General features: G+C 38.2%; 54 protein-coding genes, 1 tRNA gene and 1 pseudogene (1 of these 56 running past the window's edge). 22 read left to right on the top strand and 34 right to left on the bottom strand.

Annotation, left to right across the window (positions count from 1 at the left end):
* The 3 genes in view from infB to EAL04_RS02005 are tightly spaced (each overlapping or abutting the next) and all read left to right on the top strand, a layout consistent with a single transcriptional unit that may run on beyond the window.
* On the top strand, positions 1-428 hold the 3' portion of the coding sequence (gene infB / locus EAL04_RS02015) for a translation initiation factor IF-2 (protein ID WP_120972929.1). Its footprint begins 2,416 nt before the window's first position; 428 of the gene's 2,844 nt are visible here — the last part of the coding sequence; its start codon lies beyond the left edge, outside the window; it ends in the stop codon at positions 426-428.
* On the top strand, positions 428-763 hold the full coding sequence (gene rbfA / locus EAL04_RS02010; protein ID WP_000991190.1) for a 30S ribosome-binding factor RbfA: 336 nt from the start codon (positions 428-430) through the stop codon (positions 761-763). Before infB ends, rbfA begins: the two co-directional genes overlap by 1 nt.
* Complete coding sequence (locus tag EAL04_RS02005; protein ID WP_108593499.1) at positions 756-1,196, top strand: ribosome maturation factor RimP; 441 nt, start codon at positions 756-758, stop codon at positions 1,194-1,196. Before rbfA ends, EAL04_RS02005 begins: the two co-directional genes overlap by 8 nt.
* A gap of 107 nt (positions 1,197-1,303) precedes the next feature.
* Here the strand turns inward: EAL04_RS02005 and acs are convergent, their stop codons facing one another.
* The gene (acs, locus tag EAL04_RS02000) at positions 1,304-3,292 is read right to left on the bottom strand and encodes an acetate--CoA ligase (RefSeq protein WP_120972927.1); all 1,989 of its coding nucleotides are present in this window, start codon (positions 3,290-3,292) and stop codon (positions 1,304-1,306) included.
* Between the two features lie 198 nt (positions 3,293-3,490).
* Here acs and EAL04_RS01995 point away from each other — a divergent pair, with 198 nt between their 5' ends.
* Both EAL04_RS01995 and hsrA read left to right on the top strand, forming a co-directional pair.
* Entirely contained in the window at positions 3,491-4,603 is a 1,113-nt protein-coding gene (locus tag EAL04_RS01995; RefSeq protein WP_120972925.1) for a metallophosphoesterase, read from the top strand.
* 371 nt (positions 4,604-4,974) lie between these two features.
* Positions 4,975-5,646: a response regulator-like transcription factor HsrA gene (gene hsrA / locus EAL04_RS01985; RefSeq protein ID WP_108584022.1), complete on the top strand. Its 672-nt coding sequence runs from the start codon at positions 4,975-4,977 to the stop codon at positions 5,644-5,646.
* Between the two features lie 793 nt (positions 5,647-6,439).
* Here hsrA and EAL04_RS01975 read toward each other — a convergent pair.
* Positions 6,440-7,483 (bottom strand): 3',5'-cyclic-nucleotide phosphodiesterase, encoded by a 1,044-nt coding sequence (locus EAL04_RS01975; protein WP_162982449.1) that lies wholly within the window; start codon positions 7,481-7,483, stop codon positions 6,440-6,442.
* A gap of 29 nt (positions 7,484-7,512) precedes the next feature.
* A complete protein-coding gene (gene flhA / locus EAL04_RS01970) occupies positions 7,513-9,714 on the bottom strand; it encodes a flagellar biosynthesis protein FlhA (protein WP_097694572.1) in 2,202 nt (733 codons plus the stop codon).
* A gap of 135 nt (positions 9,715-9,849) precedes the next feature.
* On the opposite strand from flhA, the gene rpsO reads away from it, so the two are divergent.
* The 13 genes from rpsO to EAL04_RS01905 all read left to right on the top strand — a co-directional run bounded on the left by rpsO (position 9,850) and on the right by EAL04_RS01905 (position 19,959).
* Positions 9,850-10,122 (top strand): 30S ribosomal protein S15, encoded by a 273-nt coding sequence (gene rpsO, locus EAL04_RS01965; RefSeq protein ID WP_001207130.1) that lies wholly within the window; start codon positions 9,850-9,852, stop codon positions 10,120-10,122.
* A gap of 29 nt (positions 10,123-10,151) precedes the next feature.
* Positions 10,152-11,441, top strand: a complete 1,290-nt coding sequence (locus EAL04_RS01960; protein ID WP_120972919.1) for an O-antigen ligase family protein — start codon at positions 10,152-10,154, stop codon at positions 11,439-11,441.
* Between the two features lie 130 nt (positions 11,442-11,571).
* Positions 11,572-12,075: a type II 3-dehydroquinate dehydratase gene (gene aroQ / locus EAL04_RS01955; RefSeq protein WP_000699284.1), complete on the top strand. Its 504-nt coding sequence runs from the start codon at positions 11,572-11,574 to the stop codon at positions 12,073-12,075.
* A gap of 13 nt (positions 12,076-12,088) precedes the next feature.
* Complete coding sequence (locus EAL04_RS01950; protein WP_120972917.1) at positions 12,089-13,162, top strand: aminopeptidase; 1,074 nt, start codon at positions 12,089-12,091, stop codon at positions 13,160-13,162.
* Positions 13,162-13,650, top strand: a complete 489-nt coding sequence (gene folK / locus EAL04_RS01945; protein WP_031245059.1) for a 2-amino-4-hydroxy-6-hydroxymethyldihydropteridine diphosphokinase — start codon at positions 13,162-13,164, stop codon at positions 13,648-13,650. The genes EAL04_RS01950 and folK overlap by 1 nt, the downstream gene beginning before the upstream one ends.
* Positions 13,647-15,023 carry a flagellar biosynthesis GTPase FlhF gene (gene flhF / locus EAL04_RS01940; protein WP_001991968.1) on the top strand — a complete coding sequence of 459 codons (1,377 nt, stop codon included), beginning with the start codon at positions 13,647-13,649 and terminating at the stop codon, positions 15,021-15,023. Before folK ends, flhF begins: the two co-directional genes overlap by 4 nt.
* Positions 15,020-15,904, top strand: coding sequence for a flagellum site-determining protein YlxH (ylxH, locus tag EAL04_RS01935; RefSeq protein WP_120972915.1), 885 nt, complete (start codon positions 15,020-15,022; stop codon positions 15,902-15,904). The genes flhF and ylxH overlap by 4 nt, the downstream gene beginning before the upstream one ends.
* Before the next feature lie 4 nt (positions 15,905-15,908).
* Complete coding sequence (locus tag EAL04_RS01930) at positions 15,909-16,223, top strand: hypothetical protein (protein ID WP_001265941.1); 315 nt, start codon at positions 15,909-15,911, stop codon at positions 16,221-16,223.
* A complete protein-coding gene (locus EAL04_RS01925; RefSeq protein ID WP_120972913.1) occupies positions 16,201-16,968 on the top strand; it encodes an RNA polymerase sigma factor FliA in 768 nt (255 codons plus the stop codon). Before EAL04_RS01930 ends, EAL04_RS01925 begins: the two co-directional genes overlap by 23 nt.
* Positions 16,961-18,025, top strand: coding sequence for a flagellar motor switch protein FliM (gene fliM, locus EAL04_RS01920; RefSeq protein WP_000763568.1), 1,065 nt, complete (start codon positions 16,961-16,963; stop codon positions 18,023-18,025). Before EAL04_RS01925 ends, fliM begins: the two co-directional genes overlap by 8 nt.
* Positions 18,026-18,028: 3 nt before the next feature.
* On the top strand, positions 18,029-18,892 hold the full coding sequence (gene fliY, locus EAL04_RS01915) for a flagellar motor switch protein FliY (RefSeq protein WP_120972911.1): 864 nt from the start codon (positions 18,029-18,031) through the stop codon (positions 18,890-18,892).
* 30 nt (positions 18,893-18,922) lie between these two features.
* Positions 18,923-19,459 (top strand): NanQ anomerase/TabA/YiaL family protein, encoded by a 537-nt coding sequence (locus tag EAL04_RS01910; RefSeq protein ID WP_120972909.1) that lies wholly within the window; start codon positions 18,923-18,925, stop codon positions 19,457-19,459.
* A complete protein-coding gene (locus EAL04_RS01905) occupies positions 19,456-19,959 on the top strand; it encodes a DUF2147 domain-containing protein (RefSeq protein WP_120972907.1) in 504 nt (167 codons plus the stop codon). The genes EAL04_RS01910 and EAL04_RS01905 overlap by 4 nt, the downstream gene beginning before the upstream one ends.
* Positions 19,960-19,979: 20 nt before the next feature.
* Here the strand turns inward: EAL04_RS01905 and fur are convergent, their stop codons facing one another.
* From fur to EAL04_RS01885, 4 genes are all read right to left on the bottom strand, one after another.
* On the bottom strand, positions 19,980-20,432 hold the full coding sequence (gene fur / locus EAL04_RS01900; protein WP_000824988.1) for a ferric iron uptake transcriptional regulator: 453 nt from the start codon (positions 20,430-20,432) through the stop codon (positions 19,980-19,982).
* Positions 20,433-20,591: 159 nt separating this feature from the next.
* Positions 20,592-21,767: a replication-associated recombination protein A gene (locus tag EAL04_RS01895; RefSeq protein WP_120972905.1), complete on the bottom strand. Its 1,176-nt coding sequence runs from the start codon at positions 21,765-21,767 to the stop codon at positions 20,592-20,594.
* A complete protein-coding gene (locus EAL04_RS01890; protein ID WP_000332996.1) occupies positions 21,764-22,135 on the bottom strand; it encodes a heat shock protein transcriptional repressor HspR in 372 nt (123 codons plus the stop codon). The genes EAL04_RS01895 and EAL04_RS01890 overlap by 4 nt, the downstream gene beginning before the upstream one ends.
* Positions 22,136-22,144: 9 nt before the next feature.
* Positions 22,145-23,011: a DnaJ C-terminal domain-containing protein gene (locus EAL04_RS01885; protein WP_120972903.1), complete on the bottom strand. Its 867-nt coding sequence runs from the start codon at positions 23,009-23,011 to the stop codon at positions 22,145-22,147.
* A 167-nt stretch (positions 23,012-23,178) separates the two neighbouring features.
* Between EAL04_RS01885 and EAL04_RS01880 the strand changes: the two genes are divergently transcribed.
* Positions 23,179-24,429: a hypothetical protein gene (locus EAL04_RS01880; protein WP_120972901.1), complete on the top strand. Its 1,251-nt coding sequence runs from the start codon at positions 23,179-23,181 to the stop codon at positions 24,427-24,429.
* A 106-nt stretch (positions 24,430-24,535) separates the two neighbouring features.
* Here the strand turns inward: EAL04_RS01880 and EAL04_RS01875 are convergent, their stop codons facing one another.
* The 26 genes and pseudogenes from EAL04_RS01875 to EAL04_RS01745 form a co-directional block, all read right to left on the bottom strand.
* A complete protein-coding gene (locus EAL04_RS01875) occupies positions 24,536-25,402 on the bottom strand; it encodes a 5'-3' exonuclease (RefSeq protein WP_120972899.1) in 867 nt (288 codons plus the stop codon).
* A 220-nt stretch (positions 25,403-25,622) separates the two neighbouring features.
* Complete coding sequence (locus EAL04_RS01865; RefSeq protein ID WP_120972897.1) at positions 25,623-26,519, bottom strand: OriC activity response regulator; 897 nt, start codon at positions 26,517-26,519, stop codon at positions 25,623-25,625.
* Between the two features lie 21 nt (positions 26,520-26,540).
* Positions 26,541-27,761: a bifunctional 2-C-methyl-D-erythritol 4-phosphate cytidylyltransferase/2-C-methyl-D-erythritol 2,4-cyclodiphosphate synthase gene (locus tag EAL04_RS01860; protein ID WP_120972895.1), complete on the bottom strand. Its 1,221-nt coding sequence runs from the start codon at positions 27,759-27,761 to the stop codon at positions 26,541-26,543.
* A gap of 21 nt (positions 27,762-27,782) precedes the next feature.
* Positions 27,783-29,213 (bottom strand): Do family serine endopeptidase, encoded by a 1,431-nt coding sequence (locus tag EAL04_RS01855; RefSeq protein WP_120972893.1) that lies wholly within the window; start codon positions 29,211-29,213, stop codon positions 27,783-27,785.
* Between the two features lie 43 nt (positions 29,214-29,256).
* Entirely contained in the window at positions 29,257-30,699 is a 1,443-nt protein-coding gene (locus EAL04_RS01850) for an amino acid permease (protein WP_120972891.1), read from the bottom strand.
* 197 nt (positions 30,700-30,896) lie between these two features.
* The gene (gene pgsA / locus EAL04_RS01845; RefSeq protein WP_000866194.1) at positions 30,897-31,436 is read right to left on the bottom strand and encodes a CDP-diacylglycerol--glycerol-3-phosphate 3-phosphatidyltransferase; all 540 of its coding nucleotides are present in this window, start codon (positions 31,434-31,436) and stop codon (positions 30,897-30,899) included.
* On the bottom strand, positions 31,433-32,041 hold the full coding sequence (locus EAL04_RS01840; RefSeq protein ID WP_120972889.1) for a hypothetical protein: 609 nt from the start codon (positions 32,039-32,041) through the stop codon (positions 31,433-31,435). Before EAL04_RS01840 ends, pgsA begins: the two co-directional genes overlap by 4 nt.
* Before the next feature lie 9 nt (positions 32,042-32,050).
* The gene (locus EAL04_RS01835) at positions 32,051-32,839 is read right to left on the bottom strand and encodes an enoyl-ACP reductase (RefSeq protein ID WP_021177352.1); all 789 of its coding nucleotides are present in this window, start codon (positions 32,837-32,839) and stop codon (positions 32,051-32,053) included.
* The gene (dapA, locus tag EAL04_RS01830; protein WP_120972887.1) at positions 32,836-33,738 is read right to left on the bottom strand and encodes a 4-hydroxy-tetrahydrodipicolinate synthase; all 903 of its coding nucleotides are present in this window, start codon (positions 33,736-33,738) and stop codon (positions 32,836-32,838) included. The genes EAL04_RS01835 and dapA overlap by 4 nt, the downstream gene beginning before the upstream one ends.
* Positions 33,739-33,752: 14 nt before the next feature.
* On the bottom strand, positions 33,753-35,087 hold the full coding sequence (pqqE, locus tag EAL04_RS01825; RefSeq protein WP_120972885.1) for a zinc protease PqqE: 1,335 nt from the start codon (positions 35,085-35,087) through the stop codon (positions 33,753-33,755).
* Positions 35,084-36,139 carry a quinone-dependent dihydroorotate dehydrogenase gene (locus EAL04_RS01820; protein ID WP_120972883.1) on the bottom strand — a complete coding sequence of 352 codons (1,056 nt, stop codon included), beginning with the start codon at positions 36,137-36,139 and terminating at the stop codon, positions 35,084-35,086. The genes pqqE and EAL04_RS01820 overlap by 4 nt, the downstream gene beginning before the upstream one ends.
* 37 nt (positions 36,140-36,176) lie before the next feature.
* On the bottom strand, positions 36,177-38,204 hold the full coding sequence (locus EAL04_RS01815; RefSeq protein ID WP_120972881.1) for an RNA degradosome polyphosphate kinase: 2,028 nt from the start codon (positions 38,202-38,204) through the stop codon (positions 36,177-36,179).
* A 94-nt stretch (positions 38,205-38,298) separates the two neighbouring features.
* Positions 38,299-38,376 (bottom strand) — tRNA-Pro (locus tag EAL04_RS01810).
* Between the two features lie 57 nt (positions 38,377-38,433).
* Entirely contained in the window at positions 38,434-39,684 is a 1,251-nt protein-coding gene (locus tag EAL04_RS01805) for a restriction endonuclease subunit S (RefSeq protein ID WP_120972879.1), read from the bottom strand.
* Positions 39,677-41,308, bottom strand: a complete 1,632-nt coding sequence (locus EAL04_RS01800; protein ID WP_120972877.1) for an N-6 DNA methylase — start codon at positions 41,306-41,308, stop codon at positions 39,677-39,679. The genes EAL04_RS01805 and EAL04_RS01800 overlap by 8 nt, the downstream gene beginning before the upstream one ends.
* Positions 41,301-43,581 (bottom strand): annotated as a pseudogene (locus EAL04_RS01795) (DEAD/DEAH box helicase family protein). The gene EAL04_RS01800 and the pseudogene EAL04_RS01795 overlap by 8 nt, the downstream one beginning before the upstream one ends.
* A 173-nt stretch (positions 43,582-43,754) precedes the next feature.
* Positions 43,755-44,447: a type I restriction endonuclease gene (locus EAL04_RS01790; protein ID WP_120972875.1), complete on the bottom strand. Its 693-nt coding sequence runs from the start codon at positions 44,445-44,447 to the stop codon at positions 43,755-43,757.
* A gap of 47 nt (positions 44,448-44,494) precedes the next feature.
* The gene (locus EAL04_RS01785) at positions 44,495-46,390 is read right to left on the bottom strand and encodes a motility associated factor glycosyltransferase family protein (protein WP_120972873.1); all 1,896 of its coding nucleotides are present in this window, start codon (positions 46,388-46,390) and stop codon (positions 44,495-44,497) included.
* Between the two features lie 24 nt (positions 46,391-46,414).
* The gene (locus EAL04_RS01780; protein ID WP_120972871.1) at positions 46,415-47,182 is read right to left on the bottom strand and encodes a TerB family tellurite resistance protein; all 768 of its coding nucleotides are present in this window, start codon (positions 47,180-47,182) and stop codon (positions 46,415-46,417) included.
* Positions 47,183-47,191: 9 nt separating this feature from the next.
* Positions 47,192-47,506: a hypothetical protein gene (locus EAL04_RS01775; protein WP_001874938.1), complete on the bottom strand. Its 315-nt coding sequence runs from the start codon at positions 47,504-47,506 to the stop codon at positions 47,192-47,194.
* Position 47,507: 1 nt separating this feature from the next.
* A complete protein-coding gene (locus tag EAL04_RS01770; RefSeq protein ID WP_120972869.1) occupies positions 47,508-48,995 on the bottom strand; it encodes a DUF5644 domain-containing protein in 1,488 nt (495 codons plus the stop codon).
* A gap of 11 nt (positions 48,996-49,006) precedes the next feature.
* Complete coding sequence (locus EAL04_RS01765) at positions 49,007-49,495, bottom strand: hypothetical protein (RefSeq protein ID WP_120972867.1); 489 nt, start codon at positions 49,493-49,495, stop codon at positions 49,007-49,009.
* A complete protein-coding gene (locus EAL04_RS01760; protein WP_120972865.1) occupies positions 49,480-51,216 on the bottom strand; it encodes a M3 family oligoendopeptidase in 1,737 nt (578 codons plus the stop codon). Before EAL04_RS01760 ends, EAL04_RS01765 begins: the two co-directional genes overlap by 16 nt.
* Before the next feature lie 97 nt (positions 51,217-51,313).
* Complete coding sequence (locus EAL04_RS01755) at positions 51,314-52,564, bottom strand: cation:proton antiporter (RefSeq protein WP_000431990.1); 1,251 nt, start codon at positions 52,562-52,564, stop codon at positions 51,314-51,316.
* 152 nt (positions 52,565-52,716) lie between these two features.
* Positions 52,717-52,899: a hypothetical protein gene (locus tag EAL04_RS08050; protein ID WP_120972863.1), complete on the bottom strand. Its 183-nt coding sequence runs from the start codon at positions 52,897-52,899 to the stop codon at positions 52,717-52,719.
* Entirely contained in the window at positions 52,883-53,443 is a 561-nt protein-coding gene (locus EAL04_RS01745; RefSeq protein ID WP_097702569.1) for an outer membrane beta-barrel protein, read from the bottom strand. The genes EAL04_RS08050 and EAL04_RS01745 overlap by 17 nt, the downstream gene beginning before the upstream one ends.
* Before the next feature lie 225 nt (positions 53,444-53,668).
* On the opposite strand from EAL04_RS01745, the gene modA reads away from it, so the two are divergent.
* From modA to EAL04_RS01730, 3 genes are read left to right on the top strand one after another with little or no spacing between them, the layout of a single operon-like run.
* Positions 53,669-54,409, top strand: a complete 741-nt coding sequence (gene modA / locus EAL04_RS01740; RefSeq protein ID WP_120972861.1) for a molybdate ABC transporter substrate-binding protein — start codon at positions 53,669-53,671, stop codon at positions 54,407-54,409.
* A gap of 21 nt (positions 54,410-54,430) precedes the next feature.
* Positions 54,431-55,105 (top strand): molybdate ABC transporter permease subunit, encoded by a 675-nt coding sequence (gene modB, locus EAL04_RS01735; protein WP_120872388.1) that lies wholly within the window; start codon positions 54,431-54,433, stop codon positions 55,103-55,105.
* Positions 55,102-55,899, top strand: a complete 798-nt coding sequence (locus EAL04_RS01730) for an ATP-binding cassette domain-containing protein (protein ID WP_000588435.1) — start codon at positions 55,102-55,104, stop codon at positions 55,897-55,899. Before modB ends, EAL04_RS01730 begins: the two co-directional genes overlap by 4 nt.
* 86 nt (positions 55,900-55,985) lie before the next feature.
* Here EAL04_RS01730 and gltX read toward each other — a convergent pair whose 3' ends face one another.
* The gene (gene gltX / locus EAL04_RS01725; protein ID WP_120972859.1) at positions 55,986-57,377 is read right to left on the bottom strand and encodes a glutamate--tRNA ligase; all 1,392 of its coding nucleotides are present in this window, start codon (positions 57,375-57,377) and stop codon (positions 55,986-55,988) included.
* Between the last annotated feature and the right edge of the window lie 294 nt (positions 57,378-57,671).

The following is a 57,671-nucleotide window of genomic DNA, read 5'->3' as shown; positions in this document are numbered from 1 at the left end:
TCCGCCCTACCGGTAATGTGAAAAATAAGGCTAAAGAATACAATGTGAGCATTAAAACTTACACGGTGATTTATGCCTTGATTGAAGAAATGCGATCGCTGTTGTTAGGCTTGATGAGTCCTATCATTGAAGAAGAGCATACCGGACAAGCGGAAGTGAGGGAAACCTTTAATATCCCTAAAGTAGGCACGATAGCCGGGTGTGTGGTGAGCGATGGGGTGATCGCTCGTGGCATTAAGGCGCGTTTGATTAGGGATGGCGTGGTGATTCACACCGGCGAAATCCTTTCTTTGAAACGCTTTAAAGACGATGTGAAAGAAGTTTCTAAGGGCTATGAGTGTGGGATCATGCTAGAAAATTATAATGAGATTAAAGTGGGTGATGTGTTTGAAACCTATAAAGAAATCCATAAAAAAAGAACCCTCTAATGAACGCTCATAAAGAACGCTTAGAATCCAATCTTTTAGAATTACTACAAGAGGCTTTAGCGAGTTTGAACGACAGCGAGTTGAATTCTTTAAGCGTTACTAAAGTGGAATGCTCTAAAGGGAAGCACCACGCTTATGTGTTTGTGCTTTCATCAGATCATAAAATCCTTTCTAAATTGAAAAAAGCTGAGGGTTTGATCAGGCAATTTGTTTTGCAAGCGAGCGGGTGGTTTAAATGCCCAAAACTCAGTTTTGTTTCAGACAACAGCTTAGAAAAGCAACTCCGCCTAGACGCCATATTCAATGAAATCGCTAAAGGGAAAGATAATGACTAAAAAAATAGAAGAGAAAATAGAGGGCGTGATTGAAAGCTTGGGATACTTGCTTTATGATGTGAGTTTGGTTAAAGAAAACGAGCAGCATGTTTTAAGGGTGAGCCTTAAAAACCCTAATGGGGCGGTTAGCTTGGATATTTGCCAACAAGTGAGCGAGGTGATTTCGCCTTTATTAGATGTGTGCGATTTTATCCAAGACGCTTATATTTTGGAAGTGAGCTCCATGGGGTTAGAAAGAACGCTTAAAACCCCTAAACACTTCAAGCTTTCTTTAGGCGAAAAAGTGGAAGTCAAACTCATCAATAAAGAAAGCTTTCAAGCGATCCTTAAAGACGCTAACGATTTGAGTGCGGATTTTGAATTAGAGGATCACGCTATCAAAAGCGTGGAATATAAAGATTTAAAGAAAGTTAAAACGCTTTTTGAATGGTGAAATAATGCGAAGCGGTAGCGTTTCCTACACTTTATGAGAAATTACCGCTTGATTGAAATTGGCTCTTGTTATTTGGCTAAAAAACGCCAAAAAGCATTTTTGAGATTTCACTCTTCCATTTGAACGATACTCATTATTTCTTTAACCACATTCACATCTTCTAGCGTGCTTAAATCTTGAGTGATGGGCTCTTTTTTGGCGATAGATTTCAAAAGCCTTCTCATGATTTTCCCGCTCCTGGTTTTAGGCAAACCTGGCACATACATGACATTGTCTAATTTAGCGATCTTTCCAATTTCAACGGATAAGATATGGTTCATTTCTTTTAACAATTCTAAACTCTCGCCAAGATTGCATTTAGCCCCATCGCACAGCACCACAAACGCAAACAAGCCCTCTCCTTTAATCGTATCAGGGATACCCACCACCGCGCATTCAACCACCATTTCATGTTTAGAAATAGCACTCTCCACTTCAGCCGTGCCAATCCTATGCCCACTCACATTCACAATATCATCTGTGCGCCCAATAATAGTGATGTATCCGTTTTCATCCACAATAGCGCCATCTCCAGAGAGGTAGACATATTCCCCATTCAACTTGATCTGAGAAAAATAGCTATCAATGTATCGTTTTTCATCGCCCCAAATGTTTCTTACCATAGAAGGCCATGGCTTAGTGATGCATAAAAACCCTTGCTCTCCGGGCTTTGTTTTGGTGCCGTCTTCGTTTAAAACTTCTGCATGGATTCCAGGCAAAGGTAAAGTCGCGCAGCTGGCCCTTATAGGCGTAGCTCCCGGTAAAGGGCTGATGATATGCCCGCCTGTTTCTGTCTGCCACCAAGTATCCACGATACTGCATTTTGAATTGCCGATTTTTTCATAAAACCATTTCCATGCCGTAGGGTTAATAGGCTCTCCCACCGTTCCTAAAACTTTGAGCGATTCTAAATTATACTTTAAGGGTTCGTTTTCGCCTTTAGCATGCAGCATTCTTATAGCGGTGGGGGAAGTGTAGAATTTATCCACGCGGTATTCTTCTATCATCCTCCACCATCTCCCATAATCCGGATAAGACATCGTGCCTTCTAGTATCAAAGTCGTCGCCCCACAAGCTAAAGGCCCATAAACCACATAAGTGTGCCCTGTGATCCAACCAATATCAGCGGTGCACCAAAAATTATCGTTATCTCTAATATCAAAAACCCACTCCATCGTCATTTGCGCCCATAGCAAATACCCCGCACTGCTGTGTTGAACGCCTTTAGGTTTCCCGGTTGATCCGCTTGTATAGAGCAAGAATAAAGGATCTTCAGAGTCCATCATTTCAGGTTCGCATTTATCGGATTGGTAATGGACCATTTCATTATAGACAAAATCGCGCCCTCTCACATAGTCAATCTCTTTGGCGTTTCGTATCACAATGAGCGCTTTTTCCACGCTAGGGCAGGCGTTATTTTCTAGAGCCTTGTCAAGGGCTGGCTTGAGCATGTAAGGTTTGCCTTTTCTAAAAGTCCCATCCGCTGTGATAACTAATTTAGCTTGAGTGTCGTTGATCCTATCCCTTAAGGCTTCAGGGCTAAACCCAGCAAAAACGATGCTATGGATCGCTCCAATCCTAGCGCATGCGAGCATCATATAAACGCTTTCTACAATCATGGGCATATAGATAATGACTCTGTCGCCTTTTTTGACATTGAATTCGTTTTTTAAAAGGTTGGCTGTTTTATTGACTTCAGAGTGGAGTTTTCTGTAAGTGATGACATTATAATCCCCTATTTCCCCTTCAAAAATGATCGCCACTTTATTTTTTTTGTCTTTTAAATGCCTGTCTATGCAATTGTAAGAAACATTGATTTTGCCGTTTTCAAACCATTTGAAAAAAGGGGCGTTATCGCTGTTTAAAACCTTATCAAAAGGTTTAAACCATGTGAGTTTTTGCTTGGCTAACTCGCCCCAAAAATGTTCATAATCTTCATTGGCTTCATGCACTAAATCCTTATATTCGCACATGTTTTTAATCCTGGCTTGCTTGGCAAACGCTCTGTTAGGGTTAAAGATTTTTTTAGCGAATTCTGAATCATTGTCTAATTGCATCGCATCTCCTTTTTCATGGTTTTAAGCACATTTTTTATTATTGTATCCAAACTCACACTCTTTTTAAAGGGAGGGATACTTTTCTCTTTCTGTGTGGATTGAGACTGATAAAAAAGGAAATAGCACGATGAAACCTAAAGGGGATATTAGCGTTAATATGCTAATATAGTAGAACATTATGACTACAAAAAGGGTGGTATGCTGATTTCCATAGCGTTTTTATTGGTTTTATGTCTTTTGAATTATAGTTCTTTTAGGATGTTAAAATCGTTTTTAACCTTAAAAAAAATCTCTCGATACGCTTATTTGGGGTTTTTCATCCTTTTGAGTGCGGGCGAGGTGGCTTTTGTTTTTTATAGGAATACCATGCCTAGCCATTTGTTTGTTTTGACTTCAGCGTGTTCGTTTGTGTCCTTTATTGTGTTTGTTTTTTCTTTGAGTTTTTACGGGTTTTCTTACTCCATAGAAAAAATAGATTTCTTACCTTCAAGGCGTAAAGGTTTAAAAAACTTTTTAAGAATAGGGTTTTATCTGGCGTTATTAGGGTATTTTTGGCGCGGGTTTTATGAGGGGTTGGCCCGCCCTAAAATCAAAGAAACCCCTATTTATTTGGATAAGCTAGATAAAGAATTAAAGATTATTTTACTCACAGACATGCATGTGGGGAGCTTGTTGCAAAAAGATTTTGTTGATTACATTGTAGAAGAAGTCAATCAACAAAAAGTGGATATGGTGCTGATTGGGGGGGATTTAGTGGATGAAAACATTGAAAAAGTCAAATCCTTTTTACTGCCTTTAAACAACCTTAAAAGCACGCATGGCACTTTTTATGTGCCAGGAAATCATGAGTATTATCATGGTATAGAGCCGATTTTATCGTTTCTTAACACGCTTAATTTGACGATTTTAGGGAATGAATGCGTGCATTTAGGGGGGATCAATTTGTGCGGTGTGTATGATTATTTTGCACGAAAGCGTCAAAATTTTGCCCCTAATATTGATGAGGCGTTAAAAAAGCGCGATGAGAGTAAGCCCACGATCCTTTTAGCCCACCAGCCTAAACAAATTAGAAGCCTCAAAGAAAGCCACTCTATAGATCTAGTGCTTTCAGGGCATACCCATGCAGGGCAAATCTTTCCCTTTAGCCTTTTAGTCAAGTTAGCGCAAACTTATTTATATGGTTTATACAAGCACAGCGGCACCACTCAAATTTATGTGAGCAGTGGGGCAGGGTATTGGGGCGTTCCTTTAAGGTTTTTAGCCCCTAGCGAGATCGCATACCTTAGGCTTTTACCTAAAAATCAAGCTTAGTTAAAAAATTTTTCAATAGCTTAAAAATAGCGAGCTATGGATAAATCGTAATGGAGTGCTTAAAAAAAGGGTTAAAAAACAACCGCCAAGACAAAGGGAAAGGAGGGGGAGGTGACCCTTCAATCTTAAGCGGTGCCAACCAAACCATAAGGAATGGTTGGATTTGTAATTATACAATAAAATGGTGATTTTTAGCAAATGATTTTAAAAATTATCCATAAAAAACGCTTAAAGGCATTTTTTACAACCAACAACCAAATACAAAAGAGCCTGATTTTAACTAAAGCTTTTATTAAAATTTTCTTAAACTAATTTAAATTTATGATATAATCAGCGTTTGAATTACTCTTAAATGCAGGAGTCCATACACCATGCGCGTTCTACTGATTGAAAAAAATTCTGTTTTGGGTGGAGAAATTGAAAAGGGCTTAAATGTTAAAGGCTTTATGGCTGATGTAACAGAGAGTTTAGAGGATGGGGAATACCTTATGGATATTAGGAATTATGACTTAGTTATGGTTAGCGATAAAAACGCTTTAAGTTTTGTTTCTAGAATCAAGGAGAAACATTCTTCTATTGTTGTTTTAGTTTCTTCTGATAACCCTACAAGCGAAGAAGAAGTCCATGCGTTTGAGCAAGGTGCGGACGATTATATCGCTAAGCCTTATCGCAGCATTAAAGCTTTAGTCGCAAGGATTGAGGCTCGTTTGAGATTTTGGGGCTCTAATGTGATTGAAATTGGGGATTTGATCATTAGCCCTGATGAAGAAAAAATTATTTATAAGGGGCGTGAAGTTGAAGTTAAAGGGAAGCCTTTTGAAGTGCTTACCCATCTTGCCAGGCATAGGGATCAAATCGTCTCCAAAGAACAGCTTTTAGACGCTATTTGGGAAGAGCCTGAAATGGTTACCCCTAATGTCATTGAAGTGGCTATCAATCAAATCCGCCAAAAAATGGATAAACCCTTGGGGATTTCCACGGTTGAAACCGTAAGGCGCAGAGGCTATCGTTTTTGCTACCCCAAACCGGCGTGTGAAGAGTAAATTCCGTGGTTTGCTAAAAAATAGATTAGAATGAGGGTGTGGAGCGGGTAAAATCAAATATTTGAATAGCGATAATAGAGACATCATGTTGGTGTTTAGCTAGGAGCATGATCATTTCATCTGCGATTAGTAGGGTGTTTTGGTTAAAAAACACTCAAATAAATTCGTATCAATTCATGGAGTTAAATATCTATCAAAACACAAAATACAAACTTTGGCTCCGTTTTCATTGGATATTGACAAAGTCTTATTTTTGTGGGATTTTTATGGGATACAAGAAAAATACACAAAGAAAACGCTAGCTAAACCCTAGCTTGCACTAAAATTTTAGTATAGTGGCGTTGTGAGAACTATTAAAACTATGATTGCTAATAGTAATTTCATAGTTGGTCATCTCCTTTTTAAGATAACCGCTCACTATTACCCAAACCCTAACATGCTCCAAATACCCACAACACAAAAACAATAAAATAGAGAGATAACTTAAAATGATTATTTGCGTTGGCGTGATGATAATTTAAAAAACCTAAAAATACTAAAAAAGCGTTTTTTACAATCAAATTATTAAGAGAGCTTGTGCCAAGCAAGCGATAGTTTTTTAAAAAAGCGGTTTTGGTGGGGTTAGGGGATTTAGTTGAGAGTTTGTAGGGAATAGTTTTTAAAATATCCCTTATTCCCTTAAAGAAATGAGTTTATACAAAATGATGGAATGAAAATTTTTAAACCTTTCAAAAAGAGTTTTAAACTCTTAGTTTTTATAACTAACGCTTTTTACAAACAGCTAACTTTAGCGTTAGGCGTTATTGAAAATTTCTTCAATTTGTTCTTTAATGTCCCTATAATTGAAACTCTCCCTAAAGCCATCAATCTTGCCTCCGCTCGCATTCCTATGCCCACCCCCATTAAAACACATTTGACTGAGTTCGCACACATCGCAATTCCCATTCGCTCTTAAACTCACATTCCCTTTAGCGTTCACATCTATATAAAAATCAAAATCCGGATTTTGCGTTAAAAAAAGGTTAGCCAACACGCTAATACCCACCATAGAATAACTTAAAAACCCTTTTTTATCCTGGTAATAAACGCTGCAATCATGCTTTTTTAAAGAGAGCAAATGCGTTTGCGCGTTTGAAGAGATATTGTCCATCGTTTCTGTATTAGGGTCGCCCCCTAAAGCGATTTTTTTAAGCCTGAACAAATCGTTATCATAGGCTACAGGGGCATTTTCTAAAAACAAATAGTTTTTAACTTCTTCTAAAAGCCTTAATTTATAGTTGCGGTTTTCATCATCAAACATGAAACGATTCAATTCAGAGCTTTGAGTGATCATGCGCATGCACACCTTGCCTAATTCAAAGCCATAACCTTGCGTGTCCCAAATATCCACAGAATTGACCATTTCCACTAAAGGCTCTAGCCATGTTGTGTTTTTTGGCTCTAAAATAGCGTAATGCTTTTTCAAAAATTCATACACGATTTTAGTCGCACAACGGTTCGTGTCTAAAAAATACCAATGGAAACTTTCAGCCACTTCCTTACCGCTGATATGGTGATCCAAAAGCTGGATTTGAATGTTTTTATTTTGCAAGCGGTGTTCTTGGATTTTATCTTGCAAATACTCTGCTTCGTTTAAATTCAAATTCAAATCGCTAATCAAAATAAGGAATTCACTCTCTTTAGATTGAGCGATTGCGTTTAGAATTTCATAAATTCTCGCTGAGACTTCACGCCCGTAATTAGCGTTATAGCATTGGATATTTTTAAAAAATTGTTTTGAAACAAGCTGGCATGCATAGCCGTCTAAATCAATGTGTGAAAGGTGGTAAACTTGCATCATTCTCCTTTTTATTAATTATTTATCCATTAAAAGTTAATATGGATCGTGCCTAAGGCTTCAAAATTAGAGTTAGGATCTAATTCGGCATGGCTTAGCACGACCACATCAATCCTGGCCTGCTCCATTTGATTGGAAAGGGCTTTTCTTAAGTTAGGCTCTACAATCAAAATCACCGGAGCGATCCCTTTTTGCAAGACTTTCATGGCCTCTTCAGAGACCCCTTCAATGAGTTTTTGCAATTCGCCCACATTGAGTAGCAAGCTCTTAGAAGTGCCATTTTCTCGCAATTTATTAAGCAAAAATTGTTCGCTATCGGTAGAAAAGGTTAAAAATTTCAAACGCCCGTCTTCAGATTTAAAAGCGTTAGTGATCACCCTAGAAAGCCTCGCCCTCACTTGTTCGGTTAAGATATTCACATCGTTTTGAACCAATGGGGCAATATCGGTAATCGTTTCCAAAATAGTGAGCATGTCTTTAATGGGGATTTTTTCATGCAACAAGGCTTGCAAGACTGAGCGGATCGCACCGGTGGGGATTTTTTTACTCTCTTCTACAATCGTAGGATAGTCTTTAGCCAAGCGCTCTAAAAGGGATTTCACTTCATCTTTAGTGATAAAATCTTCAGCGTATTTTTTCACTAATTCGCTGGTGTGTGTCGCAATAACGGTGCTTGGATCAATAATAGTGTAGCCTTGAATAATGGCTTCTTCTTTATTTTTAGTTTCAATCCATAAAGCGTCCATTCCAAAAGCCGGCTCTTTAGTGGGAATGCCCTCAATTTCTTTATTCACAAAACCGGTATTCATGGCTAAAAACTTATCCGGCATCACCATGCCCTCACCAATCACAATGCCCTTAAGCTTGATTTCATAATGCGTTGGGGGGAGCTGTAAGTTATCTCTGATCCTAATTTGAGGCATCAAAAAACCATAATCGCTCGCTATCTTTTTTCTAATACCCCTAATCCTTTCTAACAAATCGCCCCCTTGTTTCATGTCCGCTAGGCTGATGAGCTGATAGCCTAAAGCCAATTCTAAAAATTCAATTTTTAACACTTCATCAATGGCTTGCTCTTCTTCTCTTTTAAGCTCTTCTTGGGTTTTAGCCCTTGTGGTGGGGGCGTGGGGTTTGATTTTGGAGCTGTGGGGTTTTTCGCTCAAATCCAAGCCGAATTTTTGACTCAAATAATTTTCTAATTTAGTGAGCAGTCCGTCCTTTCCCTCCCTGCTAATCAGCCATGCGATGAATAAAAAGAGAGTCCCTACAAACGCTAAAGAAAAGGTAGGGAGTCCAGGAATGGTGGCAAAAAGCAATAAAATCGCCCCCACAATCACTAAAGTTTTGCTTTTATTGGTGAGCTGTGTGATGAGTTTAGAAGCAAAATCTTCTTCTTCGTTTTGCGTGGTGCGAGTGGCGACGATACCGGTCGCTGTCGCAATGATTAAAGCAGGGATTTGCCCTACAAGCCCATCGCCAATGGTTAGGATAGTGAAAGTGCTAGCGCTAAAGCTCAAACTCATATCCCTTTGAAACACGCCCACTAAAAACCCTCCAATGATATTAATAAGCGTGATAATGATAGAAGCGATCGCATCGCCTTTGACGAATTTAGACGCGCCATCCATCGCGCCATAAAAATCCGCTTCTTGGCTTAGAGCGGCGCGCCGTTTTTTGGCTTCCTTATCATCAATAAGCCCTGAGTTTAAATCTGCATCAATCGCCATTTGCTTTCCTGGCATAGCGTCTAGGGCAAATCGCGCCCTAACTTCAGTAACCCTAGTAGAGCCATTAGTAACTACTAATAGATTCACCAGCACTAAAATACTAAAGATAATCGCGCCAATCACATAATTCCCGCTCACGCTAAATTCCCCAAACGCCGTGATAATATCGCTCACCGCGCTAGGCCCTTTATAGCCTTGGGTTAAAATCATTCTAGTGGTGGCGACATTTAAAGCCAAGCGGTATAAGGTTACAATGAGGAGTAAAGTGGGGAAAGCGCTAAAATCAGTAGGCTTGTCAATATAAAGCCCGATTAAAATAATCAACACCGATAGCGCGATAGAAATCGTGAGTAAAAAATCCAACACAAAAGGCGGTAACGGCACGATAATGATCGCCAAAATAGCGATCACAAAGACCACAAGGGCTAAGTCTTTGGATTGCAAAAAGCGTTTAAAGACAGGGAAAGTCTTTTTAAAAGCTAATTTGGAGCGTTCGTTTGCCATAATCTAAAATCAATGCCTTAATTTTGGTAGGTGTGTTTGTCTCTTATTATAATATAAAGTTTAAAAGTATGGCACAAAAAAGCTTATTTTACGCTATAATGCGATCTTTATTAAATTACCAATTAGGAGGTCGTTATGGCTTTGAATCTGGAGAAAAAACAAGAAATCATTAAGGCGTTTGCCACTAAGGAAAACGATACGGGTTCTTGTGAGGTGCAAGTGGCGTTGTTGAATGAAAGGATCAGGCTTTTAACCGAGCATTTAAAGGCTAACCCCAAAGATCATTCCAGTCGTTTAGGGCTTTTAAAATTAGTCGCTCAAAGACGCAACTTGTTGAAATACATCAAACGCACTAATCATGCGCGTTATGTGGTTTTGATTGAAAAGTTAGGCATTAAAGACAGATAATTTTATCGGTTTTAGGGTGTGGCGAGTTTGTGTTGAAAGAGCGTTTGAAGGCCTTTTTTAGTGCAGACTCTGTTTTCACTCTAATTTTTGCTCTTTTTTTTCTCACTTCGTTTAAAAAACCTTTAACGCAAGTCTTATTGATTGTTTTAATGGTTTTTTTGTTTCTTAGGTGTTATTTCCAAGCGTCTTTGAAAGAAACCTTCACGATTAATCATTTAAAAACCATGCCCTTTAAATGGCTCACTCTGGCTTTTTTGGGCGTGTTTTTAAGCATCTTCCCTAACATGTTTAACATGTATGATAGCCAAACCTTCCGCTACAATTTATTCGCTCTAAACATGTCCTTAACTTACGCTTGCGGGGCGTTATGCTTGCTTTTTGCGAGCCGTTTAAGAATCAAATTGGATCAAAAAGTCCTTTTTTATAGCATGGCTGTGGCAAATTTCATCAACGGCCTGCTTTCATTAGTGCAAAAAATTTATTTTAACATGCCCAGAGCGCAAGGGTTTAGCACGGTTAAGGAGTATGTGGTTTTAGTGAGCGTGTCCATTTTAGGCTGTTATATTTACGCGCTTTATTCGCAAAATCAAAAAGAGAAACTTTTTTTCACCCTTTCTGTTTTTGTGGGGTTTTTAGTGGTTATTTTAAGCGCTACAAGGAGCGCGACAATCGCTTTTGTGGCTACTTTTTTGATCCTTTCTTGCTTTATTTTATACGCCAAAAAATCGCTCAAACCATTAGGTTATATGGTGGTTGTGAGTCTTGTTTTGAGCGCTTTGTATGTGGGGAGTAACGCTTTAGAAAAGAGGGGGGCAATAGAGCAATCTAGAGTTCAAAATCAAACCTTTGAAGAGGATTTGAAACGCTACGCTAAAAAGGACGCTGATAGCAGTATCGGATGGCGTTTGGAGCGCTGGAAAGAAGCCCTAACGGTTTTGCGTTTAAGGCCCTTTTTTGGTATGGCCGCTAGCGAGAAATGCCAGAGATTAGAAGAGATTTTATCCTTATCAAAGTCTTATAGGGCAAAAGATTTGATTCTTTGTTATGAAAGATACGACAATCAAATCATTCACATTTTAGCCACTAGGGGGATCATAGGCTTTTTGATCTGGCTCTTTTTGTTATTAGCGGTTGTAAAGATTTTTTGGAGCGGGATAAAGCAAAATTCTTTAATATCGTTTTTTATACTAATGACACTCGCCTTTTATCTCATTTTTGGCATCGGGTTTGACCCCTTTGATTTCTTCATTACGGGAAGTTTTTTTGTAGGAATGGTCATGATGGCTGTTTTTGTAAAAAAGGATAAAAGCGCTTTTTAGCATCAAAGAGTTTGATGTTAGTCAAGCGGTAGTTTCTTGACAATGCGTTCTTAGGGGGATTTAAGGGGTAAGATAAAAACTTATGCTATAATGCTTATTCATTCCATATTCAACAAGGAGAAATAAATTAATGAAAATTTTAGTGATTCAAGGGCCTAATTTGAACATGTTAGGACACAGAGACCCAAGACTTTATGGCATGGTAACCTTAGACCAAATCCATGAGATCATGCAAACTTTCGTGAAACAAGGCAATTTAGATGTGGAATTAGAGTTTTTTCAAACCAATTTTGAGGGTGAAATCATTGATAAAATTCAAGAGAGCGTGGGCAGCGATTATGAAGGGATTATCATTAACCCTGGAGCGTTTTCGCACACTTCTATTGCGATTGCAGATGCGATCATGCTAGCGGGCAAACCCGTTATTGAAGTGCATCTCACTAACATTCAAGCCAGAGAGGAATTCAGGAAAAATTCTTACACCGGAGCGGCTTGTGGAGGCGTGATCATGGGATTTGGCCCGCTTGGCTACAACATGGCTTTAATGGCGATGGTCAATATTTTAGCCGAAATGAAAGCGTTCCAAGAAGCCCAAAAAAACAACCCTAATAACCCCATTAACAATCAAAAATAAAAGGGGGATACCCATGAAAGGATTAGAAAGAGAATCGCATTTCACGCTCAATGAGAATGCGATGTTTTTTGAATGCGCTTATAGTTGCGATAACGCTTTGTTTTTACAATTAGACGATCGCTCGTTTTTTATCACTGATTCTCGCTACACTCAAGAAGCTAGAGAAAGCATTCAGCCTAAAAAGGGCGTTTTAGCGGAAGTGATAGAATCTAGTGATTTAGTGCAAAGCGCGATTGATTTGATCGCAAAGAGTTCGGTTAAAAAGCTCTTTTTTGACCCCAATCAAGTGAATTTGCAAACCTATAAGCGTTTGGATTTAGCGATTGGGAGTAAGGTTATTTTAGAGGGCGTGCCTAGTTACCACCGCCAAAAACGCATCATTAAAAACGATCATGAGATCCAACTCCTCAAAAAATCTCAAGCGTTGAATGTTGAAGCTTTTGAAAATTTTGCCGAGTATGTGAAAAAGATTTTTGATGAAAAAGAATCCTTGAGCGAGCGGTATTTGCAGCATAAGGTTAAGGACTTTTTGACTAAAGAGGGGGTTTATGATCTGAGTTTTGAGCCTATTTTAGCCTTGAATGCGAACGCGAGCAAACCCCATGCTTTGCCTAGTGCGAAGGATTTTTTAAAAGCGGAGCATAGCATTCTTTTGGATATGGGGATCAAATACGAACGCTATTGCTCGGATAGGACTCGCACGGCTTTTTTTGACCCTAAAGATTTTGTCTTCACAAGAGAGCAGAGTTTCAAGGATAAAGAGCATCAAAAGATTTATGACATTGTGAAAGAAGCGCAAGAAAAGGCTATTTCAGGCATTAGAGCGGGCATGACCGGTAAAGAAGCGGACAGCTTGGCTAGGGGAGTGATTAGCGATTATGGTTATGGGCAGTATTTCACTCACAGCACCGGGCATGGCATTGGATTAGACATCCATGAGCTTCCCTATATTTCATCGCGCAGTGGAACCATTTTAGAAGAGGGCATGGTGTTTTCCATAGAGCCTGGGATTTATATCCCTGGATTTTTTGGGGTACGCATTGAAGATTTAGTGGTGATCAAAAATTCTAGGGCTGAGCTTTTGTGATGCGAGAGATCCTGACTAACCGCTTTTTCCCTAGCCTTTTTAAAAAAAGGCTTGATTTTTCTAATAGGGTGGTTTTAGGGTTGGGATCTAATCTTAAAAATCCTTTAAAAATATTAAAAAATTGTTTTTTATATTTTAAAAATCATAGTAAGATCGGGAAAATTTTTTCTTCGCCCATTTATATCAATCCGCCTTTTGGTTACACTAAGCAACCTAACTTTTATAACGCTACGATTATTCTTAAAACATCTTTAAGTTTACGCCATTTTTTTGCTCTGGTTTTTTATATAGAAAGGCGTTTTGGCCGTGCAAGGAAGCGCGATTTTAAAGACGCTCCAAGAACTTTAGATATTGATATTATCGCTTTCAACCAAGTCATTTTGAGGCAGAATGATTTGACTTTACCTCACCCTAAATGGAGTGAAAGGGATTCGGTGTTAGTGCCTTTGACTTTACAACAAATTCTTTTTAAAAAAGGGGAGTGGTGAAATTCTATACCTATAGTGGGGAGACGGCTGCTGAAGCTTTAAAGATCGCTCAAAGCCACCATGGGGTGGATACGCTGGTGTTTAAAACCCAAGAAATCCGTAAAAAAACGCTCACTTCTTCTGGGCTTTATGAAATCGTTGTGGCGGTTGAAGAAGAGAGCGAAAACAAGCCCCCTAAAGCCCCCCTTATTCCAGAAAGTTTGTATGATGAAGAATTGAATGAAGAAGATGTGGTCATGCAGCTTTCAAGCACTGTAGAAGAAATGCGCAAACTCGCCGGGGTTTCATCTAATCAGCGCAACTATAGTTTTTCAAAAAATAAGACCCTTTTAGAAAAAGACGCTCCATTAGAAGATGCGCCTTTAGAGGCTAATAAGCAGGACGCTTTATTGCAAGCTTTAAAAGATGAAGCCAACCATAAAAAAGAAAGAGAAAAAAGAGAAGTCAAACAAGAAGAAGAAATTAAAGATATTAATCTGCAATTAAGTAAAATCAGAGACAGCTTAAAACTCATTCAAAACATGTTTTGGGATGAGAAAAACCCTAATTCTGTCAATATCCCTCAAGAATTTGCCGAAATTTACAAACTAGCCAAACAAAGCGGGATGAAATCCAGCCATTTAGATGAGATCATGCAATTGAGCCTGGAATTGATGCCTTTACGCATGCGGGAAAATTCCGTAACGATCAAGCGTTATTTTAGAGAAGTGTTGCGTAAAATGATTTTGTGCCGCCCTGAAGATTTGAATTTAAGGCAAAAACGCATCTTAATGCTTGTAGGGCCAACAGGCGTGGGGAAAACGACGACTTTGGCTAAATTAGCCGCGCGCTATTCTAGGATGCTAGCGAAAAAATACAAGGTGGGCATTATCACTTTAGACAATTATCGCATTGGGGCTTTAGAGCAATTGAGTTGGTATGCTAATAAAATGAAAATGAGTATAGAAGCGGTGATTGACGCTAAGGATTTTGCTAAAGAAATTGAAGCTTTGGAATACTGCGATTTTATTTTAGTGGATACGACAGGGCATTCGCAATACGATAAGGAAAAAATTGCCGGTTTGAAAGAGTTTATAGATGGGGGTTATAATATTGATGTGTCCTTAGTGCTTTCGGTTACCACTAAGTATGAAGACATGAAAGATATTTATGATTCTTTTGGGGTGTTAGGGATTGACACTTTAATCTTTACGAAATTAGATGAGAGTAGGGGGTTAGGGAATTTGTTTTCTTTAGTGCATGAAAGCCAAAAGCCTATCAGTTATCTTTCTGTCGGCCAAGAAGTGCCTATGGATTTGAAAGTGGCTACTAATGAGTATTTAGTGGATTGCATGCTAGATGGCTTTAGTAACCCTAATAAGGAACAAGCATGAACAATCAAGCGAGCCATTTGGATAATTTTATGAACGCTAAAAATCCCAAAAGTTTTTTTGATAATAAGGGGAATACCAAATTCATCGCTATCACAAGCGGTAAGGGGGGCGTGGGGAAATCCAACATTAGCGCTAATTTAGCTTACTCTTTATACAAGAAAGGTTATAAGGTGGGGGTGTTTGATGCGGATATTGGTTTAGCGAATTTAGACGTGATTTTTGGGGTGAAAACCCATAAAAATATCTTGCATGCCTTAAAAGGCGAAGCCAAATTGCAAGAAATCATTTGCGAGATTGAACCCGGGCTTTGCTTAATCCCTGGGGATAGCGGCGAAGAAATTTTAAAATACATCAGCGGCGCACAAGCTTTAGATCAATTCGTGGATGAAGAGGGGGTTTTAAGCTCTTTAGATTATATTGTGGTTGATACGGGCGCTGGGATTGGGGCCACTACACAAGCGTTTTTGAATGCGAGCGATTGCGTGGTGATTGTTACCACACCCGATCCATCAGCGATTACGGATGCGTATGCATGCATTAAAATCAACTCCAAAAATAAAGATGAATTGTTCCTTATCGCTAACATGGTAGCCCAACCTAAAGAAGGCAGGGCGACTTATGAAAGGCTGTTTAAGGTGGCTAAAAACAATATCGCTTCATTAGAATTGCATTACTTAGGGGCGATTGAAAACAGCTCCTTATTGAAACGCTATGTGAGGGAGCGCAAAATTTTGAGAAAAATAGCCCCTAACGATTTGTTTTCGCAATCCATTGATCAGATAGCGGGTCTTTTGGTTTCTAAATTAGAAACCGGCACTTTAGAAATACCAAAAGAAGGTTTGAAAAGCTTTTTTAAAAGGCTTTTGAAGTATTTGGGGTAGGTTGATGAGAGTTCAAAATTTTATCCATTTTTCTGTTGTGGTAGGGTTTTTTTTAGGGTTAGTGTTTTCGGTGTTGAAATTCAATGAGCCAGAGAGCATTTTATTATGGACGGTGTTATCCACGCTTGGGGGATACTTGATCGCGTTGTTGTTTGCGTCTATTTTTATCGCTTGCACGGATTTAGATATTTGTCTTTTTGACAAAAAAGGCACTGAAGAGAGCTTGCTTCGTTTCAACCATGAATTTAAGAACAGAGAAAAAGAAGTGGCTAGTATTTTAGAATACATTAGAAGTTATGATTTTGATGATGGAAAATAGAATGCCCAAAGGAATTCAAAAAACTGAAACAAGCGAAAAAAATATAGAAAAGGTTTTGAACGCCTATGACAAGCAGCAACACCACCATCAAGACGATCTCGCTATCCAGTATTTACCGGCCGTGCGCGCTATGGCGTTTCGTTTAAAAGAGCGCTTGCCCAGCTCTATTGATTTTAACGATCTGGTTTCTATTGGCACTGAAGAATTGATTAAACTAGCCAGGCGTTATGAGAGCGCGTTAAACGATTCTTTTTGGGGGTATGCTAAAACTCGTGTCAATGGGGCGATGTTAGATTATTTGCGTTCTTTAGATGTGATTTCTCGCTCTAGCAGAAAACTCATTAAAAGCATTGATGCTGAAATTACCAAACACCTTAATGAGCATGGGAAAGAGCCTAGCGATGCGTATTTAGCGGAAGTTTTAGGCGAGAATATTGAAAAGATTAGAGAAGCCAAAACGGCCTCAGATATTTATGCGTTAGTGCCAATAGATGAGCAGTTCAATGCGATTGAGCAAGATGAAATCACTCAAAAGATTGAAGCAGAAGAGTTGTTAGAGCATGTCCAAAAAGTATTGAATCAAATGAGCGAAAGAGAGCAAATCCTTATCCAGCTTTATTACTTTGAAGAGTTGAATTTGAGCGAGATCAAAGAGATTTTAGGCATTACTGAATCGCGCATTTCTCAAATCATTAAAGAAGTGATTAAAAAGGTGCGTAAATCCTTAGGAGTGGATCATGGCTGATATTTTAAGCCAAGAAGAAATTGATGCGCTTTTAGAAGTCGTTGATGAAAATGTGGATATTCAAAATGTCCAAAAAAAGGATATTATCCCGCAGCGCAGCGTAACCCTCTATGATTTCAAACGCCCTAATCGTGTGAGTAAGGAGCAACTGCGCTCTTTTAGGAGCATCCATGATAAAATGGCTAGGAATCTTTCCAGTCAAATTTCTTCTATCATGCGTTCTATTGTAGAGATCCAGCTCCATAGCGTGGATCAAATGACTTATGGCGAATTTTTAATGAGTTTGCCTAGCCCTACAAGTTTTAATGTCTTTTCCATGAAGCCTATGGGAGGAACAGGGGTTTTAGAAATTAATCCTAGCATCGCTTTCCCTATGATTGACAGACTATTAGGGGGCAAGGGGAGCGCATATGATCAAAACAGGGAGTTTAGCGATATTGAATTGAATTTATTGGATACGATTTTACGCCAGGTGATGCAAATTTTAAAAGAAGTGTGGTCGCCCGTGGTGGAGATGTATCCTACCATTGACGCTAAAGAATCCAGCGCGAATGTGGTCCAAATCGTCGCTCAAAATGAAATTTCTATCATGGTGGTTTTAGAGATTATCATTGGGCATAGCCGTGGGATGATGAATATTTGTTACCCGGTGATTTCCATTGAGAGCATTCTTTCTAAAATGGGGAGTAGGGATTTGATGCTTTCAGAGACGAACTCTAAAAAGAGCCGTAATAAGGAATTGCAAGCGCTATTGAGCGGGGTGAGCGTGGATATGATCGTGTTTTTGGGCGCGGTGGAATTGAGTTTGAAAGAAATGTTGGATTTAGATGTGGGGGATACTATCCGGTTGAATAAAGTCGCTAATGATGAAGTGAGCGTGTATGTGCATAAAAAAAAGCGTTATTTAGCGAGCGTGGGGTTTCAAGGGTATAGGAAAACCATTCAAATTAAAGAAGTGATCTATAGCGAAAAAGAACGCACTAAAGAAATTTTAGAAATGCTAGAAGAGCAGCGCAGAGGCAAAGTGGGCGATATTATGAAAATAGAAGAAGAGTGAGAAATGCAAGATTTTATTAAAATTTTTATTCAAGAGGTTGTCTCTACTTTAGAAGGGTTAGTGGGTAAGGCTCCAAGCGTGGGATTAGAAAAAGAAGTTTCTAGTAGTGAAGAATCTTTTTTGAAATTAATCAGCGCGCCTTATGCAAGGGTCAAGATTAGCGCGATTGAAAAAAATGAAAGTCCTATTGAATTACTGGCTCCGGTAGATTTAGTTACCGCTTTGAGCGATTTGATGCTAGGAGGTGAGGGGGCGAGTAAGGAAGAAATGGATAATGACGATTTGGACGCTTTTAAGGAAATGGCTTCTAATATTTTTGGCGCGATCGCTACGAGCTTGAAGTCTCAAGAATTGCTCCCCAAACTCAATTTCACTACCACGAACGCTGAAATCGCTAAAGAGCTTCCTAAAAAAGAAGATTATACTAAGGCGATGGTGTTTTCTTTTAAAATGGAAGCCATCAAAGAAAGCCAAATCGTTTTATTGACTACGGCAGCTTTTGAGCGCCAATTTGAAAAAACGCATAAGGAAGAAAAAGAAGAAACGACACAGAGCGCTACTGAAGAGATTAAAACCCACGACGCGTCTTTAGAAAACATAGAAATCCGCAATATCAGCATGCTTTTAGACGTGAAATTGAACGTTAAGGTGCGTATCGGGCAAAAAAAGATGATTTTAAAAGATGTGGTCTCTATGGATATAGGGAGCGTGGTAGAGTTGGATCAATTGGTGAATGACCCTTTGGAAATTCTTGTAGATGACAAGGTGATCGCTAAGGGCGAAGTGGTGATCGTGGATGGGAATTTTGGCATTCAGATCACGGATATTGGCACTAAAAAAGAACGCTTAGAGCAATTGAAAAATTAAACCATTTTAAAGTATAAAGAAGGAAGGAATATGGCTATTTTTGGGGAATTAGGCTCACTTGGGCATTTGTTTAAAAAAACGCAAGAATTAGAAATTTTGCATGCGTATTTAAAAGAGGTCATGCAAAAGGGTAGTGGAGCGAATCAAAGGGTTTTAAATCTCGAACCTAATACAGAATTTCAAACGCCTTTAGGGCATGGCATTTTTAGCATAGAGCAGAGTTATTGTTTAGAGCATGCTAGAGAAAGCGAGAAAGGCTTTTTTGAAAGCCACAAACAATATGTGGATTTCCAGCTGATTGTCAAAGGCGTTGAGGGGGCTAAAGTGGTGGACATCAATCAAGCCACCATTAAAACCCCTTACGATGAAAAAAGAGATTTGATCGTTTATGAGCCGGTTCAAGAAGCTTCTTTTTTGCGTTTAGATGCGGGCATGCTGGCTATTTTTTTTGAAAGCGATGCGCATGCGTTGAGGTTCTATGGAGAGTCTTTTGAAAAATATAGGGAAGAGCCGATTTTTAAAGCGGTCGTTAAAATGCCTAAAGGATTGATCAAATTAAAATTATGAAATTGGTGAGTCTTATTGTAGTGTTAGTTTTTTGTTGTTTTTTAAGGGCTGTAGAGTTGCCTGGAGTTTATCAAACTCAGGAATTTTTATACATGAAAAGCTCTTTTGTGGAGTTTTTTGAGCATAATGGGAAGTTCTATGCCTATGGTATTTCTGATGTGGATGGCTCTAAAGCCAAAAAAGACAAACTCAATCCTAACCCAAAACTAAGGAATCGCAGCGATAAAGGCGTGGTGTTTTTAAGCGATTTGATTAAGGTTGGGGAACGATCTTATAAAGGCGGTAAGGCGTATAATTTTTATGACGGCAAGACCTACCATGTGAGAGTCACTCAAAATTCAAACGGGGATTTGGAATTCACTTCAAGCTATGACAAATGGGGGTATGTGGGCAAAACCTTCACCTGGAAACGCCTGAGCGATGAAGAAATCAAAAATCTAAAACTCAAGCGTTTTAACCTGGATGAAGTCCTTAAAACCATTAAAGATAGCCCTATTTAAGCTAGCTTCTTTAAATTTTTTTAATCATCGCTCTCTTGGCATTCTTTGCACCACACAAACATTTTCATGTCATGGCTAATCAGCTTGGCTTGATATTTTTTAACGACTTCGTTCTGGCGGTGTTCAATTTCAGGGTCTGCAAATTCAATGATTTTACCGCAATGCAAACAAATGATGTGATCATGGTGCTCTTTAGCCGCAATTTCATAACGCCGGCCGCTCTTTGAAGTCTCTAAAACGCAGATAAAATTTTCTTTTTCTAAGAAATTTAAAATGCGATACACGGAAGAAATGCTGGTGTTTTTGTCTTTTTGGCGGATAGAGTGCGTGATTTCTTCAGGGCTTAGGTGTGTGCCGCTGCGATACAAAACGCTCACCACTTCTTCCCTCTGCTTTGAATTTTTGAGTCCGTTTTTTTTGATAGACATCCTCAAGCGCTCTAAAATAGATTCTAAAGTTTCTAATCTTTTCATGCTGATATTTCCCTTATCCGTAAAATGATTTTTATAACTAGAATATTATTATACAATAATAATGCGATGAACCATAGATAAAACTCATTATTATTTTAATTTAATCAAAAAATATTGATTTTTTATTACCATTGTCGCATTTTAATGTAACTTATAAGATCAATTTCTTATTTTATCAAGCCATTCTAAAAGGGTTTTTTCAAACCCTATGCCTTGAGAAGAAACCAAATTGAGGGGTTTTTCTAAATAATCTTGTTTGACATAGCCGTTATAATCATGCGGGTAAAGGTAGTCTTTAGCGTTAGGCAATAGGTGTTTAGGAATAGGGTAGAGTGAGCCTTTTTGAACGCAATCCAAAGCCTGATTGATCGCTCTATAAGCCGTGTTAGACTTGGGCGAACAAGCCAGATAAATCACGCACTGGCTTAAAATGATGCGCGCTTCAGGGTAGCCGATTTGTTTGACTGAAAACAAGCAAGAAGTGGCTAAATTAAGGGCGTTTGGGTTAGCGTTACCAATATCTTCGCTCGCAAAAATCACCAGCCTTCTGGCGATAAATTCCGGGTTTTCCCCGCCAGCAATCAAGCGCGCCAGATAATAGATGGAAGCGTTTTCATCGCTCCCTCTTAAAGATTTAATGAGCGCGCTAGTGAGGTTATAATGCGTATCATCGCTATAAGATCCGTCATTTAGGCTATGGGGCCGTAAGGATTGCAAGGTTTTTAAAGTGATAGGATTTTCTATTTTAGCGCTCAAATCTAAAAGGTTTAATAACGCTCTGGCATCGCCAGCGCTGTTGTTTAAAAGATAGGTTTTAGCGTCAGGCTCTATTTGTTTTTTTAACAATGCTAAAGCTTTATCGCAAAGCTTGTCTAAATCGCTCTTATTTAAGGGGGTTAATTCAAAAATAAAACTTCTTGAGCGGATCGCATGGCTTAGGCTGTAATTTGGATCTTGTGTGCTAGCCCCTAAGATTAAAGCGTGATTTTTTTCCATAATGGGGAGTAAAAATTCTTGTTGGGTTTTATTCAATCTGTGGGTTTCATCAATAAAAACAACGGGCTTTAAAAGGGTGTTTTGGTAATTTTTAAGCTTAAGGCGCAAATCCTCTAATTTGAAATCCGTCGCATTAAACAAAAGAATGGGGCGTTCTAGGGAGCGAGCGATGATCTGAGCCAGGCTTGTTTTACCCACGCCAGGAGGGCCATAGAAAAAGGCATGGGGGAAGTGTTTGGATTGTAAGGCTTTAAATAAGGGGGCGTCTTTCCCTATTAAATGCTCTTGACCTAAAAAATATTCTAGGCTTGTGGGGTTTAAAAGCGAAGTCAGGCTCATTTTTTAAATAAAATCAATTCGTAAAAATTCGTAGGGGTGTTTAGATTTTTCGTTGGGGTTTTGTGGTTTTTAGAGTGTTTTTGCAGAGCGTCTTGCAGTTCTTTATTGAGATTGTCTAATTCATCAAGCTTTTCTTTTAAGCGCAAGATAATATCCACGCCCGCTAGATTAACCCCCATATCCCTTGTAAGGCGTAAAATCGTTTTGATTTTGTCCATGTCTCGTTGGGAATACAAGCGCATTTTCCCATCAGTCCTGCTAGGCTCTATCAAACCCTCTTTTTCGTATTGGCGCAAGGTTTGAGGGTGCACGCCTAAGATTTTAGCCACAACGCTGATCAAATAAAGCGGTTCATCATAATCGCACACGATTTCTCCTTACAATTCTTTTTCTAATAACGCTTTTAACTCATTAGAAAGCGTTTCCGTTTTAGGCAAGATCAAACGAGCTTGCAAATACAAATCCCCCACATGCGAAGTTTTTCTGTTTTTAATCCCTTTGTCTTTGATGCGGAATTTTTGCATGGCTTTGGTGTTAGGAGGAATGGTTAGGGTTAAGGTTTTATGCCAAGTAACGATTTCAACCTTCCCTCCAAAAAGAGCCGTTTTTAAGGGCAAATCAAAGATTTGGATAATATCGTCTTTCTCGCGCCTATACATTTCATCTTCTTCAATATGGATCTGCAAGAGCAAATCGCCCCTACCCGTTCGCCCCGTTTTCCCCTTGTTGCGAACCCTAATCTTTTCGCCCTCTTCCACGCCGATAGGGATTTTAAGGCTAAAAGTCTCATTATTGACGCTCACTTGTTTTTTATTGCCTAAAAGGGTGTCTAAAACAGAGACATTTAAAATAGCGGTTATGTCTAAATTTTCAGGGGCGAAATTGGAAAAATTAAAGCCAGAAAAGCCTTGCGAGTTTTGAGAAAATCTTTGCGAAAAGCCTCCTTTCCCAAAAATAGAGCTTAAAATATCGTCTAAATCTTCACTAGGACCACGGCTTCTGGCAAAATCGCTGAAATTCTGCCCGCCAAACATGTTATCGCCAAATTGATCGTATTGGCGGCGTTTTTCTTCATCGCTCAAAATTTCATAAGCGGCGTTGATTTCTTTGAATTTTTCTTCGGCTTCTTTGGTTTTATTCAAATCCGGGTGGTATTGTCTGGCTAAACGGCGGTAGGATTTTTTGATTTCATCTTGGCTGGCGTTTTCGCTCACGTTTAAAGTTTGGTATAAACTCTTACTCATGGATCACCTTTAAAATAGTTTTATTAGAATACTATCATAAATCTTTAGTGTTAGTCAATCAAGTTTATTGATAATGTTTAGTGGTAATTGAGATTTTAAACCCGTTTCAGCGCAATTAAAAGGAATTTTAACTAAAATATTGAGTTTAAATCCACGATGAGTTTTTAATGCAATATAAGAAAAATAAGAAAAGATATTATTATTTAGCGTTAGGGATCTTTTTTTTAAATGGTCTGTCTTTGAAAGCTTTAGAAATCGCCGTCAAACCTTTTGGCTATCTGGGGCTATTGTATAATCAAGGGGCGCAAAAAAACCCTCACAGCTATGTGGGGGCTTTAGCGCGCCTTGGGGTGGATTTTTCTTATAGCAATGGGTGGTCCTTTGGTATTGGAGCGATTGGGGCTTGGAATATTTATAACAAACAGCGTTTGGCTAACCTTTACATCAGTCTAGGGAATTTTTTTGGTAACCCTAACAATGTTAAGCCTTATTTGAGCGCTGGCGATGTTTCTGATGCGTATCTTCAATACACTAACCAGCGTTTTAAAATCGCTTTAGGGCGTTTCAATACCGATTTTGTGGATTTTGATTGGATAGGGGGCAATATTCAAGGGGTCTCTGTGGCTTTTAAGCAAAATTCCATGCGTTATTTTGGGATTTTTATGGATAGCATGCTTTATAATGGGCATCAGATCAATAAAGAGCAAGGGAATCGGATCGCTACTTCCCTAAACGCTCTAGCGTCTTATGATCCTGTGTCTAAACGCTTGTATGTAGGGGGGGAAGTGTTTGTTTTGGGCGCAGAATACAGGCATGAAAATCTTAAAGTGGTGCCTTTTATTTTAACGGACACCCGCTTGCCTTTGCCCACTCAAAATGTTTTAGTGCAAGTGGGGGGTAAGTTGGAGTATGACGCTTCTTTAGCTAAGGGTTTCACTTCGCACACTCTAGTGCATGGCATGTATCAATACGGCAACACTGATGCTACTACAAACGCTAAAAATGCCGGCTTGTTTTTGATCGATCAAACTTTTAAATACCAAATTTTTAATTTTGGAACGGGTTTTTATATCGTTCCGGCAAGGAACAATAAGGGCTATCTATGGACTTTTAATGACAGGACTAAATTCTATGGCCGTGGGATCAACGCGCCCGGTGTGCCAGCGATTTATTTTGCTAACTCCAGCATTTCAGGCTATGTTTTTTTAGGGCTTAAGACTAAAAGGGTGCGTTTAGACGCGATGGTGGCTTTTGGGGATTATCAAGAATATTCTTTAATGAGCAGTTTTAGGGTTTGGACTTATAGGAGTTTGTCTTTTGATATGGGTGGGGGGTATGTGTATGCTTATAATTCTAAAGCCACGAGAAAAAGCCTTGGAAATAGTTCTTTTGTCTTTTTTGGGAAGTTTTTGTTTTAAAAAGATGCCATTTTACAACCAATAATGAAGAGTTTGCAATAAAGCAAGCGGTAATTTCTTTTTTTAAAAAATCAATATTAAAAGAGGTTTTTGTTTTAAAAATGTTTTAAGAAATTCTTTTAAAATCAGGTCTTTGGGGTTTTTTAGGGAAAAAAGCTTTTTTAAACTCAGGTTCCCATAGTTTGATCACGCCATGGTGGGTCATCTGGTGCATATTGACTAAACGCATGTTTAAAAGAGCCTTTTCTTTAGCTTCGCTGTCGCTCAAATCTTCTTTAATTTTGAACGCTTGAATGATTTGCTCCCACAATTCATGCTCTTTAGCGTCTTCGTTTAAAAAATCTTTATAGTTGAAGCCGCCAATCCCTTTGACCCCTTTGATATTATCCCCCTTATCCCCCACAACGCATTGGTAATAAGCAAAAAAATGGGCTTCTTTTTGACTCACATTAAAAAAGGCGTTCGTTTTCAAGTTGAAATGAGAACCTCTATTGGAATACAAAATATCCTTATCCATGCTGGCTATCACATAATTGTTGGGGTCTTTCTTTTTGTAAAAAGAGATAATATCATCGGCTTCATATTCAAAACAATGTTCGCCCTGGATTTTAGCCCCTTTTTTTAGGGGGTATTTTTCCACTAAAGCGATTTTGAGAGCTTTTAAAAGGGATCTAAAATCTTCATCAAATTGGTGCCGTTTTTGTTTGTAATGATCGCACAGCTGGTAGCGGAAACTCTCTCTGCCTCTAGTGATAAAAAAAAGCGTTTTAGAGCAATGGGTTTTACGCATGATAGATAGAATCTGAGTGGTCAAGAAAATAACGCCCACTTCTTGCAAGCTATAAGCGGCGAATCTTTTGGGGAGCGTTTTATTAGAGAGCAAACGCCTAACAATATTAGGGATAACGCAATCAATGTCCAATAAAAGGGTTCTTGAATGCGTGGATCTTGTTTTGTTAAACGCTTGTCTAATGGTTAATCCTTAAGTTGAATTTCTCTCTTTAAAAGATAAACTATTATAGTAAATATATAGCAAATAATAAGTTATTTTAATGATAATTAGCTCTATTCTCATTAAATACGCTAAATTTTAAGAGGTTATCGCTTGTTCTAGCTCTTTTGATTGTAAAAACGCTTTTAGCATTCTTGCATTTTATGATTAGCGCCCCATGAAAACAGAGTTTAAGGATTTTCTACTTGCGCGGTAAGTTATACTTCCGGCGTTTTTCCCAAAGGCTTTTACGGCTAATGCCAAGCTTGCTGGCTAATTCCGTATCGGTGCAAGTAGAAGAAAAATGCCTGATCGCTTCCTTTTCGTATTCTTGAATGGAAAGAAAGGACGTGTTATTGCTGAACAAAGATAGGGGTCTATTGCCGCATTCAATGCTCACAATTTTAGGAAATTCTAATGGCTCTTTATGGGTATAGGACAAAACAATGGGGCATGAACGAGCCAATTCCAACAATTTCAATTGCTCGTCTTTTTTAAGCTCTTCTAAATGCATGATGTAAAAAGGGCGTTCTAATTTGTCTTTATTCTTGTATAGCTCTTTCCAAGTGGTATCCTTTAAAGAGAAAAAAGAAAAATCCATTTGCCTTTCTTTAGCGTATTGCAATAAATAAGCGTTCGCAAGCTCTTGAGAGGGCGTGTGGATGATAAAGGGCGGCCTGTAGGAAAAATCTTTAGGCAAGGGCAATTCCGCATGGATAAAGTCTAAGTAATTTTCATAAAATCCCAAGCGAGCGGTCATTTCTTGATAAGCTCTATGGTATTGGATCTTACGCAACAATTCATCCATTTTAAAAGGTTTTAGAATATAATCTCTCGCTCCCGCTTGAATGGGTTTATTCACGCCATCTTCATTGACATGTGAAGCCATCATGATAATGATTTGCTTGGAATTATAACGCACAAAATGTTCGCAACGCCCTTGAGTGCAAACTTTAGAAGAAACTAAAATCACATCATAAGGCTCTTTATTTTCTTCTGAAATGCTAGAGATGATCTCGCAAAAATGCCCCAAATCATGCAAATTATGAGAGATACTCCTGGCTAGCGCTAAATCATCTTCAATGATTAAGATTTTCATCAATTCTTCCTTTTATCGCATTTAAAGTTTTTGTTTATAACGCATGCTCACATGCGCTTGGACTAACAGCCCCTCTTGTTTGCCAATGAACCCCATTTTTTCCATTGTGGTGGCTTTCAAGCTGATTTGAGATTTTTCTAAACCCAAAAGTTGGCTCAAATTCTCCAAAATCGCCGGTTTGTAAGGAGTGATTTTAGGGATTTCGCTAAAGATGGTCGCCCCCATTTCAAGCAATTCAAACCCAATGCTTTGAGAAAAATCCAATACGATTTTTAAAAGCTCTTTAGAAGAGGCGTTTTTGTATTTGGGGTCATTATCAGGGAACCATTCGCCAATATCCCCTCCTTTAATCGCCCCTAAAATCGCATCAATAACCGCATGCAACAAAGCATCGCCATCGCTGTGAGCCTTTAACCCAAACTCGCAATCCAAAACAACCCCCCCTAAAACCATAGGCTTATTTTTAACAAACGCATGCGTATCAAAGCCCATGCCGATAAAAGTGTCCTTTGCTGGGTTGAAAAAGAGCGCGAAATGTTTCAAATCATCGCTCGTGGTGAGTTTGTGCAAATTTTTACTGCCTTCAATATAACTCACACGATCAGGGAAAGCTTGTAAAATCGCGCTGCTTTCATCTTTAAAATCCCCTTGATTTAGGGCTGATTGGAGCGTTTTAGTGTGGCTTAATTGCGGGGTTTGAATGAGTTTGATCGCTTCTCTATCTAAAACTTCATTATAATAGATCGCTGTGTCATAGCAAGGCAAGTAAGGAGCGATGCAATAATGGCTCGTTTGTTGGAGGGTTAAAAACAAACTTTTAAGCACTTCCATATTGGCTAAACCCCTAGCCACATCGCTGGTGAGCGTGTAAGCGCTATCAATTACTTTTAAAGCGTTACGCACGGATTCTTGCCTTGATGCCCCGCCTTTTACAAGCTTGATTTTGGGGTAATGGCGTTGGATATAAATATAATCCAATCCGCTTACAACCAAAATGATTTCTTTAAAGTCTAGGGCTTCTTTAAAGCTTTCATACACGCTGAGCCATAAGGGGGTATGATTAGAGCGCAACCATTGTTTTTTGATGGTTTGAGAAAAACGCTTAGACTCCCCAGCAGCCAATAAAACAACGCTCGTTTGTTTAACAAGCGTTTCTAGCGTTTCTTTAGTTTCAAAAGGATCTTCTTCTAAACTTTCCAAAGAGAATTTAAAAGCTTCCCCATTCACTCTAATCAAGGACATGCGATTAACAACCCACCCCTATCATTTCACCAAAATGATTCTATAACCTTGGTTCAAGTCTAAAACTAAGAATCGTTTGGGTTTGCCTTTATACTTTTCTAAAGCATGGTTAAAATCCGCAACGCTTTTCACTTCAATCTCTTCAATTTTTGTGATGATATTGCCTTGCCTGAAGCCGGCTTGCTCCGCTGGGGAATTTTCATTCACTTGAGAGACTAAAACCCCTTGAACATCATCGCTCAAACGCATAGACCTTTTGGTTTTTTGGGTTAAATCTTCTACTTGAAGCCCGTTCAATTGGCCTTGCGTGCCGTTTTGAGCAGAAATGGTTTCTTTTTTGTTAGGGTTTTTCCTTTCGGCTAGAGTGAGGGTGAAAGTGCGTTCTTTTTTGTCTCTAATGACTTTTAAAGTTACTCTTTGATTGGGTAGCATGGAGCCGATTAGATTCCTTAACTCATTCGTGTTTTTAACCTTTTTCCCATTGACTTCAGTGATCAAATCCCACACCAAAATCCCTGCTTTTTTAGCCGGAGAGTCTTTTTCTACGCTAATGACCACCGCCCCTTCTTTATTGTCGTAAGAATTTTGCAAATCGCCGCTCAAATCTTGCAAGCCCACGCCCAAGTAACCTCTTTCAATCTTACCGGTTTTGATGAGTTGGGTTACAATATCTTTAACCATGTTAGAAGGGATGGCAAAGCCAATGCCGTGGTTGCCCCCGGTTTTAGAGATGATAGCGGTATTAATCCCCACTAACCCTCCACGGCTATCAATTAAAGCGCCACCGGAATTTCCAGGATTAATAGAAGCGTCTGTTTGAATGAAATTTTCATAGCTGTTGATCCCTATCCCGCTTTTATTGAGCGCTGAAACAATGCCTTGCGTAACGCTTTCACCCACGCCAAAAGGGTTACCGATCGCAAAAACCAAATCGCCCACTAAAATATCATTAGAATCAGAGAATTTGATCGTGGGTAAGTTGTCTTTAGTGATGCGAATCACGGCTAAATCGCTTTCAGAATCGGTGCCTACTAAAGTAGCGGAATATTCTTTGTTGTTCCCTGGAATGGTCACTTTAATCTTATCCGCGCCATCAATCACATGGTTATTCGTAACGATATAGCCATCTTTAGAAATGATGACGCCGCTGCCTAAAGCCCTTTCCATTCTTTCTTTAGGGATCATGCCGCCCAAATCCCCAAAAAATTGTTGGAAAAAGGGGTCATTAAACACACCGCCACCTATAAAATTGTTTTTAATCTTCTTTTCAGTGGAGATATTCACCACCGCTTTAATAGAATCCTTAATGGAATCGTGGTAAGAATAGATCGTATCCTCTTTAGAGGGGACGCTTATTCGCTCTTTCACTTTGGGCATGTTTTGGATTTGGATATTGCCCGCATTCAAGCTTAACGCTAAAGCCAAAGAGATAAAAAGGGTTTTTTTCATCATGGTTACTTCCTTAAAATGTGTAAACTTCAAAATTAAGAAAAGATTATATCAAATCTTTTTTGTTATTTTCATTAGCTTTTTGTGTAAAATAGTATCCAATGTAACACACAACAGCAAAAACAATCGTTAAAATCATCCCGATGCGTTGATCCTTATCCATAGCCGAACCAATCACGCCGATGACACACCCAGTGATCCCTATGAGTTGCAAAAAGGGCAGAAAGGGGGCTTTATAAGGCAAATCTTTTAAAGAATGCCCAGCTTTTAAGTATTGCTTACGGAAAGAATATTGCGAAATGGACACGCTAACCCACACAATAATCACCGTGAAACTGATCACATTAATCAAAGCTTCCACGACATTTTCTTTGGCATAAATTTGGACTAAAAGCCCTATGAGAGAAAAAGAAAGGGAAAAAAGCATCGCATAAGTGGGCGTGCCTTGTCGGTTGAGTTGGGAAAAAACCTTAAAAAACATCTTTTGTTTGGACAGCCCATAAATCATGCGGCTCGCTCCATAAAGCCCTGAATTAGCGGTAGAAAACATCGCCGTAATGATAACAGCGTTCATTATATCAGCCACATAAGGGATACCCATGCCAATAAAAGGCAAGTTGATGCGTTCTAAAACGCTCACAAAAGGGCTTTGCGTGATAGAAGAATCATTCATGGGTAAAAAAACAGAAATGACAAACACAGAGCCTAAAAAGAAAAAGACAATCCGCCACAAGGTCGCTTTAATCGCTTTGGGCATCACTTCGCTAGCGTTTTTAGTCTCTCCTACAGCCACCCCAATCACCTCTGTGCCAGTGAATGCAAAAATGACAGCGAGCATCGCGCTAAAAACCGCTGCGCTCCCGTTAGGGAAAAACCCCTTATCGCCAAAATGGAAGTTATCAAAAATAGAACTAAACCCATGCAAATAGATTTGATAAATGATCCCAATTACGCCAATGCCTATAAAAGCGATCACCGCTAAAACTTTAATCAGGCTAAAGAAAAACTCGCCCTCGGCAAAAATTTTAACCGAAAAAAAGTTCAATAAAAAAACTAACGCAATGCATAAAATAACCCAATAATGGATGGGAATATTTACAAACCAGCGTTGCATGAGCATGCCTATAGCGATGTATTCTAACGCCACCGTGATCACCCAGCCAAGCCAATACATCCAAAAAACCATATAGCCCGTGCCAGGGCCTATGAATTTAGCCGCATAATCCCCAAAGCTTCCCGTAGTGGGATAAACGCTAGCCAATTCGCCTAAAGAGAGCATGATGCAATAAACTACAAGCCCTCCAAAACCATAAGCGATCAAGGTCCCTAAAGGGCCAGCGTTCGCAATATTACCCCCAGTGCCTACAAAAAGCCCTGTGCCGATCGCTCCCCCAAATGCAATCATTAAGAGATGGCGCATTTTCATGTCTCTTTTAAGCTCGCCTTGTTTTTGCGTGGTATTTTGATGCGTTATCTTTTGATTGTCCATGCGACACCTCCTTAGATTGAAAATAAAAATAGCTTGGATTATAACAAAAATAAAATAAAATGATTTTTTTTAATTGAATATTGAAAATAAAATTTTAAAAAAACGAAAGAATACTAAAGTTAATGTTTATCAATATTTGATGAGAGCAAAGTTTTAAGGTGTTTTTTAAAAAAACGCTAAAAACTTCTTTTAAAACATTAAGATTTATAATATTTAATCGTGTAATCTATCCCCGAATAAAGGGTTAAAAAAACCGCTATAGCCACAAGCGCATAGGAGTAAGTTAAATTGGCTAATAAAGCGCCAATCGCCACGACTTGAGAAACGGTTTTATACTTGCCTAACGCATTGACAGGAATATCCTTTTTTTCATTAGCGGCTAAGACTCTAAGTCCTGAAATAAAAAATTCGCGCCCTAAAATCACAAACGGGATCCACGCATTCACACGATCCAAATAAACTAACCCTAAAAACGCGCTCAAAATAAGGATTTTATCCGCTAAAGGATCAAAAATTTCCCCAAAGCGCGATTTGGCTTTATAGCTTCTAGCGATGTAGCCGTCCAATAAATCCGTGAGCGCGGCAAACAAAAAAACCAATGAAGAGATCATGTTGATGTGAAAGGGGGTTAAAAAACTGAAATAAGTGCGCGTGTTTAACAATAAAAATAATAAAAACAAGGATAAGACAATACGCAAAATCGTCAAAAAATTAGGCAAGAGTTTTAAAACTTTCATGCTTTCAAAAAGACTTGTGAAAAATTCAAAAACGCGCGCCCTAAAAAGCTAAGCGCCACACACATTAAAACCACAGCGATCGTTAAAAAAATGATAACTAACGCTTGCGCTAAAACCCCTAAAAGAGCCAGCATGAAACTAAAAAGCAATAACCTAAAACCGCTTAAAAAAAACCTTTCTTGCGTGTAAAGGCTCAATTCTCTATAGAGTTTGTGCAAATAAAAAATAGAAACGCCATTACCGATTAGCGAAAGAGTGTTACTGGCGTTAGGGACAAGATAGCTTAAAAGAGCGCATAAAATCACCGCCAAAAAACTGAAAGCGAAATTTTCAAAAAAACTCAGATGGCGTGTGATTTTAGAAAGCCTGTAAAAACCAATCGCTCCGGCAATAAACCCAATCGCGCATAAAAAAAGAGACAATAACACGATATAAGCTAGTTGATTGTTAAAGAGGTTAGAAATTTGAAACGATTTTGCCCCGCTTGACACAAGAAAAAGCACCAACAAAATAGCCCCACACAAAGGGGCGAAAAAATAGCCCAACAAGCATTTTTTAATGAATTGCAACTCTTTGTTTTGGTGGATGTGGATAATGTTTTTCAAAAAAAATCTTTATTTAAAAGTAGTCCCGCCATCTACAACGATCGTTTGCCCTGTAAGCCAACCGCTTTGGGTTTCATCGCACAAAAAATAAGCCGCTCCGGCTAGATCGTTAGGATTGCCCATGCGTTTTAGGGGCGATTGCTCTTCTACTTTTTCTTTAATCTCCACATAATCAGGGAAGGCTTTCAAAGCGTCCGTATCAATAGGCCCGCCGCTAACCGCATTCACTCTAATGTTAAATTCGCCTAAATCCACGGCAGCGTATTTGACCATGGTTTCTACGGCGTTTTTAGAATTGCCATGCCCAGCATAATTAGGCATATAGACCAAATTCCCGGTAGAGCTTAAGCTCACGATCGCCCCGCCGCCTATTTTTTGCATGCGTTTTGCCGCTTCTTGAGCCCCTACGACAAACGCTAACACGGTGGCTGTGTAAATGTTGTTTAACCCCTTAGGTTTTAATCGCATAAACGGCGCAAATCCCCCCACGACAGAGCGCCCATAAATAATAGCGTTAGAAATAAAAAAATCCACTCTGTCAAAATCAGCGTCAATTTGTTTAAAAAGCTCTGTGTATTGCTCAGGCTCTAAAACATTAAGGGGGTAGGCTTTGGCTTTAATGGAATATTTTTGCTCCACATCTTCTATAATTTTGTTGGCTTCTTCAACATTTTTATTGTAAGTGAAAGCGATATTCACGCCACTTTGAGCGAATCGATACAATATCGCCTTGCCAATCCCCCTAGTCGCACCGCTGATCACTAGGGTTTTATTTTTCATGTGGTTGGAATGATTCATGCAATTACCTCATATTGTTGTAGGGTTTTTTCTAAAAGTTTGATCGTTTCTTTGCTTGGGGCCACTAAAGGCAGTCTGTAACTTGGGTTTTCAATCAAGCCGGCTAAATGCATGGCCATTTTAATAGGGATAGGGTTCGTTTCTACAAAAAGGGCTTGGTGCAAACTAAAAAGCTTATTTTGGATTTCTAGGGCTTGTTGGTATTTTTGTTTGAGCGTGCAATTGACCATTTGTGAAATCAGATTGGGCATTAAATTACCGGTCACTGAAATCACGCCGCACCCCCCTGAAAACATGATAGAGTGGTTGAGTGAATCTTCCCCGCTAAAAATTTTAAAATCTTTTTCATAATAATGCAATTCTGTTACTCTTTTCAAAGAGCCAGACGCTTCTTTAATGGCTTTAATGTTAGGGACTTCTCTAAAGAGTTTAAGAGCGGTTGGAACTTCAATAGACACGCCTGTGCGGCTTGGCACATCATAAAGCATGACAGGGATTTCCACTGATTGAGCGATAGTTTTATAATGTTCAAACAAGCCTTGTTGGGTGGGGCGGTTATAATAAGGGCTTACGCATAAAATCGCATCTGCACCGATTTTTTGAGCGAACTTTGCTAAAGAAAGGGACTCACTCGTGGCGTTACTGCCCACGCCGGCCAACACTTTCATGCGTGAATTTGAGGGCGTTTTAGTGTTTTTGCAAGTCTCTATGGCGATTTCAATGCAACGCATATGCTCTTTGTGGGTGAGCGTGGCGGATTCTCCTGTCGTGCCAACAGGCACGCATGCGTCCATGCCCTGAAAAATTTGGCGCTTGATCAAGGATTCATAAGCGGCCTCATCAACGCTCAAATCTTTTTTAAAAGGCGTAATTAACGCGCTAGATGAATGGAATTGCATGTTATAAGGCTCTTTTAAGGTTTCAAAAACACGGTGGTTGATTGGGTGTCTTTAAAATATTCATTAGCCACACGCACCAAATCGCTCACTTTTAAATCCAAAAATTGTCGCTGATAATCCGTCAAGCCTTGAATATCGTTTTGCACTAAATAGTCCGCAAAAAGCCCCGCAACATCGCTAGAACTTTCTAAATTAGAAATAAAGTCAGCTTTTTGATTGATTTTGAGCTTGTCTAATTCCGCTTGAGTGATTTCGCCTTTTTTAAGCTTTTCTAAAAGCGCTACGATTTCTTTTTGTAAATCTTCAGCTTTGACATTAGGATTACCCCCCGCAATGAATAAAAACACGCTTTCATCTTGTAATTGCATGTTGTGTGAGAAAGCTTGAGAAGCCAGGCGCTTTTTATCCACCAATTCGCTCTGTAACCACGAGCTTTTACCTTCGCCTAAAAGTCTACTCAAAGCGTCTAAAGCGACTTGATCTTTATGCTTGAAAGCAGGCACTTTATACCCTAACGCTACCCATTCTAAATGGACCCCATCTTTATGCACGACTGCCGTTCTGGCTCCATCTTGCTTAGGCTCTTTCATGTAAGGGGTGGGGATAGCCTTTTCATCAAGGTTTTTTAAGGATTCAAAATGCTTTTTAGTCAGTTCAAAAACCTTTTGGGAATTGACATCGCCCACCACTAAAACGATAGCGTTTTTAGGCTGATAATAGAGCGAATGGAATTTTTTAATGTCTTTTAAAGTCCAGTTTTGAATATCGTCCATAAAACCAATGGGCGTCCAATGGTAGGGGTGATAGACATAAGCGGTGTTAAAAAAGCGGAAATAAAGCATGCCTATAGGGGAATTATCGGTGCGCCATCGCCTTTCTTCAGCGACCACTTGACGCTCAGGCAAAAACTCATCTTCTTTTAAATTCAAAGAACCCATGGTTTCAGCGAACAATTCTAAAGACTTATCCAAGTTAGCTTGACTGGTTTTAATGAAATAGCGCGTGATGTCAAAGTTCGTAGAAGCGTTACTCACGCCCCCAAAACGCTTAACGATCTTATCAAATTCGCCGGCTTTAAGGTTTTTGGTGCTTTTAAAATTCAAATGCTCTAACATGTGAGCGATCCCGCTCTTGCCCATGACTTCGTTTCTAGAGCCGACTTTATAAAGCACATCCACTTCTATAACCCCGGTTTTATTTTCTAAGGGGACGCTTACGACTTGCAACCCGTTTTTTAAGGTAACGCTCTCATGTTTGGGTAAGTAAGATTGTGCGTGCATGCTCGCTCCTAAAGTGACTAACAAGACAGAACTAAGCCTCAAAAGTCTTTTAACAGAAAAATATCTCATCTTAAATCCGCTCCTATAGCCTCTTTAACGCTCAAAAATCCATCTTTTTGGAGTAATTTTACCAAATCTTTAAGAATATTTTGGCATAAATTTGGCCCATTGTAAATAAAAGCGCTATAAATTTGTAACAGACTCGCTCCCATTTTAATCCTTTCATAAGCTTCTTTGGCATCGCTAATCCCTCCCACAGAAACAAGAACGCTTTTATTGAAAAAAGCTTTAGCCAATTCTTTAAAGATTTCACGGCTTTTTTTAGTCAAGCATTTCCCGCTCAAGCCCCCCATTTCTTTAGGAGCGAACACCAGGCTTTTATCAATGGTCGTATTAGTCGCAATAATCCCATGCGCTCCCGCTCCAATAGCGCCATTGACGATTTCTAGCATGTCATCTGTTTCTAAATCCGGGGCGATTTTTAAAAATAAAGGCTTAGGGGTCATTTCTTTCGCCATGCAAAAAAGCTCATGCACAAACGCTTTGTTTTGTAAATCCCTTAAATTAGGGGTGTTGGGCGAAGAAAGGTTGAAAGTGTAATAATCGCCAATGTTTAAACATTTATTTAAAACCGCCTTGTAATCTTCTAGGGCATACGCTTGCTCTATGTGTTTGTTTTTGCCTAAATTGATGCCAATAGGGGTTTTATAAGGGGCGAAGCGCTTAAACGATCTTGCTCCCAAAATCGCCCCATGATTATTAAACCCCATCGCATTTTGTAAGGACTCTTCTTCAATGTGTCTGAAAAGCCTTGGTCTTTCATTCCCGCTTTGCGCGATATTAGTCAATGTGCCTGCTTCTAAATAGCCAAACCCAAAAGCGATTAACGCCCTGAGCATGGAAGCGTTTTTATCAAAACCGGCGGCCAAGCCTAAGGGGTTAGGGAAGTTTAAGCCTAAAATTTCATTTTCAAGCTTTGGGTTTTTATAACCCCATTGAGAATGGATTAAACTACACAAAAAGGGCGATGAAGAAAGCGTTCTTAAAATTTGACAAACCTTTTCATGAGCGATTTCAGCGTCTAGGCTAAAAAGATATTTTTTTACTAATGAATAAAGCATTTAAATCCTTGTCTTTGATGATTTGAACGATAGCTCTTTAAAGGGTTTTAAGGGCTTGTTTTTCAAAATAATCCTGTGAATTTAAAGGATCGTTAGGGTTTGAAACTTTAGCGTAACGGCCTTTAGAATTTAACTCGTAGCGTTTTAAAGTGTCTTTGAGTTGGATTTCTAAAATATGCAACAATTTATTGGCGATCTTTGGGTTTGTGGCGGGAATGAGCAATTCCACGCGCCTTTCTAAATTCCTGGGCATTAAATCTGCACTAGAAAAATAAATATTTTCATGTTTAAAATAATAAATGCGTGCATGTTCTAAATATTTCCCCACGATAGAATACACCCTGATATTTTCGCTCAAGCTCTTGACTTGGGGCTTTAAACAGCAAATCCCTCTAATAATGAGATCAATTTTAACCCCTTTTTGAGAGGCTTGATAGAGCCATTCAATGATTTCGCTATCCACTAGGGCGTTGGCTTTTAAAATGATATAGCCTTCTTGTTTGTGATTCATTTCATTTTGGATTAATTCAATGATTTTAGGCTTGATCTGTTTGGGTGCCATAAAAAGCGTTTCTAATGCGTTGCTAGTGGCGCTGCTAGTCAGCAAGGAATGGAAAAGCTTGATAATGTCGTTAGCGATTTCATTTTTAGCGCTAAAAAAACTCACATCGGTATAGATTTTAGCGCTCAAAGGGTTGTAATTGCCCGTACTTAAATGGGTGAAATGGCGTAACTGGTTGTCTGCTTTTTTGGTGATCAATAGCATTTTAGCATGCACTTTGAGTTTGAAGACGCCATAAACGACTAACGCGCCCGCCCTTTCTAAAGCTTTTGCCCAGTGCAGATTGCTTTCTTCATCAAAGCGCGCTTTTAATTCCACTAAAACGCTCACTTGAACCTTGCTCGCTGCTTCAATTAAGGCTTTGACAATGGGGGAATGCTTGCCTACACGATAAAGCGTCATTTTGATAGAAAGGGTGGTCGGATCGCTAGCGGCTTGCTCTATTAAATCGATCACAGGCTCAAAACTTTCATAAGGGTGAAACAGCAACAGATCTTGTTTTTCTATGGATTTGAAAAGATCGTTTTCATTGAAATGAGGGTGGATTTTGGGCGTGAAATTGGGCGATTTAAGGGTTTTAAAATCGCTATGATTGACTAATTCCCACAAATCCCCTAAATTGAGCATGATCATGCTTTTATAGATATGCATGCCGGTGAGTTTGTGCTTTTTGTAAGAATGGGTTTGAAAACTCCTTAAAGACGCTAAAAGGGTTTTTAAAAGCTCTTGACTCCCTTTTTGGGTTTGCAAGCGCACGATTTCGCCTTGATTGCGTTTCCTCAAACTCTTACTCATCAAATCCGCATAATCATGCGCTTCATCTTCAGTGATAGCAATATCCGCATCGCAAGTTACCCTAAACGCCATGCAATCTAAAATCTCATGCTCTAAAAACAATTCTTCTAAATGCGCTTCTACGATTTCTTCAGCCAACACAAACAAGCCTTTTTCTAGCTCCACAAAACGGAAGATAAAAGAGGGGAGTTTGATGAGCGCATAGGAGGTAATTTGAGTTTCTTTGTCTTTGATGTGGGCAAAAAGCGCGAAAGTCAAATTCGCTAAAGGCGGGAAAGTGTGCGAAGAATCCAACTTAAAAGGCAAGACTAACGCATAAAGCTGCTCTTTAAAATAGGTTTTAGCCTTCGCTTTTTGCTCTAAATTCAATTCATTATAGGGGGTGATACAAAGCCCTTTTTTAAAGAGTAGGGCTTGGATTTTTTGAAATTCTAATTCCCTTTCTTCAATTTCATGCACTAAATAATGCTTGATTTTTTCTAGTTGCTCTTCAGGGCTTGCGCCATCAATGCCTTTAGAGGCGATTTTATGCTCATAGAGTTGTTTAAGCCCCGCCACTCTTATCATGTAAAATTCGTCTAAATTCGTGTCATAAATGGCTAAAAATTTCAAGCGCTCTAATAAAGGCAAGCTCTCATCTTTGGCTTCGTTTAAAACCCTTGTGTTAAAAGCTAACCATGAAAGCTCTCGGTTAAAGAAACGATTCAATAAAAATCCTTCAAATCATCATGTTTAAAAATTGATTTTGTTTAGTGTGATTATATAATGAAATGATAATCATTGAAGCTTTTTTAAAAAGTCATGGTCGGAGTAGCGGGATTCAAACCCACGACCTCACCCACCCCAAGGGTGCGCGCTAATCAGGCTGCGCCATACTCCGCAATCAAAAAGGGGTATTTTAATATAAGTTTGCTTAGTTATTGCTTATGTTTGGTTTTTATTGTGGTTTGACTTGTTGTTTTAAGAGTAGGGGGAGTAGAAAGTCTCTGAGTGCGGTTAGGGTTTGGGTTGATTGATTGTTTTTAATAATAGCTGTTATGATATTTTTTGCGATTTTTTCGTATTTTTGTAATAGATTAATAGGTGGTATGGGGAGCATTAAAGAATAAATATGATTTTCATTTAGTGATGATCTTGTAGATGCCATGCAAGCATTAGAAAGATATTTTTTTATAGGTTTTGAATTTAGATAACTGCGTATATATTCCTGCATGGATTGATCTAATACGCTAATTTTACTTAAGGCAACATTATAAGCCCCTTGAAGTCCAAAACGCACGGCTCCGACCTCTCCGTATTTGTCTATCATAATATCATATTGATAACAAATCTTGTTATTTTTTGATATAGGAATATATGTAATATAATCATTAGAGCCATAATCTCTGTTTTGTATGAAACGAATGTAACCCTCTTTATGCTCGTATATATGACAACTTTTGGGTGGCTGACTTCCGGAAATCCAAGTTATTAGTTCCCCTAGCGTTTTGACTTCAAAATCGTTGGGGATAAGGCGGTTTAATTCTTTAGAAAATTTCATTTTCCCGCCGCTAGTTTGATAGGGTTTGTTGTTTTCATCTAAAAAATCAAAACGGACGAAGTATTGCTCATAAAGAAGTTCTAGGATTTTGTGTAAAAGCTCGTTGATTTTGTGGTTGTTCTCTATTTTTTGGTCTAGGATAGAAAGCGTGCGGGCGATTTTTTGTTGTGTTTCTATGTTAATTAAAGGTATATTTAAATCCTTAATAGTATCAATAGTTAGTGTGTATCTTTGACCGCTTCCACTTGCACAATTAGAAAAATATTTTCTGCCATAAAAAGAATTTAAATAAGCATTTAAGAATTTTCCATTTAAAACCTTTTGATTAGGTTTAAGCAAAGTGCAATGATAACCTAGTAACACATTATCAAAATTATCTGCAATATAAGTAGAAATGCCTATATCATCTTTTGTTTCGCTATCCTTTGTAATAGCAACATAACCTTTTTTTAATGAAAATTTATTAATTTCGTTTTGTGTGGCGGTTGCTTTCATAAATTTTTTACTTGTATATTTTGTTATCGCCCAATTATTATATACATCTGTAAAATTACAGAGTTTAACTTTTTGTTCGTTTTCTTTTATTTTTTTATCTACATTGCTATTTAGAATTTCGCATACTTCACTTAATTTGACATGCTCACTCAAACCTAACCCCTTTTAAAGTTTCTAAAATTTCTTGTTGCAAATTTTGGCTTTCATCAAAAAGGCTCGTCAGTTCGCTTGAATATTGTTGCATCAAGTTTTCAAACTCCGCTTGGCTGATTGTTTCGCTCGTGTCTTCTATAGTGAAATACTGCCCAGGGTTTAGAGAATAATTTTTTTCTGTGATTTCATCAAAAGAAACCAGAGCGCAAAAGTCCGATTTTTTAGTTTTATTTTGAAAAGTTTCTAAAATCAAATCCATATCGCTTGCTCTTAAGCGCGTTTTTTTGTTTTTGTTTTCGGTGTATTCTTCGCCGAGTTTGGAAGCGTCAATCAAAATCACTTCCTTTGCGCTTGGCGTTTTTTGAAAAAAGATGATGCTCACGTTAGTGCCAGTGTTGGCAAAAACCTGACTGGGCATGCAAATCACCCCATAAACGAGCCTTTTATCTACTAAATGCCGGACAATCTTATTTTCTACCCCGCTTTTAGCGCTAATGAATCCGGTTGGCACGATAATAGCCCCCTTACCCTTTGGACTGAGCATGTTCAGGCAATGCTGGAAAAAGAGCGTGTAAATGGGCATTTTGCTTTTATCGTTTTTAGGGATATTAGGCACGCCTAAGAAAAAATCGTTTTTGTTTTGCGAAATCTCGGCATGCTCGTTGGAAAAATCCAGCTTGAAAGGGGGGTTACTCACGATGTAATCCATTTTCCCATGACATTCTTTAGAATGGTAGGGGTTGGTTAAAGTGTTTCCCTCAATGGCGTATCTTAAAGAGTGGGTCAAGTCGTTTAAAATCAGGTTGAGTTTGAGCATTCTTAAGGATTTTTGCGAAATGTCTTGGGCATAAAGGGTGCAAGAAGTGGTGCCTATTTGGTGGGCTAGCGCCATTAAAAGCGTGCCTGTGCCAGCGCTTGGGTCATAGATCTTAACGCTTTGAGTGGGTTCGCTCACTAAAAGCTTAGCGATGATGCTAGCGATGCTTAAAGGGGTGTAGTATTCGGCGTATTTCCCTCCGCCGGCGTTATTGTAATCTTTGAGTAAGTATTCAAAAATGGGGGCGAAAAAGTCATAGCCTTGTTGGTTTTGTAAATTTAAAAAAGCTTGTTTGAAATTAAAATTTTTGAGTTTGTCTAATAAAGCTTTTGTAAAATTAGCCCTTTTAGACTCTTCATTAATGTATTGTGAGACGCTTTCAAATAAGGCGATAGTGGTTTTATCCGTGCTTTTGGTGTTGAAAAGTTCGGCGTTATTGCTAGAAATGCGATTGAAAATAGCGTTTAGCTTAAGGTGTAAATCGTTATCGTTAAAATGTTTTTCAAAAAGATAGTTTAAAAGCTCATCATAAGCGAGTTTAGGGAGTTGTTTATCGCTTAAGGTAAGGAAAAAATCTTCTCTTTCTTCCTTTTTAAAATCTTTGTAATCTCGTATGGTTTTGTTAGGGAATTCTTGTTCAAAAAAGAATTCAAACTTATCGCATAAGAATTTATACAAAAAGCATTGCGTGATGATCTTGTATTCGTTGCCGTCGTTCCCTAAACCAAAACTCGTGCAAATGACTTTTAAATCGTCAATGAGGCTTAGGGTGTCTTGTTTGATTTGTAATAAAGCGTTATTAGGCATTCAAATTTCCTTGATGGTGGTTTTGCGTGAGCTCGTTAAAAAGGGTTTGAACGATAAATTCTGTTTCTTTTTGTAAATCTTTTAAGGAGGGGTTTTCTTTGAAAGCGTCCCTTAATTCTACTTTTATGGCAGTTTTTAGGGTGGTTTCTTCGTTTAAGATTTCTTGACGCTTAAAAATACGCTCATCAAGAGCTTTTTTGAGCGCGCTTAAAAGCGTGAAAATTCCCTTAGAAATGTTTTCTTCCATGAGGCGATTGTGAAGGCGCTTATGCGTGATCACATAAGCTCGATCATTATTGTATTTATTTAATAGGTTGGTGGTTTGCTCCTTATGTTGTTTTAGTTGTGAAATGATTATGCTATAAGAATGAGAAATTCCATCAAAATTATCATTGGTTAGGGGTTCTTGGATCAGTTTTGAAAGATCTTTAGAAATCTTTTGGATTTCTTTATCTTGTTGATCCGGGATTTTTTCTAACATCTCTTTAGCTTGCTTGTATTTAGCGCTAATCTCTTCTTTTTCTTTAAAGCGTAATTCTTTGCTTTCTTTAAACTCTATTTTAAAGTCTAAAAGAGCGATGAGATCTTCTAAAATAATTAAATCGTTTGGGTTTTTAGGCTCATTGATATTTTTTAACGCATGGAGTTGTTTGGCTTTTTTACTGAGCATTGAAGAGATTTTGCTGATCTTTTCAATATCAATTTTTTCTTTTAAGGAAAGGATTTTTTCATCATTAGAAGCGCGGATTAAATTGTAGCGCTCTTTAAGCGTGTTAATGGCGTGTGAGACCTTTAAAAGCTCGTTCATTTCGCTGATACTAACAATGGCGCTAGTCATGGCCTCTATATCATCAATGGGGTAATTAAAAAGATCATCATAGGCGTTTTTAATGTCTTTCTCTAAAACCTTGCGATCCGCAAACATGTCTTTGAGATTATCTTTAATATTAAAATCGCTTTGATTGAATTGGTTTAACTCTTTCAAATAATCATCAGTCGTTTTGTCATAATTTTCTTTAATGCCTACAAAATCTATAAGGTAGCCAAAAGACATGTTGTTATAGGGGCGATTCACTCTGGCTAGGGCTTGGAGTAAATTGTGATCTTTTAATTCTCTATGGATATAAAGGCGTTTGAGATTGGGTAAATCAAAGCCGGTTAAAAGCATGTTAAACACAAAGACTATATCGGTATCTCCATGTTTAAAAGAATAAATCTTTTCTTTGACTTCTTGTTCGTCATGCAAAATCAGGCTGGATTGGAGTTTTTTTAAAATTCTTAGGTTAGGGTTTTCTTGTAAGACTTTTTCTTGGACTTCATTAAAAAGCAAATTGGCTAACTTGGCTTGTGCGCTTGAAAAACAAATTACCATAGCCTTTAGATTTTCATCATTATTTACACGCCTGAAATTCAATAAATCTCTGATGATATAAGAGAGCATTTCTTTAATGTATCTTTCATGATTAAAAATCGTTTCTTTTTTAACCTCTATGTCTTCAATAGTGATGCTTTCTTGTAAAAGGCGATAGATTGCTTGTAGTTTTTCTTTATAACTCTTTTCAATGATTTCTAATTGGAGTTTTAGGGTGTGTCTGTCTTTAATGGATTCTGCACAAGAATAGGTGTGCAAGTAGCCGCCAAAAGTTTTTTTAGTGGCTTTATCTTGCGCGTTGTCTTCTAATAGGGGCGTGCCTGTGAGAGCGATTTTTAGCGCTGTTTTGTCGCATTCTATCAAATTAGCGTAAAAGCAACCTTTAGGGTCATAGCTCCTGTGGGCTTCATCTATGATAAACACCCTTTGTAAATCGTGGCTATCTTTTGTCGCTTCTTGTAATTCTGTTTTTAGAAACAATTTCTTTAGGAGCACTAGAAGGGTCTTCATTGGGGTCTTTTTCTTCATTGGGGGATTTGAATTTTTGGATATTCACAACGATGATCTCATCATTCCCTTGAGGGCCTTCAAACACGCTAGAGTTTTTTAATTTTTGGCTCAAATCCTCTTTATTTTCTGCCTCATGCACACAAAGGCCTCTTTTTGAAAACTCGTTTTTGGCTTGCTCTAATAAATCCAGTCTGTCCACAATAAAATAAAATTTAGTCTTTTTGTTTAGGTTGGATCGGCTAAAAAAGTCTCTGATGAGTTTGGTTAAGTGGTAGGTTAAGGCGGTTTTACCGCTGCCTTGCGTGTGCCAAATGATGCCTTTTAGGGGATCTTTTGGGTTCGTTTCATAATGCTTTTGCAATTCTTTTAAAACGTTCAAGCTCGCAAACATTTGCGCGTAACGCCAAATGTGTTTTTTAAACTCTGTTCTTTCTTTTAAGAAACTAATGCCGTATTTTAGGATAAAGCAAAGCCGTTTGTGAGAGCAAAACGAAGTTAAAAGGGAGTTTGTGAGGGTGTCTTTAGAGCTTTCTAGGGTGTCGGCGTCTTTAAGGTTAAATTCGTTTAAGACGCGTTTTTGAATTTCTTCAAGCGATCTGTGGTTTTGGTAATTTTGTTCATTTTGTTCATTTTCGGGGGGGGGGTAATATCTAGCCTATCAGCTTCAACAAAGCGTTGGAAAATGGGCGAATAAGAAGCGCTATAAAAGACGCCTTGATCGGGGTTGTTTTCATCATAGGGCAAGTTATCGCTAAAGAGCCAGATTTGCGTAAGGTTATAAAAAACTTTATTTTCAGGGTTTTTGTAGCGTTGGATATGGCGATCTTTTTCTTCTTTAATGCCTTGTCCGGCGAAAGGCTGTTTAACTTCTATATTCACCAAAGGCAAGCCGTTAATAAAAAGGGTGATGTCAGGCCTAAAGGATTTATAGGGTAATTCAGCCATCATTTCATAAAGATTGTTGTTAGGGTTATCAAAGTCTATGATTTGATGCTCGCTTTTGAGCAAGTATTCATAAAAGCTTTTGCCCAAATCATCATAATTCAAGCGTTTTTTTATTTCAGCAAGAACATCTTTTGCGTTTTTAGTGGGGTTCAATCGCTCAAAGGCTTGAGTGAAACTATTGGTTAAAATGTTGGTGGCGGTGTCTAGGTTGGGCTTATTTTCTTTAGAATTAGTAGGAATAAAATCATAGCCCAACTTGGCTAAATGCATTAAGGCAGGGATTTGAACCCTTGTGATTTCATTGTATGGCATGCACACCTCTTTGATTTAAGGTTGTTATTATAATGTAAAAATAAAAATCATGGTTGTTTGAGTTGCATTTGCAATAACAAACAAGCTTTTTTAAGGAATTGTTTCAAGGCGTTTTGAGAGAATTTGATAAAATGCGTCAGCTCATTTTCGTTAAGATGCAATGAAACGATTAGAACGCTTTGTAAAATATGAGCGATACTCCCTTCAAATAAAATGCCTATAGTGGGGGTTTTAGCACTGGCTGTTTGGCAAAACCCACTCAAGCTATCCACCCATTCAAATATTTCTTGCTTGGTTTTACAAGGCGTGTTTAAATATTTTAAAAAATCCTCTTTAAAACTCATCAGATTTTTTTGTAAATTGTTTAAATCCTTAGTATGGTTATCTCTAGGGCTAAACATGCTTTTAATGCGAGCGGTAGCTTCTTGTTTGTTGATTTGTTTCAATTTCACTTGAGAATGATTGAGGCTAACAGCATGCTTGATTTTAGCCCCATAACTCAAATTATAGACTTTTTTAGGTTGGTAATAATGAAGGGCTTCTTCAATCCTTTCTTTAGAGAGCAAAAAAAGCGAGTCGCTAAAAGTTTCATAACCTTCAACATTACCCTCTACGCTGATTAAAGACGAAGTGTCAATTTCTTTTTCGTTTTCATAATAGGAATTTTTAGCGTGCTTTTTAAACCCTTTGATATAGGCGCAATCTAAAGCGCACAAATAGATTTCATCGCTCATCAAACCCGCTAAAGCCACCCCGGCATTGCCCACAAAAGGCGCTGCGTATTCTATGCTTAAAGGGCTTATATACGCGCAAGCGCTCCCCCCACGCATAAACATTAACGCTTCTTTGGCTACATTAAAAGCGTTAGGATTGAGCATGTTAGCCCCCATTAAGGGGGTGTCTTCTAGGGGGGCGTTTTCTAAAACCTCTTTAAGATAGTCTATGCGCTCCACTTCTATTTGAAAATCCACTTTAACGCCATGCACTTTTAAAGGCTTTAAAGCGGTTCCGCATGAAAAAATGATGCAATTTTTTTCATTTTCTTTTAAAAAATCTAGCAACAAATCCAGGCTTGGCCCATTACCCACCACGCAAATAGGGGCGTTAATCTTTTTAGGTTTAATCTTTAGGGTTTGGTATAAGGGTAAATTTTTGAGCGTGTTCTTTAGCCCTAGTAATTCATCTTCAAAACTCCCCCAACCCCTTAAGGCTTGTTTGTAATAGCTTTGAATGTTTTCTCGCATGCGCATATTGAAAGCGCTTTTATAGGGCATGATTTCTAATTTTAAAAAAGAATGCGTAACAGGGCGTTTCAAAAAATCCATTTTCAATTCATTAGGGTTAAAAAACCCTTGAACGAATAGTTTAGCCCCTTTTATAATCAAATCTTCATAACGCACAAAATAACAGCTGATTTTAAACAAATCTAAATTTTCTTCAAACAAATAAAGCGAATGGAAGCGGTAATTTTGAGCCTGTAAAATAGCCAAAAACAAGCCGTCTAAAACGCCATAAATCATGGTAGGGGGTAAAAATTTCTTTAAAGAGCAAGGCGTTTGATGATTATCTAAAAAGTTTGAGATGGCATGCGTGGCTTTAAGGGTTAGGGGGAGTTTGGGGTTGTTTTGAGATTTTAAATAATGTAAAGAGAGGTGGTTATTGTCTAATGACCATCTGGGATTATTCAAGGGGTTAGAAGCCATGTTGAAAGCGGTTTCTATCATTTGATTTTTGGGGTAGCTTAAAGCGTTTGTGGGCGTGTGTAAGAGGTTGAAGTGGTTGTTTTCAAAAAGCAATTGGTAATTTTTAAAAGGCGTATTGAGGGCGTTAAACAGATGGGGGTGATAGGATTTGAAAAAAACTAAATTATCCCTAAAACGCTTTGAAATTTCTTGTTCTAAAAAGGGCACATCAAAAGATTCTAGGGCTTTTAAAAAGGGCATTCAATAGCTTTTTTCATCACACCCCTATGAGTCTTTTAAATCTTTTTCTAAAAGTTGGGAAGCGAGGGCGATTTTTTTCAAAGAGATAAAATCTTGTTCGCTGTAGCGTTTGTTGTCATTCATTTTATGGTAGTAGGGAGCGCTTAAATCCAAAGCTTTTTTTTCTAAATCTTGCTTGGCGGTGGTAGTTTGGATTTCAAAAAGACTTTTTGCTTCTTCTAAAGACATAGGGATTTCTATTGCATTGAAGCGTTCAAAATTATCATAAAGCTCGTTAAAATCGTGATTGTCTATCTGCAAAAACGCCCCCACATCTAAAAACAATTCTTTTTCCTTGCTATCTAGTATCCCATCAGCATAGGCCAATAACATAAGAAATTCCACTAATTTCAGGCGTTTGGCGTATTCCCCATGCGTGTGATCGGCGATTTCTTGGCATAAGGATTCAAAATTTTCTTTTTGATCCACAGGCTCATTGAGAAGCTCTTTGGCTAAATTTTGCTGTTCGCTGTTTAAGGGCTGCTCTAATTCATGGATAAAAAGCGTTCTTAAGGCGTTATCCAAAGCGTTTTTTTGAATGTCCAAAAATTTTAAAAGACGCATATACGCGCCCGTTTGGGTTTGCTTGAATTTGTCTAGGGGGCTAGATTGCGCTAACAAATAGGGGTCATTTTTCAAGTCGTATTCTTCGGTTTTGGTTTTAGGGTTTAGGGGGTTTTTCAAATATTCTTTGAGGGTGTTGTAAAAATAAAACAACACAACCGCTGCGATAATCAATAAAATGATTTCCATCTTTTTCCTTTATGAGTATTTTTTCATTTGTTCTTTAAGGTCTTGTTTTTGCCTGTTCTCTCGCTCTTTTTTGGCTTGATAAAGGCGCATTTGTTCTTCTTTTTGCTTGTCTTGTAAGATCATTTTTCTCTCATGGTTTTTTTTAAGCCGTTCTATGTATTCTTCTCGTTTTTCTGGGTCTTGGAAACTCACAGGGCGGATGAAAAAGACAAACAAAATCAACACAAAAATCCCTATAGCGACAATTTCAGAGCCTTCGCCATTGAAAGCATACCAAAGCCCTCCCATCAAAGAAGCGAGAGCGAGTTTTAAAAAAGCGTTCATTTTAAATGAAAGTAACCTTATGATAATGCGTATCAAGCCCTAAAGCTTGCGTGTTTTTTTCCCCCATAGCCATTAGCGCGATTTGAGGTAAAAATAAAGTGGGGGTATTATCATTATCTCTTTTATAAACTTTTGAAGCTTTTAAGCTTAAATTTTCAAAAGCGTGAAAAAGCCCTAAAGAATGCGTAATTAAAAAATCCGCCCCCAAATCAATCCCCAAATAGCGTAAATGCGCGCACTGGAGCAAGCCGCTTACTTCATTGACTTCCAAAAGGGGGGCGTAATTTTGAAAAGACTCTAAAAAATGGGGGGCTTTTAAATGGATTTTATTGAAAAAATGATCGCTTCGTTTAATGCGAGAAAATTCAGCCCCTAAAAACGCATCAAAAGGGCTTTTCAATTCCCATGCCAAAAATTCATTAACCCATTCATTAAGATAGACGACCTCAACGCCTTTTTCATAAACGAGCTGGTATTTTTTCAATTTTTCATTGACGGAGTTGATGATTTCAGGGTTGTTGTCTAAAACTTCTTTAGCATGCAAGATATTCAAATACGCATCTTCTTCGCAAAAAATGAGTGAAACGCCATTGGCTTTGGCTAGAGCCAGATTATACGCAGAAGCGGTAAGGAAATCATGCGTGCTGATAATCTTCCCATAATAGCCCCCATCATAACAAAAAGGCAGATCAATGACTTTTTGCCCCATTTTTTCTAAATAGAGCTTAGCGCTTTTGAGAAGCGATTGCGCGTCTAAATGCTTCGCATAAGCGTTAAAGAGCGCGCAAGTTTTAGGGGGGTTAGGCGTTTTAGGGGGGTTAGAGTTGTATTGAAAAAGGCTTAAAAGGTTTTTAGAAAAATCTTTCCATGGCTTGATTTTGGAATTGGTTAGGATTTCTTGCAATTCATAGATTTCATGGTCAATGTTATCATCGTTTTTATAGAGGTAATGCGCCACGCTTAAAAAATTCATCACGCCGCTTTCAGGCTGAGAAATCATCTCTAACAACCGGTTGCGCTCTGTAGGGTAGCGCTTCATCAGCCATTTAACATACAAGAAAAAGCCATCGCCCAGATATTTAGGGTTGGTTTGGGGGTTGATAAAATTGATTTGAATAAACTTTTCTAATTCTTCTTTTTCGCCTTTAGTGATGTAGGGGATTTGTTTGAAAAAATCTTCATAGTTTTTTAAAACCGCCTTCTCATCAATCATCAAGTCTTTTAAAGCGTATCGTTTGGATAGGGGATCTAGCACCCATTCTTTAGAAAAAAACGCCACTAAATCGCTCACTTTAGCGTCCTCAAACACCGCAATCTGGTTGATTTTAAGCGCGATGTTTTCATTATAGCTCACGCCTTTGAGTTGTTTTAAAAGATCCAAAAGGTATTGATCTTCTTGGTATTCTAAAAAATAAGACTCATAAGCTGGATTGTAATCTTTGTTGGTTTCAAAACGAAAGACTTTTACATGCAATTTCAAAACGCTCATTAATCAGTCCTTTAGCTTTTGTGTAAATTTTCTAAAATCGCGCGGTTTTTGGAATTGGAAAAAAGAGCCTCTTTAGAATCTAGCCATTCTTTAGACTCTCGTTCGTCTTTCTTTGGCTCTTGTGTGATTGGCTCTTCTTTTTGAAACAACTCAAGCGAATCGCAACGATTGAATAAAACGATATTTTCATTTTTTTCTTTGATAAGGATTTGAATGATGCCAGAAAGCCCTACTTGAACCACGCTACCAATATTATTAGGGCCAAACCCGGCTTCAAATTGCACGCTTTGCACATCAATCATCAAACTCTCTAAGGTGTATCCGGCTAAAACAAACAGCACTAACGCGCCGAATTTTTCATGGATTTCTTTAGGGAGCTTGGGGGAAAAATCAATCGCATCCCTTTCGCACAAAAGGTTAAAACTCAAATGGTTTTTGGACAGAAATTGCAAGTATTCAATGCAATGCTTGTTGTTTAAAAGCCTTAATTCTCTTCGCATGCGAGCAACCTTTCAAATTCTTCTAACAAATGACGCACCTCTTGCATGCCAATTTCCCAAAATTCCTTACTATCAATGTCAAAGCCAAACATGGACACTAATTCTTTAGGGCTTTTTGACCCTCCTAAACTCAAAAATTCCGTGTAAGTTTTAACAAATTCTTTAGCGTCGCTTTTTTTATAAAGCCCATAAAGCGCTAAAGTCAAAAGCTGCCCGTAACTATAAGCGTAGCAATAAAAAGGCGAATGGATAAAATGGGGGATATAGCTCCACCACAAATGGTAATTTTTAGTGAGTTTCACGCTGTCTTCAAACATTCTTTGATTTTCTTCAAACCAGATTCGATCAAAATCTTTGGTGTCTAATTCTTCATCCATTTCATGGATTCTTCTTTCAAAATTAGTCATCACCACTTGCCTAAAAAGCGTAGAAAAAATATCCTCTAGTTTGCCTGCCAGCATGAAAAGAAGCTCGTCAGATTTCAAACCCTTTTTCAAATGCTCAAAAAACAGCATTTCAGAAAAGACAGAAGCGGTTTCTGCGGTGGTTAAAGGTGTATCCATGTTCAATACGCCTTGTTTTTTGGACAATTCTTGGTGGATCATATGCCCAAATTCATGAGCGATAGTGAAAGCGTCTCGGCGGTTTCCTGTGTAGTTTAACAACACATAAGGGTGAGCGCTAGGCACCGCGCCATGGCTAAAAGCCCCGCCTTGCTTAAAATCTTTAGGGTGTGAATCCACCCAGCCTTCTTTGATCGCTTTAGAAGCGATTTTGTGAAATTCAGGGCTAAAGGCTTTAAGGGTTTTAAGCACTTCTTCTAAAGCTTGAGAGTAAGTCATGGTGATGCTCTCATCGTTTAAAGGAGCGTAGCGGTCGTAATCTTTGAGTTTATGCCCTAAAATTTGCGCTTTTTGATGGTAGTAACGATGCACTAAAGAAAAGTTAGCGTTCACAATCTCTATCATGCTATCCACACTCTCTTGCGAGATTTGGTTGTCAATGTGGCGGAAACTTTCTTTTTTGTCGTATTTTCTCAGCTTGGTTTCAATAAGCAAGTCTTTACGCACCATGTTTAAAATGTAAGTGAGTAAAGGGCGGGATTTTTCTAACGCTTTGCTGAAAGCTTTTTGAGATTTTTTACGAATCTTGCGTTTGGGGTTGTGCAAGAGGGCTAAAATTTCTTCTTCGCTTAAATTTTGCTCTTCAAAAGGGATTTTCAAAGAAGAAAAATGCTCATCAAAAAGACGGCTAAACGCGCCCACTCCCACAGGTGAAAGGGCTAGAGCGATCTTTTCTTCATCTAAATTTAGGGTGTGCTTTTTCTTTTCTATGAGATTGTTTAGATAAAAAGCATGATCTTTGCATCTTTTAATGAAAGCGAGTTGTTTTTTAGCGTCCAAATTCTTAAATTCAATTTCAAAGAATAAAAGGTGTTGTTGGATATTTGCGCAAGCCATTTCGCACTGCGAATAAAACTTCGTTTCTTTGGTGTTCTTAGCAAAAAGCAATTGAGCGTAAGTCATCGCTCTAGAGATTTTTTCTAACAAATTTTCGTAATGTTTAAGAGCGTCGGCAAATTTTGCAGCGTCTAAATTCTTAAGGTTATTTTGATAAGTGCTCTCAAATTCTTGCGCTTCTGTTTGTAAGGTTTTTAAAAATTCTTCTGCGCTTTCTTTATTTTCAAATAAAGCGCTTAAATCCCATTCTTGTTCTTTCATGAAATCCCCTTTTTATACCAATTTGGAGTTAAAATATGCCTGTATTTTAACATAACACTGACAATACAAGCAAACTTATCATTTGGTTTTTACGCCATTATTTTTTAGCCGGCTCATTTTCTTGGCTCTTTTGGTGCAAAATAAATTGAGCGATAGATTCTAGGTATTTTAAAATAAAAGGGGTTGCCAACATAGAAAAGACCACCATGAGAATAAGGAGTTGGTGGATGTCATTTTGAGCGATACTTAAGATATTTTTTTGGTGTAAAAAACCAAGAATCCCTTTTTTTTCTTGCAAATTAAAGAGCTGGTGCGAGCCTGAATTTAAAAAGATAACAAAAGAAAACTCCCCGATTTGCGCTAAAGAAAGAGCGGTTTTTATGGCAGTTTTAGCGTCTCTAAAAAAACGCAAAAGCGCATAAATGATAGCTGTCTTAAAACCCATCACTAAAATGAGTAAGAAGATGACAACAAAGAACTTCTCCATAAAGAAACTCACATTAATTTGCATCCCTATCGTAATGAAAAAAAGGGCTAAGAAGAGGTTTTTTAATTGCGCAAATTCTTCTTGGACATTGATTTTATAGCGCGATTTAGAAATCGCCATGCCCACAATGAACGCTCCTAAAGACATAGAAAACCCAAAAAAATGGCTCAACCCTGCCGCGCTGCAAACAATCACTAAAATCGTGCCTATAAAGATTTCAGGCAGGCGCGTGTCTTTTGCTTGCTCTAAGATGAGATTAGCCCCTTTTTTTCCAGGCAATAGCAAAAGAACTAAAATAATCCCTGCTGAAATAAAGGTTTTGAGAATGAGTAAATTAACATTAGAATCTTTACTGCCTAGAATCGTCAAAATTAAAAGCATGGGAATGGCTGCAATATCTTGGAAAATCAAAATCCCCACCGCGCTCTTTCCCATAGGCGTGCTAAGCTGTTTGGAATCTTCAAAGAATTTCAGCACAATAGCGGTTGAAGAGAGCGAAAGCCCCATGCCTAAAACAAGGGAAAAAATGGGCGAAAGACCCAAAATAAAATACCCCACTAAAAAAGCGATTAAAGCGCACAAAACGACTTGTAAAAGCCCAAAAACCAGCACTTCTTGTTTGATGGACTTGAGCTTGTCAAAATTAAACTCAATACCTATCATAAACATTAAAAAAACGATACCAAATTCACCAATATCAGACAACAAATTAAAATCATTAATTTTAAAAAAAGCCGCTAAAACCGTTCCTGTGCAAATGTAACCAATGATAACGGGCATGTCTAATTTCTTTAAAAAGATTCCAAAGCCTACAGCAAGCCATAAGCCAGCAATAACAATATAAAGTGTGCTGTTTTCCATAAAAACCTTTCCCCGGTAGAATCGATTTGTTTTAAAGAAATAAAAACGAAACTATCCTATTAAATTGAGCCATTAAATAACACTATTAAATAAAATAATATCTATCAAATATATATAAGTAATTTATTATTTAAATCTCACTAAATCCGCTTTCAAACGCCAACACCAAACACCCTATTGAGTAAAATAAAAATTGAAACGCTAGGATTATACTGCACTAAAACAAACTTTCTATTTATGAAAAAGATTTTTGAACCCCAACCTTTTAAGAGTTGGCTAGGGTTTGATTTGATGAAGAAGAGCGAATGAAAGAATGAATTAGAAAGTGAAGACATAATCCACATACCAAGAATAGTAGCGGATAAGCCCTACATCTTTGCTGCCCTGATTAACCATAGGGAATTTCACGCCTGCTTCAAACGCGCTATGATCCCCAACACGCATTCTTCCGCCTAAATTCCATAAGAACTGGAATCTCGTTTGATTGACATCATAAGGGAACATCCAAGTGTTTCCGGCTAATTGAACGCCACCGATGAGACCTAGAGCGAATTTATCCAAAGGAATGAGATTGACAATCAAATCGCCACCGCCACCATAGGTGAGCAAATTGGTTTTGGTGTGTTCAGTCCCTGAAGTGTTAAACCAATCTAAAAAGCCATACACCCTAGCCCCAAACCATTTATTGGCAAAGCCTACAAAACCTAATTTGAAATTCAAACCATAAAGATCATTGCCATGGCGCCAATCAGAGTAATTGCTGTTATAAGGACCATAACGACCTTGCTGATAACCCGCACCCATGAAAAACCCATTCACTTCGCCAGCTAGTGCTAAACTCGTGCTCAAGCTTAAAATACAAGCAATTCTTTTAATCATAATAAATCCTTCTTGTTGAATTAAAGTTACACCCTAAAATCGGTTATTTTTCTAAAAGATTTAATTTTTTATCAAAGATGAGGGTTTTAGAGTGGAAATCTTGGTTAAATACTGATAAGTGGGATACGCCCACAAAACAAACCGCCTCAAACTTTTAAAATACAAATTTTTAAGATACAAATAGGTATAATCAATAACTTCAATCATTTAATCAAAGGGAGTTCTATGAAAAATACTTTCAAAGCGTTTGCCTTGTTAATCGTATTTTTTTCAAGCGCTCTGTTGGCACAGGATTTAAAAATCGCTGCTGCTGCTAACCTCACGCGCGCTTTAAAAGCCCTTGTTAAAGAATTTCAAAAAGAACACCCAAAAGACGCTATTAGAATTAGTTTTAATTCTTCAGGCAAACTCTACGCTCAAATCGCTCAAAACGCCCCTTTTGATTTATTCATTTCAGCAGATATTGCTAGACCTAAAAAGCTTTATGATGAAAAAATAACCCCTTTTAAAGAAGAAGTCTATGCTAAAGGCGTGTTGGTTTTATGGAGCGAAAATCTAAAAATGGATTCTTTAGAAATTCTTAAAGACCCTAAAATTAAATATATCGCTATAGCTAATCCTAAACTAGCCCCCTATGGAAAAGCCAGCATGGAAGTCTTAGATCATTTAAAACTTGCTTCCAGTCTTAAATCTAAAATCATTTATGGCGCTTCTATTTCTCAAGCCCATCAATTTGTCGCTACTAAAAACGCTCAAATAGGCTTTGGAGCGTTATCCTTGATGGATAAAAAAGATAAAAACCTCTCTTATTTCATCATTGATAAAGCCCTTTATAACCCTATTGAACAAGCCTTGATCATCACTAAAAATGGGGCTAATAACCCTTTAGCCAAAGTTTTTAAAGATTTTTTATTCAGCCCTAAAGCTAGAGCTATCTTTAAAGAATACGGCTATATTGTGGATTAAAACGCATAAAAAAGGCGAACAATGGATCATGAGTTTTTGATTACCATGCGTTTGAGCTTTTCTTTAGCTTTGATTACCACCCTTATTTTACTCCCTATAGGGATTTTTTTGGGCTATTTTTTAAGCCTTAAACGCAATCTTTTAACGAGTTTAACAGAAACGCTTGTGTATATGCCTTTAGTTTTACCCCCAAGCGTGCTAGGGTTTTATCTTCTTTTGATCTTTTCGCCTTCTTCTTTTTTGGGAGCGTTTTTACAAGATGCGTTAAATGTGAAACTTGTTTTTAGTTTTCAAGGGCTTATTTTAGGGAGTGTGATTTTTTCCTTACCCTTTATGGTAAGCCCCATTAAAAGCGCATTAATTTCCTTGCCCACTTCTTTAAAAGAAGCCAGTTATAGCTTGGGTAAGGGGGAATATTACACCCTTTTTTTTGTCCTACTCCCTAACATCAAACCCAGTTTATTGATGGCTATCATCACAACTTTTACGCACACTATAGGCGAATTTGGCGTGGTGGTGATGCTTGGGGGTGATATATTAGGGGAAACAAGAGTGGCTAGCATTGCGATTTTTAACGAAGCTGAAGCGCTCAATTACCCTAAAGCCCATCAATACGCCTTAACGCTCACGATTATCAGTTTTAGCCTCTTGTTTGTTACCCTATTTTTGAATAAAAAACAAAGCTCGTTTTTATGATAAAAGCGCGGTTTAAAAAACGCCTTTTAGGATCTAGGGGCGCGTTTGATTTGAATATAGACTTAGAAATTAAGGAAGCAGAAGTTGTCGCTTTATTGGGAGAATCGGGAGCGGGTAAAAGCACGATTTTACGCATTTTAGCGGGGCTTGAAGCGGTGAGTAGCGGCTATATTGAAGTCAATCGTTCAGTGTGGCTAGACACTCAAAAAAAGATTTTTTTAAAACCACAACAACGAAAAATCGGCTTTGTGTTTCAAGATTACGCTCTATTCCCTCATTTAAATGTGTATCAAAACATCGCCTTTGCTCACCCTAAAGATAAAAATAAAATCCACGAAGTGTTACGCTTAATGCGTTTAGAAAATCTAAGCCAGCAAAAAATTCTTCAACTCTCTGGCGGACAAGCCCAACGAGTCGCTTTAGCAAGAGCTTTAATCGCAGCCAAGAATTTATTGCTTTTAGATGAGCCTTTAAACGCCCTAGATAACGCCTTAAAAAACGAAGTGCAACAAGGTTTGCTTGATTTTATCAAGCGTGAAAATTTAAGCGTGTTATTGGTAAGCCATAACCCCAATGAAATAACCAAACTCGCACAAACTTTCCTCTTTTTAAACAATGGCGTTATTGATCCTAATCAAGAAAATCGGCTTTTTTCAAACCGCTTGTTGATAAAACCTCTCTTTGAAGATGAAAATTATTGCCATTATGAGGTCATTCCTCAAACGATTAGTTTGCCCAAAGATTGTCTGAACCCAACTTTTAAGCTTGATTTCAATCAAGGCAAAAAATTTTAGAAATATTTTTTTTCATTTTCCTCTTAAAACCCTCTTATTTTTCAAAAAATGCAAACTTTATGCACCCATTTTAGAGAGCCAATTTTTTAGCTTTTCAAAAACTTTTCTATTCTTTTGACGCTCTCTGTTTTGCCTAAAATAAAAAGCGCTTCTTTAAGGCCTATCCCGCCTCCCTTGCCCAAAAGGGCCAATCTTAAAGGCTGCATGAAGCTACCCGCTTTAATCTTTTCTTCTTCAATGATTTGGTGCATGGCGTTTTCTAGCGCGCTTTCATCGTTGAAATCAGCTTTATTTAACGCCAGTTTAAATTTTTCTAACAAGGGCATAACGATCGCTTGATTGAGTTTTTTCAAAACCTTTTCTTCATACTCTATAGGAGCGATTAAAACCTCATCTATTTTAAGGGCTAATTCTTTTAAGGTTTGAGATCTTTCTTTGAGAGCGTCCAACAAGCGATCCAATTGAGCGGGGTTTAAATGAGAGAGATCGCTAAAACTAAAAGGCTTTAAAAGCTCTAATAATTCCTGTGCGCTTTGGTTTTTCAAATAATGAGCGTTGAGCCAATTAAGCTTGTGCCAGCTAAAGCAACTGGGCGAAGAATTTAAATCTTTAGGGTCAAAACATTCCAATAATTCTTGCATGCTAAAAATCTCTTTATCTTGATAGCTCCACCCCAAACGCGCTAAAAAATTCACTAAAGCTTCCTTAAGATAGCCCATTTTTTGATAATCCATCACATTAGTGGCCCCATGGCGTTTGCTTAGTTTTTGCCCTTCTTCGTTCAAAATCATCGGCACATGGAAAAAATTAGGGATTTTAAAATTCAAAGCCTTATAGAGAACGATTTGTTTAGGGGTGTTAGAAAGGTGATCATCGCCTCTAATCACATCAGTAATCCCCATTAAAGCGTCATCAATGGTAACCACAAAATTATAAGTGGGCGTCCCATCACTCCTGGCGATAATAAAATCGTCTAGTTCGTTAGTGTTCACTTTCACTTCGCCTTTAACCCCATCATTAAAACTAATCACCTCATTTTGCGGGACTTTAATCCTTACCACAGGCTCTATGCCTTTAGGGGGTGTGCCTTTAAAATCACGATAGCGATTGTCATAGCGTGGGGTTTCTTTCCTAGCTTTTTGTTCTTCTCTCAAAGCGTCCAACTCTTCTTTACTCATGTAGCAATAATAGGCTTTGTCTTCGTCTAAGAGTTTTTGAATGTATTCTTCATAAATCTCAAAGCGTTTGGATTGGTAGAGGATTTCTCCGTCGTGTTCTAGCCCCACCCATTTGAAAGCTTCTACAATGGCGTTAGCCGCTTCTATGGAGTTACGGCTCAAATCCGTGTCTTCAATGCGTAAAAAAAACTTTCCTTGATTGGCTCGTGCAAAAAGATAATTAAAAATGGCTGTCCTTAAGCCTCCTATGTGGAGGTAGCCAGTGGGCGATGGAGCGAAGCGCGTAACGATCAAACTCATTATTCTAACCTTAAAAATAAAATACTCTTATTGTATTCAAAAATGGCTTAAAAATGGTTTCACTTTTTTCTATTAAAATTAGTGTATCATTGAGATTATTTTTAATTAGGATCACCCATGCAATTTCAAAAAACCTTATTTCCTTTATCTTTATTATTTTTATCTTTTTGTATCGCTGAAGAAAATGGGGCGTATGCGAGCGTGGGTTTTGAATATTCCATCAGTCATGCCGTTGAGCACAATAACCCCTTTTTGAATCAAGAACGCATCCAAACGATTTCTAACGCTCAAAAC

It is taken from the genome of Helicobacter pylori (assembly GCF_003638305.1).
GTDB lineage: Bacteria > Campylobacterota > Campylobacteria > Campylobacterales > Helicobacteraceae > Helicobacter > Helicobacter pylori_DJ.
This window is presented reverse-complemented; position numbering and strand designations above follow the sequence as displayed.

Excerpts from the sequence above, each read along its gene's own strand:
- EAL04_RS01775 (WP_001874938.1), bottom strand. The coding sequence starts at position 47,506 with ATGAACGCTTTTTTAAAACTCGCTCTCGCTTCTTTGATGGGAGGGCTT.
- EAL04_RS01925 (WP_120972913.1), top strand. The coding sequence starts at position 16,201 with ATGATTTTGATGATGGAAAATAGAATGCCCAAAGGAATTCAAAAAACT.
- EAL04_RS01895 (WP_120972905.1), bottom strand. The coding sequence starts at position 21,767 with ATGAGCCTGACTTCGCTTTTAAACCCCACAAGCCTAGAATATTTTTTA.
- pqqE (WP_120972885.1), bottom strand. The coding sequence starts at position 35,087 with ATGAGATATTTTTCTGTTAAAAGACTTTTGAGGCTTAGTTCTGTCTTG.
- EAL04_RS01950 (WP_120972917.1), top strand. The coding sequence starts at position 12,089 with ATGAAAGGATTAGAAAGAGAATCGCATTTCACGCTCAATGAGAATGCG.
- EAL04_RS01760 (WP_120972865.1), bottom strand. The coding sequence starts at position 51,216 with ATGAAAGAACAAGAATGGGATTTAAGCGCTTTATTTGAAAATAAAGAA.
- EAL04_RS08050 (WP_120972863.1), bottom strand. The coding sequence starts at position 52,899 with ATGTCTTCACTTTCTAATTCATTCTTTCATTCGCTCTTCTTCATCAAA.
- rbfA (WP_000991190.1), top strand. The coding sequence starts at position 428 with ATGAACGCTCATAAAGAACGCTTAGAATCCAATCTTTTAGAATTACTA.
- EAL04_RS01820 (WP_120972883.1), bottom strand. The coding sequence starts at position 36,139 with ATGCTTTATTCATTAGTAAAAAAATATCTTTTTAGCCTAGACGCTGAA.
- fliY (WP_120972911.1), top strand. The coding sequence starts at position 18,029 with ATGCAAGATTTTATTAAAATTTTTATTCAAGAGGTTGTCTCTACTTTA.
- fliM (WP_000763568.1), top strand. The coding sequence starts at position 16,961 with ATGGCTGATATTTTAAGCCAAGAAGAAATTGATGCGCTTTTAGAAGTC.
- EAL04_RS01835 (WP_021177352.1), bottom strand. The coding sequence starts at position 32,839 with ATGAATCATTCCAACCACATGAAAAATAAAACCCTAGTGATCAGCGGT.
- EAL04_RS01780 (WP_120972871.1), bottom strand. The coding sequence starts at position 47,182 with ATGGAAATCATTTTATTGATTATCGCAGCGGTTGTGTTGTTTTATTTT.
- modB (WP_120872388.1), top strand. The coding sequence starts at position 54,431 with ATGGATCATGAGTTTTTGATTACCATGCGTTTGAGCTTTTCTTTAGCT.
- EAL04_RS01730 (WP_000588435.1), top strand. The coding sequence starts at position 55,102 with ATGATAAAAGCGCGGTTTAAAAAACGCCTTTTAGGATCTAGGGGCGCG.
- EAL04_RS01865 (WP_120972897.1), bottom strand. The coding sequence starts at position 26,519 with ATGAAAATCTTAATCATTGAAGATGATTTAGCGCTAGCCAGGAGTATC.
- modA (WP_120972861.1), top strand. The coding sequence starts at position 53,669 with ATGAAAAATACTTTCAAAGCGTTTGCCTTGTTAATCGTATTTTTTTCA.
- gltX (WP_120972859.1), bottom strand. The coding sequence starts at position 57,377 with ATGAGTTTGATCGTTACGCGCTTCGCTCCATCGCCCACTGGCTACCTC.
- ylxH (WP_120972915.1), top strand. The coding sequence starts at position 15,020 with ATGAACAATCAAGCGAGCCATTTGGATAATTTTATGAACGCTAAAAAT.
- EAL04_RS02005 (WP_108593499.1), top strand. The coding sequence starts at position 756 with ATGACTAAAAAAATAGAAGAGAAAATAGAGGGCGTGATTGAAAGCTTG.
- flhA (WP_097694572.1), bottom strand. The coding sequence starts at position 9,714 with ATGGCAAACGAACGCTCCAAATTAGCTTTTAAAAAGACTTTCCCTGTC.
- EAL04_RS01885 (WP_120972903.1), bottom strand. The coding sequence starts at position 23,011 with ATGAGTAAGAGTTTATACCAAACTTTAAACGTGAGCGAAAACGCCAGC.
- hsrA (WP_108584022.1), top strand. The coding sequence starts at position 4,975 with ATGCGCGTTCTACTGATTGAAAAAAATTCTGTTTTGGGTGGAGAAATT.
- EAL04_RS01790 (WP_120972875.1), bottom strand. The coding sequence starts at position 44,447 with ATGCCATACAATGAAATCACAAGGGTTCAAATCCCTGCCTTAATGCAT.
- EAL04_RS01800 (WP_120972877.1), bottom strand. The coding sequence starts at position 41,308 with ATGCCTAATAACGCTTTATTACAAATCAAACAAGACACCCTAAGCCTC.
- rpsO (WP_001207130.1), top strand. The coding sequence starts at position 9,850 with ATGGCTTTGAATCTGGAGAAAAAACAAGAAATCATTAAGGCGTTTGCC.
- EAL04_RS01755 (WP_000431990.1), bottom strand. The coding sequence starts at position 52,564 with ATGGAAAACAGCACACTTTATATTGTTATTGCTGGCTTATGGCTTGCT.
- EAL04_RS01765 (WP_120972867.1), bottom strand. The coding sequence starts at position 49,495 with ATGCGAAGAGAATTAAGGCTTTTAAACAACAAGCATTGCATTGAATAC.
- aroQ (WP_000699284.1), top strand. The coding sequence starts at position 11,572 with ATGAAAATTTTAGTGATTCAAGGGCCTAATTTGAACATGTTAGGACAC.
- EAL04_RS01860 (WP_120972895.1), bottom strand. The coding sequence starts at position 27,761 with ATGTCCTTGATTAGAGTGAATGGGGAAGCTTTTAAATTCTCTTTGGAA.
- EAL04_RS01910 (WP_120972909.1), top strand. The coding sequence starts at position 18,923 with ATGGCTATTTTTGGGGAATTAGGCTCACTTGGGCATTTGTTTAAAAAA.
- EAL04_RS01930 (WP_001265941.1), top strand. The coding sequence starts at position 15,909 with ATGAGAGTTCAAAATTTTATCCATTTTTCTGTTGTGGTAGGGTTTTTT.
- EAL04_RS01995 (WP_120972925.1), top strand. The coding sequence starts at position 3,491 with ATGCTGATTTCCATAGCGTTTTTATTGGTTTTATGTCTTTTGAATTAT.
- acs (WP_120972927.1), bottom strand. The coding sequence starts at position 3,292 with ATGCAATTAGACAATGATTCAGAATTCGCTAAAAAAATCTTTAACCCT.
- EAL04_RS01880 (WP_120972901.1), top strand. The coding sequence starts at position 23,179 with ATGCAATATAAGAAAAATAAGAAAAGATATTATTATTTAGCGTTAGGG.
- EAL04_RS01855 (WP_120972893.1), bottom strand. The coding sequence starts at position 29,213 with ATGATGAAAAAAACCCTTTTTATCTCTTTGGCTTTAGCGTTAAGCTTG.
- EAL04_RS01745 (WP_097702569.1), bottom strand. The coding sequence starts at position 53,443 with ATGATTAAAAGAATTGCTTGTATTTTAAGCTTGAGCACGAGTTTAGCA.
- EAL04_RS01975 (WP_162982449.1), bottom strand. The coding sequence starts at position 7,483 with ATGCAAGTTTACCACCTTTCACACATTGATTTAGACGGCTATGCATGC.
- dapA (WP_120972887.1), bottom strand. The coding sequence starts at position 33,738 with ATGCAATTCCATTCATCTAGCGCGTTAATTACGCCTTTTAAAAAAGAT.
- EAL04_RS01770 (WP_120972869.1), bottom strand. The coding sequence starts at position 48,995 with ATGAGCGTTTTGAAATTGCATGTAAAAGTCTTTCGTTTTGAAACCAAC.
- pgsA (WP_000866194.1), bottom strand. The coding sequence starts at position 31,436 with ATGAAAGTTTTAAAACTCTTGCCTAATTTTTTGACGATTTTGCGTATT.
- EAL04_RS01850 (WP_120972891.1), bottom strand. The coding sequence starts at position 30,699 with ATGGACAATCAAAAGATAACGCATCAAAATACCACGCAAAAACAAGGC.
- EAL04_RS01785 (WP_120972873.1), bottom strand. The coding sequence starts at position 46,390 with ATGCCCTTTTTAAAAGCCCTAGAATCTTTTGATGTGCCCTTTTTAGAA.
- EAL04_RS01905 (WP_120972907.1), top strand. The coding sequence starts at position 19,456 with ATGAAATTGGTGAGTCTTATTGTAGTGTTAGTTTTTTGTTGTTTTTTA.
- fur (WP_000824988.1), bottom strand. The coding sequence starts at position 20,432 with ATGAAAAGATTAGAAACTTTAGAATCTATTTTAGAGCGCTTGAGGATG.
- folK (WP_031245059.1), top strand. The coding sequence starts at position 13,162 with ATGCGAGAGATCCTGACTAACCGCTTTTTCCCTAGCCTTTTTAAAAAA.